Source organism: Paenibacillus sp. FSL H3-0302 (assembly GCF_037982245.1).
Taxonomy (GTDB): Bacteria; Bacillota; Bacilli; order Paenibacillales; family Paenibacillaceae; genus Paenibacillus_AQ; species Paenibacillus_AQ odorifer.
Window position 1 is genome coordinate 1,845,487 of sequence record NZ_CP150284.1, and the last position, 57,671, is coordinate 1,903,157.

Annotated in this window: 46 protein-coding genes (2 of these 46 only partly in view); 38 read left to right on the forward strand and 8 right to left on the reverse strand. The window is 45.1% G+C overall.

Annotated elements, in window-relative coordinates; translation table 11 throughout:
• The 13 genes from alaS to MHH50_RS08150 all read left to right on the forward strand — a co-directional run.
• Nucleotides 1–388, forward strand: partial view of an alanine--tRNA ligase gene (gene alaS / locus MHH50_RS08090; protein WP_076126297.1) — the final stretch only. 2,246 nt of this gene lie to the left of the window's left edge; the window shows 388 of its 2,634 coding nt (coding positions 2,247–2,634); its start codon lies off the left edge, out of view; its stop codon occupies nt 386–388.
• A gap of 314 nt (nt 389–702) precedes the next feature.
• Nucleotides 703–978 (forward strand): IreB family regulatory phosphoprotein, encoded by a 276-nt coding sequence (locus tag MHH50_RS08095; RefSeq protein ID WP_036675601.1) that lies wholly within the window; start codon nt 703–705, stop codon nt 976–978.
• Nucleotides 975–1,394: a Holliday junction resolvase RuvX gene (gene ruvX, locus MHH50_RS08100; protein WP_036675598.1), complete on the forward strand. Its 420-nt coding sequence runs from the start codon at nt 975–977 to the stop codon at nt 1,392–1,394. The genes MHH50_RS08095 and ruvX overlap by 4 nt, the downstream gene beginning before the upstream one ends.
• 13 nt (nt 1,395–1,407) lie before the next feature.
• The gene (locus MHH50_RS08105; protein ID WP_038569507.1) at nt 1,408–1,716 is read left to right on the forward strand and encodes a DUF1292 domain-containing protein; all 309 of its coding nucleotides are present in this window, start codon (nt 1,408–1,410) and stop codon (nt 1,714–1,716) included.
• Nucleotides 1,709–2,017, forward strand: coding sequence for a DUF1292 domain-containing protein (locus MHH50_RS08110; RefSeq protein WP_076104918.1), 309 nt, complete (start codon nt 1,709–1,711; stop codon nt 2,015–2,017). The genes MHH50_RS08105 and MHH50_RS08110 overlap by 8 nt, the downstream gene beginning before the upstream one ends.
• Before the next feature lie 172 nt (nt 2,018–2,189).
• Nucleotides 2,190–3,239, forward strand: coding sequence for an endolytic transglycosylase MltG (gene mltG / locus MHH50_RS08115; protein ID WP_340034177.1), 1,050 nt, complete (start codon nt 2,190–2,192; stop codon nt 3,237–3,239).
• A 56-nt stretch (nt 3,240–3,295) separates the two neighbouring features.
• Entirely contained in the window at nt 3,296–4,228 is a 933-nt protein-coding gene (locus tag MHH50_RS08120; RefSeq protein WP_076126299.1) for a peptidase U32 family protein, read from the forward strand.
• Nucleotides 4,229–4,327: 99 nt separating this feature from the next.
• Nucleotides 4,328–5,659, forward strand: coding sequence for a U32 family peptidase (locus MHH50_RS08125; protein WP_036675585.1), 1,332 nt, complete (start codon nt 4,328–4,330; stop codon nt 5,657–5,659).
• A 319-nt stretch (nt 5,660–5,978) separates the two neighbouring features.
• Nucleotides 5,979–8,165 carry a methyl-accepting chemotaxis protein gene (locus tag MHH50_RS08130; protein ID WP_248547696.1) on the forward strand — a complete coding sequence of 729 codons (2,187 nt, stop codon included), beginning with the start codon at nt 5,979–5,981 and terminating at the stop codon, nt 8,163–8,165.
• Between the two features lie 169 nt (nt 8,166–8,334).
• Nucleotides 8,335–10,215 (forward strand): sensor histidine kinase, encoded by a 1,881-nt coding sequence (locus tag MHH50_RS08135; protein WP_076279762.1) that lies wholly within the window; start codon nt 8,335–8,337, stop codon nt 10,213–10,215.
• 22 nt (nt 10,216–10,237) lie between these two features.
• Nucleotides 10,238–11,548: an ABC transporter substrate-binding protein gene (locus tag MHH50_RS08140; protein WP_339247389.1), complete on the forward strand. Its 1,311-nt coding sequence runs from the start codon at nt 10,238–10,240 to the stop codon at nt 11,546–11,548.
• Nucleotides 11,549–11,593: 45 nt separating this feature from the next.
• Nucleotides 11,594–12,658: a LacI family DNA-binding transcriptional regulator gene (locus MHH50_RS08145; RefSeq protein WP_076126305.1), complete on the forward strand. Its 1,065-nt coding sequence runs from the start codon at nt 11,594–11,596 to the stop codon at nt 12,656–12,658.
• 69 nt (nt 12,659–12,727) lie between these two features.
• Nucleotides 12,728–13,285, forward strand: coding sequence for a GNAT family protein (locus MHH50_RS08150; RefSeq protein WP_076310203.1), 558 nt, complete (start codon nt 12,728–12,730; stop codon nt 13,283–13,285).
• 62 nt (nt 13,286–13,347) lie between these two features.
• On the opposite strand, the gene MHH50_RS08155 is transcribed toward MHH50_RS08150, so the two are convergent.
• From MHH50_RS08155 to MHH50_RS08170, 4 genes are all read right to left on the reverse strand, one after another.
• Nucleotides 13,348–14,250 (reverse strand): manganese catalase family protein, encoded by a 903-nt coding sequence (locus MHH50_RS08155; RefSeq protein WP_036675571.1) that lies wholly within the window; start codon nt 14,248–14,250, stop codon nt 13,348–13,350.
• Nucleotides 14,251–14,755: 505 nt separating this feature from the next.
• Complete coding sequence (locus MHH50_RS08160) at nt 14,756–15,928, reverse strand: glycosidase (RefSeq protein WP_076279759.1); 1,173 nt, start codon at nt 15,926–15,928, stop codon at nt 14,756–14,758.
• On the reverse strand, nt 15,928–17,142 hold the full coding sequence (locus MHH50_RS08165) for an AGE family epimerase/isomerase (RefSeq protein WP_076218142.1): 1,215 nt from the start codon (nt 17,140–17,142) through the stop codon (nt 15,928–15,930). The genes MHH50_RS08160 and MHH50_RS08165 overlap by 1 nt, the downstream gene beginning before the upstream one ends.
• Nucleotides 17,143–17,163: 21 nt before the next feature.
• Complete coding sequence (locus MHH50_RS08170) at nt 17,164–18,114, reverse strand: 1,4-beta-xylanase (protein ID WP_076281104.1); 951 nt, start codon at nt 18,112–18,114, stop codon at nt 17,164–17,166.
• A gap of 296 nt (nt 18,115–18,410) precedes the next feature.
• On the opposite strand from MHH50_RS08170, the gene MHH50_RS08175 reads away from it, so the two are divergent.
• The 8 genes from MHH50_RS08175 to MHH50_RS08210 all read left to right on the forward strand — a co-directional run bounded on the left by MHH50_RS08175 (nt 18,411) and on the right by MHH50_RS08210 (nt 31,282).
• Nucleotides 18,411–19,190, forward strand: a complete 780-nt coding sequence (locus MHH50_RS08175; RefSeq protein WP_076308696.1) for a response regulator — start codon at nt 18,411–18,413, stop codon at nt 19,188–19,190.
• A 319-nt stretch (nt 19,191–19,509) separates the two neighbouring features.
• The gene (locus tag MHH50_RS08180) at nt 19,510–20,877 is read left to right on the forward strand and encodes an extracellular solute-binding protein (protein ID WP_076126319.1); all 1,368 of its coding nucleotides are present in this window, start codon (nt 19,510–19,512) and stop codon (nt 20,875–20,877) included.
• A 128-nt stretch (nt 20,878–21,005) separates the two neighbouring features.
• Nucleotides 21,006–21,887 (forward strand): sugar ABC transporter permease, encoded by an 882-nt coding sequence (locus MHH50_RS08185; RefSeq protein ID WP_036675555.1) that lies wholly within the window; start codon nt 21,006–21,008, stop codon nt 21,885–21,887.
• Between the two features lie 3 nt (nt 21,888–21,890).
• Nucleotides 21,891–22,724 (forward strand): carbohydrate ABC transporter permease, encoded by an 834-nt coding sequence (locus MHH50_RS08190; RefSeq protein WP_076126321.1) that lies wholly within the window; start codon nt 21,891–21,893, stop codon nt 22,722–22,724.
• A 76-nt stretch (nt 22,725–22,800) separates the two neighbouring features.
• Entirely contained in the window at nt 22,801–23,832 is a 1,032-nt protein-coding gene (locus MHH50_RS08195) for a glycoside hydrolase family 130 protein (RefSeq protein ID WP_340034178.1), read from the forward strand.
• 2,384 nt (nt 23,833–26,216) lie between these two features.
• Nucleotides 26,217–27,179 (forward strand): alpha/beta fold hydrolase, encoded by a 963-nt coding sequence (locus MHH50_RS08200; RefSeq protein ID WP_143761917.1) that lies wholly within the window; start codon nt 26,217–26,219, stop codon nt 27,177–27,179.
• Nucleotides 27,180–27,226: 47 nt separating this feature from the next.
• Complete coding sequence (locus MHH50_RS08205; RefSeq protein ID WP_340034179.1) at nt 27,227–29,299, forward strand: methyl-accepting chemotaxis protein; 2,073 nt, start codon at nt 27,227–27,229, stop codon at nt 29,297–29,299.
• Nucleotides 29,300–29,464: 165 nt separating this feature from the next.
• Complete coding sequence (locus tag MHH50_RS08210) at nt 29,465–31,282, forward strand: penicillin-binding protein 2 (RefSeq protein ID WP_340034180.1); 1,818 nt, start codon at nt 29,465–29,467, stop codon at nt 31,280–31,282.
• Here the strand turns inward: MHH50_RS08210 and MHH50_RS08215 are convergent.
• Complete coding sequence (locus MHH50_RS08215) at nt 31,240–32,433, reverse strand: AI-2E family transporter (RefSeq protein ID WP_340034181.1); 1,194 nt, start codon at nt 32,431–32,433, stop codon at nt 31,240–31,242. The genes MHH50_RS08210 and MHH50_RS08215 overlap by 43 nt on opposite strands.
• 208 nt (nt 32,434–32,641) lie before the next feature.
• On the opposite strand from MHH50_RS08215, the gene MHH50_RS08220 reads away from it, so the two are divergent.
• The gene (locus MHH50_RS08220; protein ID WP_076192865.1) at nt 32,642–34,042 is read left to right on the forward strand and encodes a polysaccharide deacetylase family protein; all 1,401 of its coding nucleotides are present in this window, start codon (nt 32,642–32,644) and stop codon (nt 34,040–34,042) included.
• Between the two features lie 177 nt (nt 34,043–34,219).
• Here the strand turns inward: MHH50_RS08220 and ilvD are convergent, their stop codons facing one another.
• Nucleotides 34,220–35,905, reverse strand: a complete 1,686-nt coding sequence (ilvD, locus tag MHH50_RS08225) for a dihydroxy-acid dehydratase (protein ID WP_076134060.1) — start codon at nt 35,903–35,905, stop codon at nt 34,220–34,222.
• Between the two features lie 494 nt (nt 35,906–36,399).
• Between ilvD and MHH50_RS08230 the strand changes: the two genes are divergently transcribed.
• The 8 genes from MHH50_RS08230 to MHH50_RS08265 all read left to right on the forward strand — a co-directional run bounded on the left by MHH50_RS08230 (nt 36,400) and on the right by MHH50_RS08265 (nt 47,583).
• Nucleotides 36,400–37,353, forward strand: coding sequence for a glycoside hydrolase family 43 protein (locus tag MHH50_RS08230; protein WP_340034182.1), 954 nt, complete (start codon nt 36,400–36,402; stop codon nt 37,351–37,353).
• Between the two features lie 404 nt (nt 37,354–37,757).
• Nucleotides 37,758–39,503 carry an extracellular solute-binding protein gene (locus MHH50_RS08235; protein ID WP_340034183.1) on the forward strand — a complete coding sequence of 582 codons (1,746 nt, stop codon included), beginning with the start codon at nt 37,758–37,760 and terminating at the stop codon, nt 39,501–39,503.
• 11 nt (nt 39,504–39,514) lie between these two features.
• On the forward strand, nt 39,515–40,486 hold the full coding sequence (locus tag MHH50_RS08240; protein WP_036680973.1) for an ABC transporter permease subunit: 972 nt from the start codon (nt 39,515–39,517) through the stop codon (nt 40,484–40,486).
• Between the two features lie 15 nt (nt 40,487–40,501).
• Nucleotides 40,502–41,437, forward strand: coding sequence for a carbohydrate ABC transporter permease (locus MHH50_RS08245; protein ID WP_076126337.1), 936 nt, complete (start codon nt 40,502–40,504; stop codon nt 41,435–41,437).
• 58 nt (nt 41,438–41,495) lie between these two features.
• On the forward strand, nt 41,496–43,277 hold the full coding sequence (locus MHH50_RS08250) for a sugar-binding domain-containing protein (RefSeq protein WP_340034184.1): 1,782 nt from the start codon (nt 41,496–41,498) through the stop codon (nt 43,275–43,277).
• A 27-nt stretch (nt 43,278–43,304) separates the two neighbouring features.
• Entirely contained in the window at nt 43,305–45,053 is a 1,749-nt protein-coding gene (locus MHH50_RS08255) for a sugar-binding domain-containing protein (RefSeq protein WP_312151123.1), read from the forward strand.
• A 42-nt stretch (nt 45,054–45,095) separates the two neighbouring features.
• Nucleotides 45,096–46,490, forward strand: coding sequence for a family 43 glycosylhydrolase (locus MHH50_RS08260; RefSeq protein ID WP_076126343.1), 1,395 nt, complete (start codon nt 45,096–45,098; stop codon nt 46,488–46,490).
• Between the two features lie 145 nt (nt 46,491–46,635).
• Nucleotides 46,636–47,583: an ArsR family transcriptional regulator gene (locus tag MHH50_RS08265; RefSeq protein WP_076126345.1), complete on the forward strand. Its 948-nt coding sequence runs from the start codon at nt 46,636–46,638 to the stop codon at nt 47,581–47,583.
• An 89-nt stretch (nt 47,584–47,672) separates the two neighbouring features.
• On the opposite strand, the gene MHH50_RS08270 is transcribed toward MHH50_RS08265, so the two are convergent.
• Nucleotides 47,673–48,713, reverse strand: coding sequence for a fucose 4-O-acetylase (locus MHH50_RS08270; RefSeq protein WP_076126348.1), 1,041 nt, complete (start codon nt 48,711–48,713; stop codon nt 47,673–47,675).
• A 193-nt stretch (nt 48,714–48,906) separates the two neighbouring features.
• On the opposite strand from MHH50_RS08270, the gene MHH50_RS08275 reads away from it, so the two are divergent.
• The 4 genes from MHH50_RS08275 (at nt 48,907) to mgrA (ending at nt 52,330) form a co-directional block, all read left to right on the forward strand.
• Nucleotides 48,907–49,650, forward strand: a complete 744-nt coding sequence (locus MHH50_RS08275) for an alpha/beta hydrolase (protein WP_076126350.1) — start codon at nt 48,907–48,909, stop codon at nt 49,648–49,650.
• A gap of 34 nt (nt 49,651–49,684) precedes the next feature.
• Nucleotides 49,685–50,449 (forward strand): HAD-IA family hydrolase, encoded by a 765-nt coding sequence (locus MHH50_RS08280; RefSeq protein ID WP_340034185.1) that lies wholly within the window; start codon nt 49,685–49,687, stop codon nt 50,447–50,449.
• Between the two features lie 34 nt (nt 50,450–50,483).
• Entirely contained in the window at nt 50,484–51,224 is a 741-nt protein-coding gene (locus MHH50_RS08285) for an NAD-dependent protein deacylase (RefSeq protein ID WP_076134068.1), read from the forward strand.
• A 107-nt stretch (nt 51,225–51,331) separates the two neighbouring features.
• Nucleotides 51,332–52,330: an L-glyceraldehyde 3-phosphate reductase gene (gene mgrA, locus MHH50_RS08290; protein ID WP_076126356.1), complete on the forward strand. Its 999-nt coding sequence runs from the start codon at nt 51,332–51,334 to the stop codon at nt 52,328–52,330.
• A 94-nt stretch (nt 52,331–52,424) separates the two neighbouring features.
• On the opposite strand, the gene MHH50_RS08295 is transcribed toward mgrA, so the two are convergent.
• The gene (locus tag MHH50_RS08295) at nt 52,425–53,321 is read right to left on the reverse strand and encodes an AraC family transcriptional regulator (RefSeq protein WP_248547687.1); all 897 of its coding nucleotides are present in this window, start codon (nt 53,319–53,321) and stop codon (nt 52,425–52,427) included.
• Between the two features lie 188 nt (nt 53,322–53,509).
• On the opposite strand from MHH50_RS08295, the gene MHH50_RS08300 reads away from it, so the two are divergent.
• The 4 genes from MHH50_RS08300 to MHH50_RS08315 form a co-directional block, all read left to right on the forward strand.
• Nucleotides 53,510–54,685: a galactokinase gene (locus MHH50_RS08300; RefSeq protein WP_076126360.1), complete on the forward strand. Its 1,176-nt coding sequence runs from the start codon at nt 53,510–53,512 to the stop codon at nt 54,683–54,685.
• 4 nt (nt 54,686–54,689) lie between these two features.
• A complete protein-coding gene (gene galE, locus MHH50_RS08305) occupies nt 54,690–55,676 on the forward strand; it encodes a UDP-glucose 4-epimerase GalE (protein WP_076126362.1) in 987 nt (328 codons plus the stop codon).
• Between the two features lie 54 nt (nt 55,677–55,730).
• Nucleotides 55,731–57,311 (forward strand): UDP-glucose--hexose-1-phosphate uridylyltransferase, encoded by a 1,581-nt coding sequence (locus tag MHH50_RS08310; RefSeq protein ID WP_076192848.1) that lies wholly within the window; start codon nt 55,731–55,733, stop codon nt 57,309–57,311.
• A 163-nt stretch (nt 57,312–57,474) separates the two neighbouring features.
• Nucleotides 57,475–57,671: the beginning of an iron-containing alcohol dehydrogenase gene (locus MHH50_RS08315; protein ID WP_076308704.1), read on the forward strand. Its footprint extends 967 nt past the window's final position; only the first 197 of its 1,164 coding nucleotides appear in the window; its start codon is at nt 57,475–57,477; the stop codon falls past the right edge of the window.

Genomic DNA, 57,671 nt, shown 5'->3' on the forward strand with positions numbered 1-57,671 from the left:
GCAATCCAAGCTGAGTGCTACTTTTGCTGCTGAACTTACAAGCAGTGTGAAGACAGTTGGCGCAGGTACGCAGCTCCTGGCTGTTGCTGTTCAAGCAGGCAATATGGATGCTTTGCGTTCCACAGCGGATGAATTGAAATCCAAGCTTCCGGATGCAGTGCTTGTATTAGGTGCAGCGATGGATGATAAGGTAAACTTTGTAGTATCTGTACCGCAAGACCTGGTGAAGAAAGGTTTCCACGCTGGTAAACTCGTTAAAGAAATTGCAGCGGTTTGCGGCGGTGGTGGCGGTGGGCGTCCAGATATGGCGCAAGCCGGCGGTAAAGATGCTTCTAAGCTAAACGAAGCATTGGCAAAGGCTGAAGAATTGGTAGCTTCCTTAGCCTAAGTTAAAATTACGAAACCATTTCTCTAACTAAACGTATTACGAGAAAACATAGCGGTACTGAGAGTTTGATATCAGTACCGCTACTCTTTATTAGCAGGATGTTAGATATTCATGAATAATTGTGCTTGACAATAGCTTAAAAGCCAAAAATATCATAATTTTTGTAGAGAAAATGCCAAAAAAAGCGTTAATAACGGGCAGGATTTCCTCGTTGGGGCATGAATATGTTATGATAAAGGAAGCAAGCGAGCTGCACAGTAGCAACTTTGCGAAGCCGTCCCAAAAGGCGATTTTGCAGAAGGAAGGTGTCACAAATGGACTCCATGGACAAAACGGTCAAATTCAATGTGAAGGGCGACGAAAAGGAAGCTTCTCCCCAGGAAATATTGCTAGCAGTATACGATGCACTGGTGGAGAAAGAGTATCATCCGATCAATCAGATCGTAGGGTATCTTCTTTCCGGAGATCCGGCTTACATTCCGCGCCATAACAATGCGAGAAGTTTGGTCCGGAGAAAAGAACGTGATGAGCTGATTGAAGAGCTGGTTAGATTCTATCTCGTCAATCACAGGGTGGACAATCCGAAATGAAGAAGAAGTTAGGTTTAGATTACGGCGACCGTAGAATCGGTGTAGCCACAAGTGATGTTTTTGGCTGGACGGCACAAGCTCTTGAAACGATTGAGCGCCGAGGTACGGGTAATGAGTTCGAACGCATTCGTGAACTTGTTGCAGAGCACGAAATTGGAGAGATTGTAGTTGGTCTACCGAAGAATATGAACGGCTCAGTAGGACCCCGGGGCGAAATCTGTATAGAGTTCGCTGATAAGCTACGGGAAGAGTTAGAAATGCCCGTACACCTTTGGGATGAGCGTCTGACGACGGTATCCGCAGAGCGGGTGCTGATTGAAGGGGACGTCAGCCGGAAGAAACGCAAGGGGATTGTGGATAAAATGGCTGCAGCCCTGATTTTGCAAAATTTTTTGGATGCTAACAGTAAAAGGTGAGGGGTGCGAGGATATGACAAACGAACAGATTGGCCAAGAGGAAGAACCGGAAATTATCTATATTCCCGATGAGGAAGGTAATGAAGAGGAATTCGAGGTCATTATGAAGTTTGAGGTTGATGGCTCGGACGCTAAGTATATGATGGTGGTTCCGCTAGACTCCGAGGACGAGGAAACCGATGAGGTATACGCGTTCCGTTATGTGGAAGAAGGCGACGATCTTCAATTGTTCATGATCGATAATGACGAGGAGTGGGCGATTGTCGAAGAGACTTTCAACACACTGGTCGACGAGTTGGACGGAGGATCGGAGAATGACTGAGATATCCGCTGATCAAGCGGTATGGACTTCACGGCTTAAAGAAGCCTACGGAGAAACTGTAGAACTGGAAGATGAGCAAGGCAAATCTTCCATTTACGATATTATCGCCGAATTTGAAGTCGGTGATCGCGGATATGCAGTGCTGAAAGGCTCTGGCAAAGACGTGGAGTATGAAATCCTGCGTATCGTTGTCTCTTCTGACGGACTTCCGGAATTAGAGAGCATTATGGACGATGAAGAGTGGGAAGACATCTCTGAGCTATACGATGAGATGACTTTTCCAGCAGATGGCGCTGAATAAAACTTAAACATGTACGTTACATTTATGATGGGCACGGAAGAGGGCGGAGAATTCCGCGCTCTTTTTGCTTGAAATGCGAGCAATATCCTATATACATCAATCTAAGGAAATATATATTGAATTTTAGGCAATACACTTTTATACTTTATAGTCGGAAAGTGAGGAACCAGACTTGAAATCCGCAATCAGTACTGTGTTAATCATTATTCTTTTGCTGGTAGCAGCAGGAGGTGGGGGCGCATGGTACATTTGGAACGGGATGCAGCCGGTAGAGCCTGCAGGTCCTGCTGTAACATTTACGATAGAGAAGGGCATGGGAAGTGCGGAGATTGCTGATCTGCTTGAGCAAAATGGCATTATCCGTAAGAGTCTTTTTTTTAAGGGATATTTGAAATGGACTAAAGAAGGCTCTAGCTTCAAAGCAGGTACTTATATCGCTAAGCCCGGTGACAGCTATGATGAACTCATTGCAAGATTAAATGCAGGTGATGTAGTTAAGGAAGAAACTGTGGTCTTTACTATCCCCGAAGGATATACTGCTGAGCAGATCGCTAAGAAGCTCGCTGAAGCCTGGAATCAGGATGCGGCTACTTTTCTTGAAATTATGGATACTGGTGCAGGTTTGAAGGGGATTGATATTCTGGGTATCCCGCAGGATAAGAATCTACGCCACCGTCTTGAAGGATATTTATTCCCCGAAACCTATGAACTGGCCAAAGATAGCACGCCCCAGGAAGTTGTAGAAGCGCTTTTGGATCAGTTCCAGAAGAAGCTAGATACGATTCCTAACTGGCAGCAAAAGCTAGAAACGCGTGGATTGTCTCTGCATGAACTGTTGACCGTAGCTTCGCTGGTTGAGCGGGAAGTTGTGGTGGATAGTGAACGTCCGCTTGTGGCTGGTGTTATTTATAACCGCCTAAAGAAAGAGCAGAAGCTGGAGATCGACGCTACCGTTCAATATTTACTCAATAAGCAGAAGGAAAGACTTTTGTATAAAGATTTGGAAGTTGATAGTCCATATAATACGTATAAGAATATTGGACTTCCTCCGGGACCTATTAGTAATCCGGGGCTGGAGTCCATTCAAGCGGCACTCGAACCAGAAGCTTCTGAATATTACTTCTATGTGACCAAAAAAGATGGTACACAGGGCCATTTATTTGCTAAGACCTACAAGGAACATTTAGCCAATATCGAAAAAAGTAAGCAAGAATCGAAATAAACTATTAAAATGAAGAGTGGTGCGGTTGAAATAACCGTACAAGTAGGAGGTACAACATGACTAACAAACCGGAATTGCTGGTAACGGCAGCGTCCTTGGAGGAAGCTGCTGCTCTGCTGGATGCCGGAGCAGATGCGTTGCTCATTGGGGATGACCGTTTTGGGATGCGGCTTGCTGGACATTTCTCTCTGGAGGATACAGCGACTGTCGTAGAAATGGCACATTCGCGAGGCTGCAAAGTGTATGCAAGCTTGGGTGGGCTGATGTCCAACCGTCTGCTGGATGAGCTTCCTGCCTATGTGAAGGCTTTAGGTGAGCTTGGCATTGATGGTGTTGAATTCGGGGATCCAGCAGTGTTAACCACTGTGAAGAAAGAAGCGCCAGCAATGAAGCTGCACTGGAATGCGGAAATGACTTCCACCAACTATGCGACCGCGAATTATTGGGGACGCAAGGGGGCTTCTCGCGTTGTGCTGGCCCGTGAGCTGAATATGGATGAAATGACGGAAATGGTTCCGCTTTTGGAGATTGAGGCACAGGTGCAGGTTCATGGAATGACCAATATATACCATTCCAAGCGGAAGCTTGTTGAAAGCTATATGTCACATCAAGGCCGTCCTAGTGATGGAGGAAGTCTCGGGAAGGAACGCGGACTATTTCTGATTGAGGAAGAACGAGATGACCAGAAATTCCCGATTTATGAAGACGAGAACGGCACTCATATTATGAGCTCGGATGATATTTGTATTTTGGAGGATCTGCATATTCTGATGGCTGCAGGTATACACAGCCTTAAGATTGAGGGACTCTTGAAATCGATAGCGTATAATGTAACGGTTGTGAAGACTTATCGTAAAGCTATAGATCTTTATGCGGCTGATCCGGAAGGTTATGCCTTCAATGAGGAATGGATGGATGTAATCAGAACGGTGCAGGACCCTGAACGGGAGTTAAGCTTCGGATTTTTCTATAAAGAGCAAGTATATTAAGTTTGACAAAAATAAAGAGGTTATAGGTCCCCACGAAGATTAGGTACAGCATTTATAGCATGTGACTTAGCTTTGTGGGCGATGGAGGGGAGAACAGGAATGGGAACCATGACAAAGCCGCAATATAAGGGCAAACGTTACCGTCTGGACAAACCGGAGCTCCTCGCTCCGGCTGGTAATTTGGAAAAATTGAAGTTCGCAGTACACTATGGTGCGGATGCTGTTTATATCGGAGGACAACAATACGGCTTGCGTTCCGGCGCAGATAATTTCAGCTTTGAGGAAATGCGCGAAGGTGTTGAATTTGCCAAGAAATATGGCGCTAAGGTATTTGTTGCAACAAACATTTATGCTCACAATGAAGATGTCGCGGGAATTGAAGAATACCTGCGTAACTTATATGAAGCTGGCATTGCTGCTATTATCGTAGCTGATCCAATCATTGTAGATACAGCACGCCGGTTAGTGCCTGGTCTTGAAGTGCATTTGAGTACACAGCAGTCTACGTTGAACTGGCAAGCGGTGTCCTTCTGGAAGGAAGAGGGGCTTCCGCGTGTTGTTTTGGGCCGTGAGACAAGCCTGGAAGAGATCGCTGAGATTAAAAAACATGTCGACATTGAAATCGAAAGCTTCATCCATGGTGCAATGTGTTCCTCGTATTCGGGTCGTTGTGTTTTGTCCAACCATTTCACCGACCGTGATTCCAATCGCGGGGGCTGTTGCCAGTCTTGCCGCTGGAAATATGATTTGTTTGAGGATGCACGTCCGGAAGGGACTTGGGTGTCTGAGGAAGAGCAGGCTGAAGCGAAATCTCCAGCTCCTTTGCTTCCAGGGGTAACTCAGATTCCACTGCATCAGCAAGGAGATAATCCCTTCTCCATGGGCTCTAAGGATTTGTGTATGCTGGAAAGTATACCTGAACTGATTGAAGTGGGCATCGACAGCTTCAAGATCGAAGGACGAATGAAGTCAATCCACTATGTGGCTACTGTCGTTAATGCATATCGTAAAGCCATTGATGCTTATATGGCAGATCCGGAAGGGTATGAATTGAAGCAGGAATGGCTGGATGAGCTTAATAAAGCCGCTAACCGTCCGCTAAACACAGGATTCTTCTATGATACTCCGGATCATGAAGATCATATCTATGAGCCTGAAGAAAAAGCAGCTCCGTATGATTTTGCCGGACTTGTAATTGAATATGATGCTGAAAGTGGTACGGCACTAGTTCAACAGCGCAATCACTTTAAGCCAGGTCAGGAAGTAGAATTCTTTGGACCTAACGATACGTTCTTCAAGCAAACGGTTGGCGAAATATGGGATGAGAAAGGCAATTCGCTTGATGCTGCCCGTCATCCACTGCAACCTATTCGTATGAAGGTAGATCAACCGGTTGCATACTTTGATATGATGCGTAAGAAAAAGTTTTAATAAAAAACAGGGAAGCCTTTGGTCATCCAAGAGCCTCCCTGTTTTTCTTTTTGACAAAGCAAACAATAAGTTATATATATTAGGGATTAACAAATATCTCCAAGAGAGGAGGTGCAGCAAGCTATTTATTATGTTTAAACATACATAGGTTAAAAGTTGTAAAAAAAGTCTCGTAAAGCTAAGGAAAAAGACCTAATACGCCGATATATATATTGGTTAACGCTTTCATGCGTATTCTAATATTAGCGGGTAGGTGATCAAGATGGGGGATCCTGATCAAGATAGTATTAGTGAAAAGCATAATGAGAGAAGGTTTAGCATGAATAAAAAGAATAAGAAATCGGCGATCACAGGAAACAAGGAAACAAGCAAGATTGAAGGGGCAGTTAAGACACCTAAGTTTAATTTGAAGAATGGGATAGATTTGCGGGGACAGATCAAAAGAGTTAATCCTATGGAATCTGTTGGCGTGAAGATATTCCTGATATTTTTGTGTGCAATTGTAATTGTGGTAATGGCACTTGGACTGCTATCTTATTCAAAAGCCAAGAAGACAATTAAGAACAACGTATCGGAAGCCTACCGTCAGACTATTATTCAGACCTCAGAAAAGTTAGATATTACTTTGAAGCAGTACGAGAACTTGGCTTTACAGCTTTATTTTGATGCGCAGATGCAAGAAGATTTGAAGTCTTTAGTGACTGCACAATCTTCCTATGAGAAATTTGAAGCTACAAGCGCAGTAAGTAAAAAGTTGTCCAGTCAGATTACAACGGATTCTAATATTCTTAGTGTTTCTTTGATCCCGGAGTCGCCTGATCAAGACATTGTTACAAGTGGCAGTGGCGGCATTAAGTTAGATAACATAAGAGAACAAGAATGGTATAAGAAGATTGTCGACAACACTGCATCTTATGAATCCTACTATTCTAAAGGTGATGGTGATGCAGCCAAGAACATATGGTTCTCGACAGCTGTTCAAGGTGATGGAGACAAAAATATTGCTATGGCAAGATCTCTCAAAACCCTGGGCTCAGGTACAGGATACATAGTCATCCTTGTGTTGAAGAATACATTGCTGGAGGAATCATTCGCAAGTGTACAGCTGGGAGATGGCTCTCGAATTCAACTTGTCACTCCTGATGGAACCGTAGTAGCTTCTTCGGATTCAAAAGACGATGGTAAACCTTCAGAGTTCGCTTTTATTCAGGCAAGTAAAAAGGATAACAAAAGCTTGGATGAGAAGGATACAAACGGGAAAGAAATCCTTGCTGTCTTTAATCCAATGATCCGGGCGGATTGGAAGTTGGCAGGGGTAGTCCCAACAGATGAGCTAGTAAAAGAAGCACGTCCGATTCTGTTGACTACTTTTATTGCGGCTGCTGGTGCGGCTCTGCTAGCCATAGTAATCGGGATCTGGATGGTGCGTATGATTGCTCGCCCTCTAGCACGCTTGAAGGATCTTATGGTACAAGGTGCAGGTGGTGATCTAAGTGTACGTACAGAATATGTTTCTAAAGATGAAATTGGCCAGCTATCAGCTTCCTTTAACGTGATGATGGAGCGTATTACTGAGCTTGTATCGCAAACGACAGAAACCGCTCGGGATGTGCTGGAGACCGCTGGTGAGCTTGGTGAAGCCTCACGGAAGACAGCTATTTCTGCGAAGGAAATCGCAGCCGCTACGGAAGAAATTGCCGGTGGGGCAGGCAGTCTGGCGCTTGAAGCTGAACGAGGTAATGAGCTAACAGATGTGATTGCTACGCAAATGCAGACTGTAATATATGCCAACACTGAGATGGATGAAGCAGCACGTGGGGTTGGTGAAGCTAGTGCTCAAGGCGCTAAGCAATTAACTGACCTGCTGGATCAGACTAGCCGCACTGGAGAAAAAACAAGTGCACTTGTCGAACGTGTCAACCACCTGAAGGAGACAGTATTCTCCGTAATTAAGGTGTTGGATGTGATGAAGAGTATCACGCAACAGACGAATATCTTATCGTTAAATGCAACAATAGAAGCCGCTCGTGCAGGAGAAGCTGGTAAGGGCTTCATGGTAGTTGCGGGTGAAGTGCGGCAGCTTGCTGACCAATCGAAACAATCTATTGCCCTTGTTGCTGGAATTACGGATAAGATCATGGCGGAAATGAACGAAACGGAAGCTGTATTATCCGAAGTAGCACCACTGTTTAAAGAACAAGTAAGCTCCGTGAAGAGTACAAGTGATATCTTCCTGTCCGTAAAAGGACAGATGGATGAATTCATAACAAGCCTGGAATCGGTGACGACAGCGATCAGCAGTCTGAATCATTCGCAAGGTGTGTTGTCAGAGGCTATGGGGAACGTTAGCGCCGTAGCTGAGCAATCTTCAGCAACTTCCCAAGAAGTAGCTTCACTCAGTAATGAACAGCAAAATGTAAGTGATCAACTCGTTTCATTATCTGGCAAGCTGGAAAGTGCTTCAGGTCAATTGAAGGACAAGCTGTCATTATTCACTATAAAATGAGTGGATTCATCACTAATTTCTAAATTGTTTACCTAACAAAACCGCTTCTTCAACATGAAGAGGCGGTTTGTTGTTGTGTAATGAAGAACTACACCGTATAATAACTTTGTTAGGTATTTGTTATAATTTAATAACAAGTTAGGTAAAAAGTATTAAGGAGAAGGACCAAATGAAAGGTAGACGCATCTCTGGCTGGTGGTCCGTTATCGGGGACATGAGCATGGAACGCAAGCTGCTCCTCGTCTTTTTAATTATCATTACCCTCCCGCTATCCTTCATCAGTGTATTTACCTTCAAGAGCTACTCAGAATCTATTCAGGGGAACACCATTGCTTATTCTGAGAAATTAATCGATCAAATGATGGATGGAGTAGACGATTATATCGAAGATATGAAGCGTATTTCATCTATGCCCGCCTATGTGAATGATATCAAACAGAATTTAATACGTTCGAACAACTACCATGAGCAGAAAAAGATTATGGGAGGCGCAACTGGGAGTGCTGCTTTGTCGCCCGGTGATTTTGATCTTCTGTTGTCCATTCAACGGGGGATAGAGGGCAACATTTCGTTTATTAACAATATTAAGCGAGGTGCGAACTCGGTTTATATTTTTGACGCTTACGGAAATGGTTATTATTCTGCGAAGGATGGTGGCGTACGACTCGATCTCGAGCAAAGCTATAAATACTGGAGCCAGCAGACTAAGGATTCCAGCGGAGAAGCATTATTGTTCGGTACTCAAGCGTATACAAGTAATCTGCAGAGCACCCGATATGCTTTTACCGTTGTTCGCAAAATCGTGGATGGCTTGTTAAATCCAATCGGGCTGATTGCGGTTGAAGCGAATATTAGCAATTTGGAGAATCAAGTTAAGGAACTGGATAAAGTCACCCATGGGAAGTCGTTGATTGTGGATGAGAAGGGAATGGTCATCTACGACAGCGACAAGAAGCTGCTGGCCACAGATATTTCTGATTCAGACTTGTTCAAAAGAGTTGGAGGCATTTCTGGAAGCTTTTATGATACAGTCAACGGAAAAGAGCGGTTGAATATTTACTCTGGCTCTACCAAAACCAATTGGAAGGTAATTATCTCTATTCCTGTTGATGTACTGATGCGTGATGTGAAGCTGACCCGTAATACAACACTTGCTGCTACATTAAGTATCATAGTACTAGCGTTAATTATTTCGATTATTCTTTCCGTTGCCCTTACTAAATCGCTGACTCAAATGATTCAATTGATGAAAAAAGTTCAGGGCGGCGATCTGGATGTGATGTTCAGAGTTAAACGGCGTGACGAAATTGGTCTGCTGGGGCATCAATTTAATCGTATGTTAGCCCGAATCAGGCAGCTAATTCAGGATATTTACCGCATAGAAGAACAGAAAAAGGAAGCAGAGCTTCATGCGCTGCAGAGTCAAATCAATCCTCATTTTATCTATAACACACTGGAGTCCATCCGAATGACCGCCGAGCTGAATGATGATGTCGAAGCTGCGGATATGATCTCTATTCTGGGCAAACTGCTACGGTACAGTACAAGTGATCTGAGTGGCAATACGACATTGAAGCAAGAGCTTGGGTATGTGCGTAATTACGTCGAGCTGCTGAACTATCGTTATCCTAACCGTTTTTTACTGGATATCGATGTGCCGAAGTCGTTAGATAATTACTCTATTATCAAGCTGGTCTTCCAGCCTATCATTGAGAATGCAGCTTACCATGGCTTAGATGATAATAAGCCGCAAATGCATTTAAGCATCCGCTGCGAGATTACAGAGCAAATGCTGTTGTTTCATATTAAAGACGACGGGATCGGAATGGATGAGAAGACTTTGGAGAAATTGAATGATGGGCTGCAGAACGAAAGTCCTCCTAAGAAAAGCATTAACGGGGGGATAGGCATGAAAAATGTACAGCAGCGAGTGCGTCTTCATTATGGAGCGGCATTTGGGATCCAGGTATATAGTGAGCTTGGACGAGGGACCGATGTTATTTTGTCGCTGCCATTACTGGAGCAGGAATTAATTGGCTTACCTGAGTAACGAAATAAGAGGGGGCTGTCCGTTGAAGGGGTTGAAATTAGAATGGACTATGCGGACCATACTGTTACTTCTCTTAGTGTTATTGAGTAGTAGCTGTGCCAATAACAATAAGCAGACGGAATCCACCCCGCCTCCAGTTGGAGACGAGGTGAAGTCTGACTTGTCCGGCACCATAGTCATGATGACCAATCGAATAGATCTGATTGAGAACGGAACTTTTCAAGGATACGCGGACCAATTTAAACAGAGATACCCCGAAGCCAATGTGGAATTTGAAGGTTTGTCCAATTATGCAACGGATATTCTGGTACGGCTGTCCACGAAAGATGCCGGTGATGTACTGTTGCTTCCGGTGAATCTTCCGTCAAAGGAGCTGGATTATTTTTTCGAACCGCTGGATGAAGAAACCGCCGCTAGTGAGCGTTTCACCTCTTTTGCTACGTATAACGGGAAACGTTATGGGCTGTCCACGGGGACTACTACGGTTGGGATTGTCTATAATAAAAAGGCATTCGAAAAAGCAGGAATAGCTACTGTTCCTAAGACGCTGGATGAATTCTACGAAGCTTGTGCGAAATTAAAACAAGCGGGTATTATCCCCCTATATATGAATTATGGAGCCGTCTGGCCTTTACGTGAATGGGGAAACAGTTTGGTTAACTATATGACAGGTAATCCAGAGTATCTAAATAATATGGTAAATGAGGATAACCCGTGGCAGCTTGATAATGAGTGGGGGAAATCAATTTCCATTGCTCGAACCTTAATTGGTAAAGGCTATGTTGAAGATGAACTATTCTCGAACAATTGGGAGATATCGAAGACTAAGCTAGCTAAAGGTCAAGCAGGGATGTATTTACTGGGAAATTGGACGATTGGACAAGTCCTTGATGTGGGGGCTGCCCCGGATGATATTGGATTCTTCCCGTTTCCGTATGATAATAGCAGTGCTCATTATGCGCCGATCAATCCAGATTGGTTCATGGGGGTTAGTAAATATACCAAGAACAAAGAGCTTGCTATGGCGTGGTTGAATTTTTTTGTGAAGGAGACTTCCTATCGAGATGATTGGGGATTTCTTCCGGCAGATGGAAGCTTGAATCCCTCTATGTCGCAGTATCGTGAGTTTTTATCTTATAAGCCTAAGCTACTCGATGCTACTGTACAAAGTGATGCGTTCATCGAGCTGGCGAATAGAGCCAAGCTATCCTTTTGGTCCGGGGATTATATTCAGGAGTTACTGGCTGCGCCTGATTTACAAAAGGCTTTTGACGAATTAAATGCAAAATGGAAGGAAGCGCGGGCAGGAGCGTCACAAACTTCTCAGCCTTAAAGTTAGTACTACATAAATTTGATGACATTCTCTGGAGGGTTATATATGGCTAAAAAGGTCACCATGCAAAAAATCGCTGATCATCTCGGCGTATCCAAATTCGTTGTCTCCAAGTCACTTTCGGGTAAGGGCGGCGTTAATGAGACGACAAGAGAGCGAGTGATTCAAGCGGCATCGCAGCTGGGTTATTTTACGCAAAAAAATGCTTTTGTCCAAGGTATAAAACGCACGCCTCCGGTAGGTGGCGGGGATCGGAATAAGCAATCCGTGCTGGTGTTAATGCCGAATATTCGTTCTCAGACGCAGGATTCCTTGTATTGGGGAAAAATTGTGGATGGTATTGCGATTGCGCTGGATCAGGAAGGGCTTGGGATGGTCATTATCTCCGAGAACCGTGCGGATAATTTCGTTAATATTTTGAATCCCAATGGAATCCTTGGTTTGATAGGTGTGGGCCAAATCTCTACTTCCTTGCTGCTTGAGGTACACCGTATTGGTTTGCCGATGGTGTTGATTGACCATGAAGATCCGCTAATTCCAAGTGATACCGTGTTTGCGAATAATGTGGATTCTATGGCTCGGCTTACAAATCATTTGATGGGCACAGGCCATACCCAAATGCATTTTATCGGCAATATTGGATTCTCACGCAGTTTCCGCGACCGGTGGATTGGCTTCCGGAGTGCGCTGGAGGAGAGCGGAATAAGACTGCCTTTGGAAGATGATGCGAATCTTTTTCTGGAAGGGGTGGAGGAAGACTTATTTCAGGAGGATTTTAAAAACTGGGTGAATAAGCGTAAAAAAGCCAAAACACTCCCGACAGCCTTGGTTTGCGCTAACGACTCCACAGCCCTTTCGGTCAGTGACATCCTCAAGGAAGAAGGGTTTAATATTCCGGAGGATATCTCGGTTACTGGCTTTGATAATATTGAGGATGCCTTAAGAGGCGTTCCACCGCTTACAACTGTTCATGTTCCTAAAGAAGCGATGGGCCGAGCCGCAGTGGAGAAACTTCTGAGCCGTATTCATAATCCTTCTGCACCGCTTGAGAAAATCCTTATCGCAGCGGACATTGTTCATCGTGATTCCGTGGATAAGCCGCGAGACTAGAACTATGTTGATCTAAAAAGTATATAAGCCATGGAATCTAGTTTTGCTTGAGTAAGGGGGAGTTTAGTTATGACAGAATCAGTTGCCATGCCAAAGATTGAAGGCGAACAGATTCAACTACGCGGTGTGCAAGCATCCGATCTGGAGGCTTATTATAATTTTTTGCTTGATGTTGAGATGGGGCAATTAACAGGATCGCAAGGAGATTTCTCCCGTGAGCAGACGGCAGCTTGGATTCGTAAGATTAGTGTTCCAGCCGAGGATCGTGTGGATCTTATGATTATAGTAAAGGACACGGGTGAACTCATTGGAGAAGTGGTACTAAATGAAATAGATCCGGACAATCGTAGTGCAAATATCCGGATCGGCATTTGTGGGCATGAACATCGGGGTAGAGGTTACGGTACTGAAGCTATGACTCAAATGCTGCGATATGGCTTTGAAACTTTGAAGCTGCACCGCATTCATCTCGGCGTATATACTTTTAACCCCAGAGCCGTTCATGTCTATGAGAAGCTTGGTTTTCAACGCGACGGTGTGGAGCGGGATGCTCTTTATGTAAACGGAGAGTTTCATAACATGATTCTGATGTCCATGCTTGAAGAGGAGTTCCGCAGTTTGTATTAAAAAAAGTGAATCTAGGGTAAGGAAGATTGTAAGTAACTTCCTCACCAGATTCACTATGAATATTAGTCTGTAATGTTTCCAGCCATTTTGAGACGTTTGGCAATTTCTTTAAAGTCTTCGGGGGAGATTCCGGGAGCGAATTCCTCTTCGACTGCCGGAGCAACGGGGATCGGAAAGCCTTTAGGGGCTCCTTGAATAACTTCAAGCGGAAGATTATCCTCTGGGTGGGTTCCCTTCCAAATCTGATCGATGGCGCCGAAGTCACTTTCACTCCAGGTGTATAGCTTGGTATGCACGCCTTTTTCTTCATATTTTTTTGCTTCGCTGAATGATTTATTATTTAACGAAGGAATCGGTACGAGCTTAGTTACATTAACACCTGTTGCCACTTCGATGGCTTTGGCATAAGCGACCACGTGGACACCACCACGGACTAAAAGGAATCCGACTACAGCGCGTGCAGCTGGATGGTCTGTCATTTCGTAGACCTTCATTTTATGTGTTCTGGCTCCGCATTCGAGGAAGAAGTTATGTAGCAGATCTTCCACTAGGTTGCCGCTATTAAAGACGTTTGCTCCGGTCCACGGGTTCCCCGTTGAATCAAAAGGCATAGCCCCTTGTGCACCAGCCAGAAAGTGATAGGATAGACGCGCATCTTTTGCGGACCCTAGAGGGGTGGAATCGGGCTCTTTATAACTTGTTGACCCTCGAAGACATTTGTTGATGGCATGCGAAACCAGCTCGACATGGCCAAGCTCTTCCGCTGTTATGCTCATCACCAAATCATAAAAAGGCTTCAGCTTGTCTTTTGAACGGAAATTAAAGGATTGAAAGAGGTAATTGTTAAGGGTCGACATTTCTCCGAACTTTCCGCCAAGTAATTCCTGAACAGCGGCAGCAGCATTGGGATCGGGCTTCTCAACTTCAGGAATCTCAATCATGATTTCATCCATACGTTTGAACATTAATATCTCAGCCTCCTTGGAGTTAGGGGTTACTGACCTATTTTGAGCTTAATCTATAGGAATTACTCATGAATGGGCTGAAAAGTATGGATGTGCGTCATGTAAAAGGCTTTTTGTGTCGAAAAGGCAAACGGCAAATACTATCAAATACGCAATTAAAACCACAATCAAATACGCAATCAAATACGCATAGTAACCCGCTAACGGACACAGCAGACCCTATATGCAGTATTATCCGATATTTACAATGCTAACGGACTCCAGCGCAGCTATCGGCCTAGAAAACGCCCCAAATGGGACTCTTTTCAGGGAATAGCGCCCCTGGAGTCCGAAAACTTACTTTGAAGGCTAAATACATGTGAATAGCGTCATCTGAGTCCTTAAGTTACTCTGGATGATTGATATTCGCTTGAAGCAAACAGTGAATGATCAAAACGCAGAGCAGCGATCCTCCTAATATAGGAGAATCGCTGCTCTGTTGATTTTTAGGGTTTATGAACTTTTTTTACAATGCTAAATTACGATCAATAAGAGCAATACGTTGCTGTACACAAGCATAAGAGCGAAGGGGATCCTCTGGAGTGTTCAGCACATAATCTAACATTTGGTCAACGGTAGTTGTAGCCACATGGATACGAGTGTCGGAGGAGGCGTAGTAAATATAGATTTCACCGTTATCAAGTGCAATCACGCCATTACAGAACACGACATTGGAGACATCGCCGACACGTTCTTCACCGTCTGGTGCGATGAAATGACCACCAGGTGAATGAGTAACTTTGTTTGGCTCATCCAGGTCAGACAAGAAAGCATAAAGCACGTATCGGAGTCCAGCAGCTGTGTTGCGTACACCATGAGCAATATGCAGCCAGCCTTTTGCAGTTTTGATTGGAGCTGGACCTTGGCCATTTTTAACTTCCTTGATGGTATGGTAGTAGCGTTCGTCCATGATAGTCTCGCTGGTAATTACGGCATCTTCAATTGTATCCGAGAGTCCCCAGCCAATACCGCCACCGGAACCTGCATCGATAAAGCCATCTTGTGGGCGAGTGTAGAAAGCGTATTTTCCATCTACAAATTCAGGGTGTAGCACGACATTACGCTGCTGAGCAGAGCCTGTTTTGAGATCCGCCAGACGTTCCCAGGTCTTCAGATCTTTGGTGCGAACAATACCACACTGTGCTACTGCGCTAGAAAGGTCACCATGTGGAGCTTCTGGATCTTTGCGTTCTGTACAGAAGAGGCCGTAGATCCAGCCATCTTCATGGCTAACGAGGCGCATGTCGTAGACGTTGATATCAGGAACTTCTGTCTCCGGCAGCACAACTGGATGATCCCAGAAGCGGAAGCCGTCCACGCCATTGTCGCTTTCTGCTACAGCGAAAAAAGATTTGCGGTCATTGCCTTCCACGCGAGCAACAAGATAGAATTTGCCATTCAGTGCAATAGCACCCGGGTTGAAGACGCCGTTGACGCCAATTCTTTCGGCAAAATAAGGGTTGGTATCTGGGTTAAAATCATAACGCCAGATTAAGGGCGCATGCTCAGCAGTTAGCAGTGGATGAGCATATCGGTCATAAATGCCGTTTCCATAAGGAAGCTTTTCGTTCTTGCGAGCGATCAGGGCTTCATAACGTTCTGTTAATTGTTGTTTGCGTTCTTGGAATAATGATGACATTAGACAGTCTCCTTTATAGTTGATTTCAGTCGTGCGATCATTTCGAAGCAGGCTCTGCTGTTATGATAAGGACATTTCCAGGCGCTAACCTTTGATCCGTGAGGCAGGGGCTGAAGGTTCTCGTCCACGCCCCAGTACCATTCACCCAGCTTGTGATCCACCATGTATTTATCGATAAAAGTCCAGGAGGCTTGGGCAGCCTCATTAAATTTGCTGTTACCAGTCAGCTGATAAGCATTATAGAATCCAACAACCGCCTCAGCTTGCGGCCACCAATCTTTATCTTTGCTCAGCAGCCCGCTTGGGTCAGCTTCATTCCATATCCCTCCATCGCTATCTATACCTTCCGCAAGAACGGCTTCTGCCATGGAGACAGCGACTGTTCGCACACGCTGCAGCAGCTGCTCTTCTCCAAGGGTTTCAGCAGCTTCCACCAGCAGCCAGCTTCCTTCGATGTCATGTCCGTAGGAGATAATATCTGATTTCACATTCCATGCTTCATCTAAGAAAAGATGAAAATGCTGGCCTTCCTGATCAATGATATGATCCAGCATCGTTTCGATTAGCTCAGTTAGCGTGCTCTTTAGTTCCTCCGACTTCCATACTCGATAGAGACCGGTATACGCTTCCAGAACATGCAGATGGGTATTCATAGATTTTTTTTCATTCATATCTTTGCTGCTGAGACTGAGGTTATCAGTGATTTGCCATTCCCGTGATAAAGCTTCGACATAACCTTTATAAATAGAATCATAGCCGTATTTTTCAACTAGCTGGAATAATTGAATCGCATCCTCTAAGACTTCTGGACGTCCGGTCGCATGGTAGAATTCAGCCAGTGCGTAGATAGCAAAGGATTGGCCATAGATCTGCTTTTTCTCTTGAGAAGGTCTGCCCTCAGCATCCACCATCCAGTATAATCCGCCATACTCTTTATCAATGAAGTGTTCCATCAGGTAGGTATAAGCACGTTCTGCCATCGCCAGATATTCCGGTTTACCGTAGATCCGGTAAGCGCTCGCAAAGGACCAAAGGATCCGGGCATTAAGCACAAGGCTTTTCTCTGCGTTAGGAGTAATGTTCAGCTGATTGTCGATTTCACCTATAAAACCGCCGTTCACTTCGTCCTTCGTCTGTTTCATCCAAAAACTAAGAATATTATCCTGCAGCTCATCCTCAAGTTGGGTCAACCATAATTCTGGTGAATTAATCATTGTAATCAGTCACTCCTCACATTATTTGGTGATTTTTGAGGTGAAATATTCGTTGATGATCCCAGCGGCTTGCTTACCGTACATACAGTAATCATCATTCTGTACTGCTTCTTCAATTGGATAAAGATGAGTAGGCCAATCCCAGAGCATAAAGCCCTGAACCCAATCTCTGTGCTCACAGCCTTGAAACATTGCCTGATAGAATTTACTTTGTTCTTCTTGACTTGGTTCGCCCTTTAAGGTCCAATCATTGGGAATCGCGGCGCTTCCGCTCCGGCTTGGGCAACCCGCTTCCATGAAAAAGAACGGCTTATTCTGTGAGTGCACCACTTGCTCAATCCGGTCGAGCTGAGCCTCCCAATCACTAGCTGGATAATACCCACTTGAAGAAATCACATCGAGCGCATCCCACCAGGTTACGTTATCCTCCTGATACTTATCGCAATTATAAGTAAGAATACCTGAGTAGACCTTCCGCACCTCAGCAATAAGCGAACGCCATTCGGCTTCGCGTCTATCCGTCTGTACAAGCTCACAGCCAATACAGAACATTTCACAGCCTGTTTCCTCAGCGATAGCGGCATAGTGCAGAATAAATTTAGTATAAGAGCTGAACCACTCAGACCATTTAGGCTCGCAAGGGACATCCTTATCAAAAAAGTTAATATGGGCACGCCAAGTTCCGTCAGCACAATTAACAATCGGCTTCAGGCATACTTTTAGCTGCAGTGACTTCGCTTTGCTGATAGCCCATTTCACTTCTTCGTCGCTAACGGTTGGAGCCTCCCAGTAGGGAATTTCCGTAGAATGAGCGGTAGCTTGAAGCGCGCTGAGCGCAATGGCCGTCCAGTTCGCTCCGGTGACAGAGGACATTAATTCCAGCGAACACTCAGCTTCTTCTGTTGTCCATGAACCACGTCTACCCGAGAAACCCCAGGTTACGCCTGCAATGTATTCGTTGTTTAACATCATCGAGAATCCTCACTTTACACACAAAAATAGAAAAATTAGCAATCTTCATTTTGTTAGATAGTTATTATTGTTTTGTTAGTTTATAATAACAACTTAATTTAGTTATATACTTTTTCGCAGATGATTTCAAGGACAATTTGTAGTTGAAGCTGGGAAATTTGAATAACTTTAGTTATAGTAAATATAAGACTATAAAAGGGCGCAATCGTACATTGACGTAATACATGGGGAGATACTATTCGTGATGATAGCGCAATCATAATAACTGGCGGATACAACTGGAGGGAATTACTCAAATGATAAATGTTATGATTGCGGACGACGAGGAAGTCATTCGCAGGGGGCTCGAAAAAATCACATCCAGAATGGAAATAGACGTACATGTAATTGGATCTTACGGCAACGGGTTGGAAGCCTGGGAACATTTAGAAAAGTTATCCCGGGAGGATATAGATCTGCTTATTACAGATATCAAAATGCCTAGAATGGATGGTTTTAAGCTGATTGAACAGGTTAGAGACCATATGGAGGATATACCTATTGCTGTCCTTAGCGGTTTTAGTGAATTTGAATATGCCCGTCGAGCGATCCGTCATGGGGTGATGGATTATTTGCTTAAACCGATTGATAAGACTCAGCTATATGAACTGCTTAAGAGAGTAGAGGATGTAAAGAAAAAGACCGTGACGGAGCATGAGGAGATTTTCTCACAAGCTGCGGATGGTGGAGAACATTATGTAGTTGAGCAGACAAAAAGTATTCTGGAGAGAGAGTATGATCAGAACTTCGAGCTTGAACGTCTAGCGGAGATGGTGGGCATGAATGCGAGTTATCTCAGCCGTTTGTTCAAATTAAAGACGGGGCAGACGATCACAGACTATCTGATTCGGATTAGAATTTCTAAAGCAAAGGAACTGTTAATGGAGCATCCTGACCTGAAAAATTATGAAATTGCCGAGAAGGTGGGTTATAGCGATCCGGTATATTTTAATAAATTGTTCAAGAAAATGTGTGGTATGACACCTAAGGATTATAAAAGCGGCTGTAAATTCCCGAAAATTGAACGTGAGTTTTAGGCATATATAGGAAGCTATTTATTAGGAGGGCGAAAAGCTCTCTTTTTTTTTGGATATTTTTATAAATTAGATAACAAAATTATTATAAGTAAAACAAAAATAACAAATAGAAGACCAGAAAAAGCAATTGAAACCATCGTTTTGCGTCGAAAATAGATTTATAATGGGTTTGTAAGCGATATCATCACTTGTTTTCAAGAGTAATTCAGATAATCCGGTATTAATGGCTACTCTTTCAAGTTATGAGTGATGATAAAAGTTATTATTTTTGTTATTTATCTAAAACTAGAGTTGAATTGAAGAGAGGGGTCGTAACAGCATGAAAAAAGGCAAAACAATGATGGGCTTGATGGCACTAACACTTGTGGCGGGATTGTTTAGCGGTTGTTCCTCAAACAACAACACTAACAATGAAGCTGCTAAAAACACAGGAAACAATGGTTCTTCAGCAGAGGCAACTGCTCCAGCTGATGGTACAGCAGCCAAGGATATCAAAGGGGATATCACAGTCATAACGCAAAGAACAGATATTGTTGATACCGTATTCAAAGAGTATGCAGCTAAATTTAATGAGAAATATCCTGATGTAAAGGTGAACTTTGAAGCGCTCGCTACTTACGAAGATCAAATTAAAATTCGTATGAGCACTAGTGATTATGGCGACGTTCTTTTGTTACCTACTAGCATAGCTGTAAAAGATATTCCTGATTTCTTCGAACCCCTTGGCAAGCTTGAAGAAATGAGCAAACAATACACAGGCTTGGAAGAACGTGCAGTAGACGGTGTTGCCTATGGTATTCCGATGACTATCAACTTTAACGGGATTATCTATAACAAACAAGTCTTCAAAGATGCCGGAATTACAGACGTTCCCAAAACCCCTGAACAATTCTTGACTGCCCTGCAGACTATTAAAGACAAAACACAAGCTGTTCCTCTTTACACAAATTACGCAGCAGGCTGGACATTGACGCAATGGGAAGCGGATCTGGCTACAGTAGCTGGTGACCGTGATTATGTGAACATTGCTCAAGTGGCTAGCGACGACAACTATGTAGCGGGTCAACCACACTATGAATTGTACAAAATTCTGTACGATGCAGCACAAAAAGGTTTGATTGAAGAAGATCCAACTACAACAGACTGGGAATCTTCCAAAGCTGATCTGGCCAACGGAAAAATTGGGACTATGGTGCTTGGATCTTGGGCAATTGGGCAAATCAAAGGCCTGGCTACAAATCCAGACGATGTTGGATTTATGCCTTTCCCAACCAATGCGGATAAAATCCTTGTGCCGCTTGCTGGGGACTACAATCTGGGTGTCAGCGTGCACAGTAAAAACAAAGAAGCTGCTAGAGCTTGGGTGGATTGGTTCATCAACGAATCTAACTATCCTACAACTGAAGGCGGCGGTATGAGCCCGGCTATCGGTGCAGAGCTTCCAGAAATCCTGAAACAATATGAAGGTACAGATGTAACCTTTGATACTCTTGCTCCTGCTAAAGCTGGTGAAGAAGGCTGGTCTGATGAAATCGACAAACAAGCTGAGATCGGTGCTTGGCAGCCAGACTTCAAGAAACGGATTATTGAAGCAGCGATTGGCAACAGAAAAGAATCCTATGATGACATCATGAAAGACCTGAACGACAAGTGGAAAGCCGCTCGCGCTAAAGTCACAGCACAGTAACAACTATAAGCTTCTTAGATGCTATAGGCGGTAGTGAATGTGGGAGGGGATATGCTAACAAGCATTTCCCCCTTCACATTTAAACGAGTCTTAAATAAATGAGGATGCTTTTTCTGGAGGTGTATCGGGTGTTTAAGTTTTCAAATTTGAGCTATAAAAATCAAAGAATCGCTATCATCATCTTATTCTCATTAGTGCCGATATTGTTGCTGCTCACATTCGCTTATTATCCAGTCATCAGTATGTTTCGGTACAGCTTCACCAGTTGGAATGGATTGAGCAAAAATATGGAATATGTCGGTTTAGAAAACTACAAGACCATTTTTACGAAACCTGAGTATTTTTCTGTGTTTAAGGTCAGTTTGTATTATTTCTTTACCACCTTTATTCAGATGGCACTTGCCTTGTATTTTGCAACCATCTTGAGCTTTAGTGTTCGCATGAAAAACTTGTTTAAAGGGATTTTGTTCTTCCCGACCTTGCTAAACGGTGTAGCAATCGGTTTTATCTTCCTGTTCTTTTTCAAACCAGATGGAACGTTAGATACGATTCTCAATCTGATTGGGCTTGGCAGTCTGCAGCAGAAGTGGCTTCTAAATCCTAATTTGATTAACTTCTCGCTCGCAGGTGCGTCACTGTGGAGATACATGGGAATGAACTTCCTGATTTTCCTCGGAGCTATTTCTTCTATTGGTAAGGATATCTATGAGGCCGCTGAAATTGACGGTGCAAACAGATGGCATCAGTTTATGCATATTATTTTGCCAAGCATTAAACGTATTCTGCAATTGAACTTGATTCTTGCGGTTAGTGGCGCCATTGGGGTATTCGAAATTCCATACGTCATGACAGGCGGATCTAACGGAAGTAGTACATTCGTAATTCAGACGGTCGATGTAGCTTTCAAATACAGCAAGGTTGGTTTGGCATCGGCGATGGCCGTGGTATTGCTGGGTATTGTTATCATAGTTACTATTTTGCAGCGCGTTCTGATCAAGGAGGAGAAATAAACTATGCATTCTGTAAAATATACCACTGCTAGTATATTCAAATATCTCACCTTGATTTTGGGAGCACTTGTAGCTTTGATACCTATCGTGGTCGTGTTTTTCGCTTCATTAAAAACCGGAGCCGAATATGCTTCTACCGGACCGTTAACGCTGCCAGAGAATTGGTTGAATTTCTCCAACTACACTAAGGCTTTTGTAGACGGAAAAATGCTGCTCGGTTTTAAAAATACTGTCATTATCGTTGTGATTTCTATTGCGGGTGCTACGTTGACGGGTTCGATGATGGCTTATATTTTATCGCGCTTCAAATTTAAAGGCAGTAAGATCCTAATTAGTATGTTCCTGATTGCCACCCTGATTCCAGGTGTAACTACACAAGTAGCTACTTTCCAAATCATCAATCACTTGGGATTATTTAATACCAGATGGGCACCAATCGTTATGTACTTGGGCACGGATATTATCGCTGTTTATATCTTCATGCAGTTTTTGGACTCGATCTCCGAGTCACTGGATGAATCCGCGATGCTGGACGGAGCTTCGTATTGGACAATTTATTGGAGAATTATTTTGCCACTGTTGAAGCCGGCGATTGTAACTGTAGTGATCGTGAAGGGTGTTAACATTTATAACGATTTTTACACCCCTTTCCTTTATATGCCGAAAACAGATCTGCAAACGATCTCCACAGCACTCTTTAAGTTTAAAGGTCCATATGGATCGCAGTGGGAAGTAATATGTGCGGCGATTATGATCGCAATTATACCGACATTGGTTGTGTTTACCGCCTTGCAAAAATATATCTACAATGGTTTTTCACAAGGTTCTGTAAAGTGAGCTCGACAGTAAATTTAATAACAGTACTAGATAAAATAGCATACTGAAAAGTTGTATACATTTGGAGGGAAAACTAATGAGTGAAGTAAAATTGGTTGGAGCAAGTGCAATTAACATCCCGAACATGCCTTGGCAAGAAAAGCCTGCTGGCTACGAGAATCCGATTTGGAGACATAATGATAACCCGGTTATCAAAAGAAATCCTGCAAAAGGTGTAGCCCGTATTTTCAATAGTGCGGTTGCTGCGTATGAAGGCAGTTTTATTGGTGTATTTCGTGTAGAAGATAACACTACTCGTCCGCATCTGCGTATGGGACATAGTGTGGATGGTTTGGATTGGAAAATCGATGATGAGCCGATCCGATTTATAGATGAAGAAGGTAATCCTTATCAGCCGCGTTATGCTTACGATCCACGTCTGGTGAAGGTTGAAGATACATTTTATATTATCTGGTGTACAGATTTCTACGGCGCAGCTATTGGGGTAGCGAAAACAAAAGATTTTAAAACATTTATCAGCTTGGAAAACCCATTCCTGCCATTCAACCGGAACGGTGTACTGTTCCCTAGAAAAATCAACAATAACTTCGTGATGTTGTCCCGTCCAAGTGACAGTGGCCATACGCCATTTGGTGATGTATTCCTTAGTGAGAGCCCTGACTTCGTATATTGGGGAAAACACCGCCATGTAATGACCAAGGGTGGTCAAGGCTGGTGGCAAAGTGTCAAAATTGGTGGCGGACCAGCGCCGATTGAAACTACTGAAGGCTGGTTGATGTTCTACCATGGCGTAACTGGAACGTGCAATGGTCTTGTGTATAGTATGGGAGCGGTTATTTTGGACATCAATGAGCCCTCGAAAGTAAAATATCGCTCGAAGAACTTTGTATTAACGCCAGAAGAATGGTACGAGGAAAGAGGTTTTGTGAATAACGTCCTGTTCCCATGTGCTACTCTGCATGATGCAGAAACCGGCCGTATCGCCATCTATTATGGCGCGGCTGATACTTATGTAGGCGTTGCTTATACAACGGTTAATGAAATCGTCAACTATGTCATCGAAACCCATGAAGAGGTTGGCGATGATGCAGGTTTAGGCAAAATCTAATTGGACTTAATAACCTATATTTTCAGTGAGTTTGCTAGAGTTCCGGAGAATTGCGTAGCGTAGAGTTCGAAAGAAGTGTGTTGGGTTTGGTGTGTTGAATGTTGTTGGGTGTGCTCAGTGCGGAGGTTGCCTTGTGCGACCTCCGTGTTCTGTTGCAGAATGTACAACAGAACGACACATTATCGCCTGTAATAGATAAGTAGCAGGCGAGGGGGAAATTCGGCTCTGTTGGCGATTCTGATCACTCTGTTGTTTAGTCACTCTGTGGCTTGGTCACTCTATGGCTCTGACGTAAATAGTTGCACTCTGTGCACTTAAACTAACATTTCTTTGGTTACTAGGCGATATAGTTGCACTTCGTGCAACTATATCAGCGAAGTAACCACCAAAAGCTCCTTTTACCGTTTTTTAGTTGTACAAAGTGCAACTAAAAGGGAAAAAACACATATTCAGCTATAATAGCTGCACAAAGTACAACTCTATGGCTCTGACGTAAATAGTTGCACAAAGTGCAACTCTATGGCTCTGACGTAAATAGTTGCACTATGTGCACTTAAACTAACTATACCTAAGGTGCTAAGCGATATAATTGCACTTCGTGCAACTATATTAGCGAAGTAACCACCAAAAGCTCCTTTTACCGTTTTTTAGTTGTACAAAGTGCAACTAAGATTAGAAACAAATATATTTCAGCTGTAATAGCTGCACAAAGTGCAACTATCCAGTCGCAAACTGTTACTGTGCCGATTATAAAGAAGTTAATAGGCAAAATGGAAATGTGGGTGTTGTGAAGGCAATAAGAAGGTAGTAGGTACGTGGAATGTGATTAGTTGTGGAGGTAATAAGAAGGTAGTGGTACGTGGAATATGATTAGTTGTGGAGGTAATAGGCAAGCAGCTAGTGAGTGGTGAAGGTGGCTCTGTTGGCTTTTCTGCTACTCTGTTGCTTAGTTACTCTATGGCTTGGTCACTCTATGGCTCTGACGTAAATAGTTGCACTCTGTGCACTTAAACTAACATTTCTTTGGTTACTAGGCGATATAATTGCACTTCGTGCAACTATATCAGCCAAGTAACCTCCAAAAGCTCCTTTTACCGTTTTTTAGTTGTACAAAGTGCAACTAAAAGGGAAAAAACACATATTCAGCTATAATAGCTGCACAAAGTACAACTATCCAGCCAGAAGCTGTTACTGTGACGATTATAAAGAAGTTAATAGGCAAGGTGGGAAATGTGGGTGTTGTGAAGGTAATGGGAAGATAGGTGCAAGTGGAATGTGAGTGGTTGTAGAGGTAATAAGAAGGTAGTAGGTACGTGGAATGTGATTAGTTGTGGAGGTAATAAGAAGGTAGTGGTACGTGGAATATGATTAGTTGTGGAGGTAATAGGCAAGCAGCGAGTGAGTGGTGAATGTGGCTCTGTTGGCGTTTCTGCTACTCTGTTGCTTAGTTACTTAGTTACTCTATGGCTCTGACGTAAATAGTTGCACTATGTGCACTTAAACTAACATTTTTTTGGTTACTAGGCGATATAATTGCACTTCGTGCAACTATATCAGCGAAGTAACCACCAAAAGCTCCTTTTACCGTTTTTTAGTTGTGCAAAGTGCAACTAAAAGGGAAAAAACACATATTCAGCTATAATAGCTGCACAAAGTACAACTATCCAGCCAGAAGCTGTTACTGTGACGATTATAAAGAAGTTAATAGGCAAGGTGGGAAATGTGGGTGTTGTGAAGGTAATGGGAAGATAGGTGCAAGTGGAATGTGAGTGGTTGTAGAGGTAATAAGAAGGTAGTGGTACGTGGAATGTGATTAGTTGTGGAGGTAATAAGAAGGTAGTGGTACGTGGAATATGATTAGTTGTGGAGGTAATAGGCAAGCAGCGAGTGAGTGGTGAATGTGGCTCTGTTGGCGTTTCTGCTACTCTGTTGCTTAGTTACTTAGTTACTCTATGGCTCTGACGTAAATAGTTGCACTATGTGCACTTAAACTAACATTTTTTTGGTTACTAGGCGATATAATTGCACTTCGTGCAACTATATCAGCGAAGTAACCACCAAAAGCTCCTTTTACCGTTTGTTAGTTGTACAAAGTGCAACTAAAAGGGAAAACACACATATTCAACTGTAATAGCTGCACAAAGTGCAACTATCCAGCCTCGGAGCTGCAATTAAACTATTCAGTCGCAGAAAACCCAACTATCCCATCTCACTATCCCATCTCACTATCCCATCGCAACTACCCCCTCGTAGATATCCATACATCAACGGAAAACCCATATTGGGTTTTCCGTTTCTATCTAGCATAGTAACTCTAACGTTGCTTCGCGGTTACGAACAGCAAGCGAACAATTTCGTTACATAACTTAAGGAGGAACAATATTTTGGGAAGCGACATGAATTTGTCACAGTTAAAGGAATATAACGGAAGTAGTCCAAAACCGGATGATTTCGAGCAGTTTTGGGAGCGGGCATTGCGTGATCTGGATGCACAGCCGCTGGATTATGAACTGGAACCAGCGGAGTTTGTCAGTGAACTTGCGGAATGTTTTCATTTGTATTTTACCGGAGTTGGCGGTGCAAGAATCCATTGCAAATATGTAAGACCGAAGAACAGCGTACATAAAAAAGGTCCCGGTGTAGTGATGTTCCATGGATACTCCTGTGACAGCGGGGATTGGATGGAGAAGGTGGCATATGCTGCTCACGGGATTAGCGTCCTGGCGATGGATTGTCGCGGCCAGGGTGGCCTCTCCGAAGATAACCTTACCGTAAAAGGGACTACGATACGCGGACATATCATTCGAGGGATGGATGATCCTAATCCTGATAACCTTTATTATCGCAATGTGTTTTTGGATACGGCACAGACTGCCCGAGTTCTGATGTCTATGGATGAAGTTGATCCTGAACGTGTAGGTGCCTTTGGGCTATCTCAAGGTGGAGCGCTGACTGTGGCTTGTGCAGCATTAGAGCCTCGCATAAAAATAGCTCTGCCTGTATATCCCTTCCTTTCAGATTATAAACGTGCTTGGGAGCTGGATATTACCACCTCAGCTTATGAGGAGATCAACTATTATTTCCGTTTTTTTGATCCCCATCATTTGCGTGAGGATGAGATTTTTAATAGGCTCGGTTATATCGATATTCAGAATCTTGCCGAAAGAATACAGGCTAAAGTACTGTGGGTTACCGGGTTATCCGATACGATTTGTCCACCTTCAACTCAATTTGCCGCATACAATAAAATACTAGCGTCCAAAGAGCTTATGGTTTATTATGAGTACGGTCATGAGTATTTACCATATCTTGCCGATCGGGCGTTGGAATTGTTCATGACCTTGTAAGAGATAAGCCAGCAGGCATAACTGAAGACAACGGTGGTGAACAATTGATGAAGTCGCAAGTAAAAAAAGAAAAGGCGCATTTCCAGCTGCACCCTGCCAAATCGATTGGGGTGCGGCTTTTTCTCATCTTCTTCATCTCAACAATGGTGCTCGTTCTCTCACTTGGCTACATTTCCTATTCCGTAGCTGAGCAAACGATCGAGAATAACGCGCTGTCAGCCAATCAACAGACAGTCGTCCAAGCTGCAGAGAAGTTTGATGTTGAATTATTGCGTTATGAGGATGGCCTAGGAAGAATTCTTTACAACAATGAGATTCAGGATGCACTCAAACAAGGGAATAATCCCACTACAAGTAATGAGGAACGTAATTTGCAGTCCAACCAGATTAGCGCCGAGCTAAATGCCTGGCTGACCGCATCAAAGGGGGTAGAAGCTGTATACCTCATCCCGATGAATCAGGAAGTCCCTACTTCGTCAGCGGGATCAAAAGACAGCGCTTTTATCAAAGAATTCAGAGAGTCCTCATGGTTCAAGCAGCTTGAGGAGCAACCACAAACATTGTGGATTCCCCGAACAGAACAGGGGCAAGCCGGAAATACTTCGGGTATGTTTCATTTGGCACAATCGATAGCTGGGGATACACAAAGCCCGGGATACATAATTATCTGTGATATTAGAATTAGTGAATTAGAAAATCAGCTTCGTAAAATTGATCTCGGACCCAGCTCTTACATGCAATTGCTGACGGATAAGGATGAATTGATCGCATCGTCCCAGCAAGTGGGAACAGATACTTATCTCAGTCTGGGAGGGACTCTTCTTCATGGTTTGGAGCATGAGGCTGGATCATTGCCAACGAAGGATGAGAAAGGAAAATCCATTCTGGCTGTGTACGGGACGATGGAAAGCTCCAGCTGGAGATTGCTTGGTGTTGTTCCGGCTGAGAATCTTACGAAAGACGCACTTCGTATTCTAAAAACTACATATATTATTGTTGCGGTGGCTGCTATTGTCGCCATTCTAATTGGTTACTGGATGTACAGAATGGTATCTAAGCCCTTGACCCGACTTAAGGATCTAATGTCTCAAGGGGCAGATGGAAATCTTGGAGTACGTACGGATATTACCTCACGAGATGAAATTGGTCAGTTATCGGGTTCCTTTAATAGGATGATGGAACGGATCACAGAACTGGTAATCCATACTAATGAAACCGCGAGGAAGGTAATGGAAACTGCCGATGAACTTAGTAGAGTATCGCGTAAGACAGCGATGGCAGCCAAAGAGATTGCCGCAGCGACAGAAGAAATTGCCGGAGGTTCAGGCAGCCTAGCTTTGGAGGCGGACCAGGGTAACGAGCTTACGGGGCAAATTTCGGTGCAAATGAACAAAGTGAACTCAGCTACGCATGAGATGGATCATACCGCACATAGTATCGGCGTGCTTAGTGAAGAAGGTTTTAATGAGTTAAAAGAGCTGCTTGGTAAAACCAATAAGACGGGTGACATGACGAATAAGCTCGTGTTGAAAGTGAATGAGCTGCAAGACACCACATCATCAGTGATGAAGGTGCTTGATGTTATGCAGAATATTACACAGCAGACGAATATTTTGTCTCTAAATGCAACGATAGAAGCGGCAAGGGCAGGGGAGTCCGGCCGGGGATTTATGGTAGTGGCCGATGAAATACGTCAGCTTGCAGATCAGTCCAAAGAATCCATTGCTGTGGTGGCTAATATAACAGACACCATTATGAAGGATATGAACGAGACCGTAGGTGTTCTCTCGGAAGTAGCCCCTCTTTTTAATCAGCAGGTGACTTCAGTGGAGAGCACTAGCGATATCTTCGTATCTGTACAGGATCAGATGCGTCATTTTATTACACGCTTGGAATCTGTTGCTTTATCGATGGATAGCTTGAGCCAATCCCAGAAGGTGCTGTCAAATTCGATGGGCAATATCAGCTCCATTGCAGAAGAATCATCAGCTGCTTCTCAAGAAGTGGCTTCGCTTAGCGGGGAGCAACAAAGTGTGAGTGATCATTTAGTGGAGCTGTCTGAGCAGCTTGAGCATGCGTCCCGACAGTTGCAAGAAAAACTGTCCAAGTTTAATTTGTAACTTTGCATAACCTAAGTAAATATTTTTAACTACAAAGACCAGTCTCCAATTATTTGGGACTGGTCTTTGTGCTATTCAAAAGGCTATAAATTAGCTAACTAAGCATGAGTGTAAATAATCCAGCGGGTGGGACATAATAAAGGCTATGAACGTCAGTCAGGAGGAATGGGATTGCACAATAATGTCCACAGACGTATACTCGGCGGACTGATTATTTTATGTTCAGTAGTAGCCGTGTTGGTCCTTAGGCTGGCGTGGATTCAACTGTTTATGAAGGAACAGACGGTCCCTGGAACAAAATATACACTTGCAAAGATGGCAGAAATTCAAAGCGAACGGGAAACTGTATTGGACTCTGGGCGGGGGCGTCTGTATGACCGAAAGAGTGAACCCCTTGCCGGGGAAACCATTTGGACGGCTGCGTTTTTTCCTCAAGAGGCGAAGGCTAGGAATACCGTGACGCAGGTCGTATACGAAGAAGCTGAGTCCATGCACCGGTTGGCAGCTATCCTTGGAGTGAGTTATGAGCAATTGCTAAACAAGCGCTCTTCCCTTAAAGAACCATTGCTTTGGCCATCCTCAGTGGGAAAAGGACCGCTCGCACTTACATCCGCACAAGCAGAAGAAGTGAGTGCATTGGGGATCGACGGCGTAGGCGTGCTTCCTTTTGCTCGCAGATATGATGGGAACGCAACTGGTAGGCAGTGGCTTGGATATTTATCGGAAGCGATCCCAAACCCTGGTGGGAAGGCTTCGCCATCGGGGCTGAGAATTCCGATGACAGGAACGGACGGGTTAGAAAAGACCCTGGAGCCGTTGCTTCGAGGTGTAGGGCATACTGAGGCATACGCTCAGGTTGATGCGCGCGGGCAACGTGTCCCGGGCAGTCCCATTCAAGTAAGAGCCCCGGGCAATCCGTATTATCCGCTGTCTTTATATACAACGATTGATAAAAAGCTTCAGGAACAAATAGAGGAGTTAGCTGTCAAAGCTGGAATGAAGGAAGGAGCCGTGGTGGTGTTAGACACCGGAACGGGAGATATTGAAGCCATGGTATCTTTACCTTTTTACGACCCAGAGAAGATATCCCCTGAAGGGGGAGAGTGGAATAACCGGGCGTTGCAGGCTGCCGTACCTGGATCAATTTTCAAAATCGTCACAGCAGCAGCAGCACTAGAAGCCGGGGTCACCTCAGCGGATGAGCTTTTCTATTGTTCAGGGCAATATGAGAAATATGGATTGTCTTGTCTAAAAGGAAAAGGACACGGTCCCCTCACGCTGGCGCAAGGGTTCGCCGTGTCCTGTAATACTGTATTTGCTGCGCTGGCAGAACGTTTGAGTGGGGCGCAGCTTCAAGCGACAGCACTCGCGCTGGGGCTCGGAAGAGATATTAGCTGGCAAGCGGAGAATACGCTTGGTTTTCCAGTTCTTAAGCCACTGTCCGGTGAGCAGAAGGGGACGATCTTTACTTCTTTGCTGCCGGATGATCCAGGCGCCAGAGTGCAGACGGCCATTGGGCAGCGAGATGTGCAAGTGACCCCACTTCAGGCAGCGAACCTGGTGGTGACGTTACTGCATGGCGGGGAAGTGAGAGCGCCAAGAATTCTCCAGCGTGTAACCTTTGCAAATGGGCAAAAGCTAGAGGATCTGCCGGGTCATCTTTCCCCTTCAACTGCCGGGAGGATCTCAGAATCTACAGCCCGCCAGCTGCTGTCCTGGATGCGTAAAGTAGTTACGGATGGAACCGGCACAAGTCTGCAGAGCACGAAATGGCCGGTTGCCGGGAAATCAGGTACGGCACAAACCCTTGTTAAGGGTATGCCGCGTAATAATCAATGGTTTATCGGCTATGGGCCGGTGGATCATCCCAGATATGCTGTGTCGGTAGCGGTGGAGAACGTCGTTCCGGACAGCTCACATCTAGCCGTTAAGCTGTTCGGTCAGATATTGGATTTATTATCATCGGTTCCCTCTGGAGCTTGAGGTTCAGGTGGTGGCGCAGAGCTGGTCTGATTGGAAGCTGGACCGTTAGCTGCAAAGGGTGAAACGATAAATTCCTCTTGCGGGAGATAGATCCAGCTCTGAAGATACCCTTGTTGAATCAGTTCTTTTATCAGAATAAGCAAAATCGGCGACAGAATCAGACCAGCCATACCGAAAGCAGATGTGGACAGAATGACGAACGACAGCATAAGGAAGGCTGAGGATACGCCAATTGAATTCCCGGTAATCTTCGGCTCAAGCAGCTGCCTAACAATTAGTACAATGGCAAGGAGGATAATTAATCCAATAGCCAGTGATGTATTGCCCACGATGAACAAATAGATGATCCAAGGGACTAAAATTGTCGTCACGCCAAGAAGCGGCAAAATATCAAATACCGCGCAGACTAATGCCATTGTGATTTCGTTGCCGGTTCGCAGAATAAATAAGCCGACTAGAACTATGGCAAAAGTAATGCTGATCAGAATAAGTTGTGCTTTTAAATAGGAACCGATGGCTTTGAATACATTGCCTTGCAAAAAGGCGAAGGCGTTCTTAAAGGTTTTTGGCATTTTGTCATGCGCGATTTTACGCCAATCTTTGATTTCCATGCTAAGAAAAAATGCCAAAATAATGGCTATCCCGAAATTGGCCATGAAGGTGGAGAAGGAGCCTAGAATACCGGCCATGTATTTTAGAAAAGTAATCAGCCATCCTGTTAGAACATCCGTGGCATCTTTAAAGTACCCGTTGACCTTGTTCGTAATATCGGGTGGCAAGTTATCTATTTTTTGCTGCAGGTAGGTCGTGGTCTCCACAAAATGCTGCTGCACCACATATGTATATTTAGGGAGGTTCTCTTGGAAGTGAAGGGCCTGGATCGTAATCAGTAGACCGGCACCAAATAATGTACCTAACAGCACAATCAGAAAGAGCAACACTGAAATGGCGGAGGCAAAAGGTTTACCAAGACCACGGCGGTTCAAGAAGCGGGCCAAGGGTTCGATAAGCAAAAATACAAAAAAAGACAGGAATACAGGTGCAGCTAACTGATACAGCTTACTAAAGGAGAACATAATTAGATAAACCGTGAGGACAATTAATCCGATGTCAAAAAATGTGCGCCAATATTTTTTGTATAACGGCAGCATAGATATAAACAACTCCCTTTTTTTATAAGTGGATACGCCAGGTTGATTACATTGTACATGATTTTACTTTAAAAGCGTCTATTTCTTTGATACATGTGTTAAAATAGGGGGTAACGTTTTTTTATTCTACTTCACTTGGCCGTTTCACGGGTTCTGCTTGCAGACATTAGGCGAGCCAAAGTCAACTCTGGAAAAGCGGGGAATTAATATGCAGACTTTGCTGCTCTGGTTATTTTACATCTCATCATTTTATGCTTTTATCCCTGGTATGATCAGCCGGATTTTTGGTTACCGTGTCTTTCGTAAAGGAACTGGGCGAAATGAATTCGCACTGACCTTCGATGATGGACCTGATCCTCGATTTACACCATTACTGCTGGAATTACTGAAGAGGTATGATGCAAAAGCAACCTTTTTTGTAGTCGGCTCTAATGCTGAACGTTATCCTGATCTTATTCAGCGTATCCATGATGAGGGACATCTCATCGGAATTCATAATTATGTTCACAAGACGAACTGGCTCATGCGGCCAGCAACCGTCCGCCGGCAGATTCAACGTACGAATGATATTATTTATAATATTATTGGCGAACGCAGTACGTATTACCGTCCACCTTGGGGTATTGTCAATTTATTTGATATTTCCAAACGACGCCAAGTTGAAATTGTGCTTTGGTCGGCAATGTTTGGCGATTGGCGTGAGAAGCTCGGCGCCGAAAAACTCACTGAGAAGATGCTGGCCCGTCTAAATCCCGGGGAAGTGATGTTGTTGCATGATAGCGGCACAACGCTGGGTGCAGATGCGGATGCTCCAGGGAATATGCTTGTGGCTCTTGAGCAGACTCTGGAGGAAGCCCGTAAACGGGGACTACGCAGCATTCGAATTGATGAGATGATTAAGATGGCTGAGACGTCACCTATCCGGCGCTTATCTTTTGGTAAACGGGTGCTTGTAGGACTTTGGTTAGCTTGGGAACAGGTATTTCAAGCTCTTTTTCATCTCCAAACGATTACTCCGTCAGATCCTTTCCTGCATTATCGGATGCGGAAATATCAGGGTGAACCGGTTGAACTCGAGGGCGGAGAACTGCTGCGTAAAGGTGACAAAGTCATTGAGCTGCACATCGATAATAAACAGTTGTTCGAATTAGGGATTCATTCACGTTCTTCCGCTCAACTTGCGATTCGAATGATCCGCAGAATGGAAAAGGATCTGCCCATTCTTGCTGAGATCATTGCCAAAGATGTGGATCTTGCGGAAGCCAAAGCGCTTTATGGAGTCAGCATGATTAACCGGGGACCGGAGAAATTCGGCTTTACCGTACGTGATTTGCCGGATGGCTTATTCGCACGTTCCTCCAAATTTTACTTAAGAATCCTGTTAAGTGTGATTCATCCAGCAGGTGGGGCAAGGCTTAAAGAACGGAGCGAGGTCCTTGTGCCGAAGCTTATCCTGATGCCTGTCTCAGAGTTGCTCAAAAAGATGAATCAACAGCTGCCTCATCATCCGAAAACTGCAAAAAAACGCAAATCGCAACAGGAAGAATCGTTGTCACTTAATGATTCGGTTGCGGATGTAGAAATGCCAGGTGCGACAGTAACCAATTGATTCATGATCTTATTGATAAATATTTTACAGTGGACATGTAAAGAGATGTTCTACAATCCAGCGATGGGTTGTGGAACATTTTTTTATTGGGATAATTAAAAAAAGAGCAGCCCGCCAGTAGAAATACTAAGGTGGGACTGCTCTTGCTTGTTTTAATATTCTTTTTTGCTAAAGGGATTAGATCTTCAGCACTGCGCCGTTACTTGCATTGGTTACCATTTTGGAGTAACGAGCCAGGTAACCAGTTTTAACTTTAGGTTCGAATTCTTTCCAACCCGTACGACGAACTGCTAATACTTCTTCTTCAACCAGCAATTCAATCTTCCGGTTGTTGAGATCCAGCTCAATGATGTCTCCATCCTCAACAAAAGCGATCGGACCGCCTTCAGCTGCTTCTGGAGAGATATGACCGATACTGATTCCGCGGGAAGCCCCCGAGAAACGACCGTCTGTAATCAGACCGACCTTAGCACCTAGCCCCATACCCACGATTTGTGAAGTAGGCGCCAGCATTTCCGGCATTCCTGGTCCGCCCTTAGGACCTTCATAGCGGATAACGACTACATGGCCTTCTTTAACTTTACCGTTCGCGATACCTTCCAGTGCAGCTTCTTGGGAATCAAAGCAGATCGCAGGACCTTTATGATATCCACCTACTGAAGCATCAACTGCACCAACCTTGATGATAGAACCCTCTGGAGCTAAGTTTCCGTAAAGTACGGCAAGACCGCCTCTTTCGGAGTAAGGGTTGTCGATAGTATGAATTACGGAAGTATCTTGGATCTCGTGTCCGATTACGTTCTCAGCTAATGTTTTGCCGGTAACGGTCATACATTCCCCGAACAGAGCACCTGGTTTCTTCAGCAGTTCATTCAATACAGCACTAACGCCGCCCGCACGGTCCACATCTTCAATAAAGATATCAGAAGCTGGAGCCAGCTTAGCCAGATAGGGAACACGGTTTGCAACTTCGTTAATGCGTTCAAGCGGATAATCGATACCTGCTTCTTGAGCTAATGCAAGGGTGTGCAGCACTGTGTTAGTAGAACCACCCATTGCCATATCCAGTGCAAATGCGTTATCAAGGGATTCTTTAGTTACGATATCTCTTGGTTTAAGATCCAGCTTAATCAATTCCATCAGTTGTGTTGCGGATTTGCGAACAAATTCTCTACGCTCATCAGCAACAGCCAGAATCGTACCGTTACCTGGCAATGCCAGTCCAAGTGCTTCTGCAAGGCAGTTCATGGAGTTGGCAGTGAACATTCCGGAACAAGATCCACAGGTAGGACAACCAAATTGTTCTAATTCAAGCAGCTCTGCATCGTTGATTTTGCCGACTTGGTGAGCACCAACGCCTTCAAATACCGAGGTCAGAGAGAGCTTTTTACCTTTACTATCTACGCCGGCTTTCATTGGGCCGCCGCTTACGAACATGGTTGGGATGTTAACACGCAGTGCGCCCATCATCATGCCCGGTGTAATTTTATCACAGTTAGGGATGCAGACCATGCCATCGAACCAATGCGCGGAAACTACAGTTTCCAAGGCGTCAGCGATGATCTCGCGGCTTGGCAGTGAATAACGCATGCCGATATGTCCCATAGCAATCCCGTCATCTACGCCGATCGTATTGAATTCAAAAGGAACGCCACCAGCTTCGCGAATCGCTTCCTTAACGATTTTACCGAACTCTTGCAAATGCACATGCCCTGGAACAATATCAATATAGGAATTGCAGACCGCAATAAACGGCTTTCCGAAATCTTCTTCTTTTACTCCGGCTGCTCTCAGGAGACTACGGTGTGGAGCACGGTCAAAGCCTTTTTTAATCATGTCTGAACGCATTTTCTTGGCTGCCATAATGACATTCCCCCCTAAATGAATTTCAATCAAATATAGTGTCGCATTAACGCAATGAACTCCAAAGACCTGCGTATATACGGTTTATAGAAAGAACGGGGACCTGCTTCCTCAATAAGAAAAGCGATGCCGTTTCTATAAAAAAAGCCGCTGTTTTGGTATAAACAGTTACCGCCTAAAATGAACGGAGAAGTCATTGTTATTAGTGAGTCTATCACAAAGAGCACGTTTTTTCTACCGGACAATGTGAAGTTTGTCGATTGACGCAAAGCGTGGGAAGTGGAGGAAAAGCTCATTTTCGAAAGGAAAGTGCTTTATTTGGAAAATGGAACAGGGTTCGGATGTATCTATTTACCACTCTAGACAACTTTAGGAGAGCTGAGTATGATGGGAGTTATTATTTTATGGGAGGTGCTGGAAAATCGGGATTTGTCTATTATTATCGCCGCGGTGGATCGTTTTTACGGGGATGAAAAGCTAAGGAGGGAAAGGGAATGTCACAGCGTACAACTTTTTTAAATCCAATTGTAGCAAGCTCAGGAGACCCATGGGTATTCAAACATACCGATGGCTATTATTACTTTATGGCCACAAAAGCTAAATGTCTGGAGCTGACGAGATCTAGAACCTTGACCGGCCTTGCGGAGGGCGACAAGAAAGTGATCTGGTCTCCCGAACCGGGGGGCAGCTACAGTTACAATCTGTGGGCGCCGGAAATTCATCATTTGGACAACAGATGGTACATTTACTACACTGCGAATGACGGAGGAGGCGACGATTCACGGCGGATTTGCGTGCTGGAGAATGAAGCGGCGAACCCGCTGGAAGGACAGTGGGTATGGAGAGGTGCTTTGCAGACACCTGTCCCAGGGTTGGATGGAACAGTAATGTCTTTGCGGGATCAGCTGTATTTTCTGTATGCGGGATATGGTCATTTTCCTGATTATGGGTCGGCTATTTACATTATGCGAATGAGTAATCCTTGGACCTTGAAAGGGGAGCATCACCTGCTTACCGCTCCAACTCTGTCATGGGAGAAGCAAGGTGGCATGGCGATTAACGAAGGTCCGGTAATTTTGCAGCGACACAATCGTATTTTCATGGTTTATTCGGCAAGTACGACTTGGTCTGAGGATTATGCACTAGGGATGCTCACCATGAGCGAAGCGGCAGATCCTTTGCAACCGCTGTCATGGGAAAAATCAATGTCGCCTGTATTTTGCAAAAGTGTAGAGAATGGGATTTTTGCCACGGGGCACAATAGCTTCACACATTCTCCTGATGGCAAGGAAGATTGGATAGTCTATCATGCGCTTCCTTCCGCTGGAGCGGATGTGTCTTTGCGCGCGACCCGTATCCAGAAATTTGGGTGGAAGGTGGATGGGACACCAGATTTTGGGGTTCCTTGTAGGGATACGCTTGCTCAGACCGTACCGTCGGGAGAATAAGAATAAAACAGGAAATCAAGACTGAAAAGGCCATTCATTACATAAAAACTGTAATGAATGGCCTTTTCATGTAATGCAGATATTTTTATTCGCTGTCGATAATGATTGACGAAAAACGCCTGTTTTATAAGGGGTTTTCGCCAAAATACAGGATGGTTAGTACGCTTTTTTAATAGGTTTGTAGTTGGTATAGCCATATATTTGTTTGAGAAAAGTTCATAAGATTACAAAATTATTGTATGAAAGCGTTGACATATGAATTTTGGATGCTTATAATTCGATCTGAGATACAGAAAAACTGTATTAATCAAGGGGAGTTATCTACAGGGAAAAAAGGAGCGTGGTTCCAAGCTTTGGATTTGCTTAAGGCGTTGTGGCAAATATTTTATAGTGGGAGGTTAAGTATGAAGAACAATGCAAAGCGTTATTTTAGTCTTTTATTTGTGTTAATACTGATCATTTCGACTGTAACAGCATGTAGTGGCAACAGTGCAAACAATGGGGCTGATAAGGGTGTCTCTAACAACAAAGAGAACGAGAGCACAGCCAAAGACCCGGTTGAGTTTACAGATATCAGCGCAGACATACGCGGCAATGCAGCCCCAACGCAAGAGCAAATCGACGAAGTTAATCATTCCTTGAATGATACATACCTCGGCGACGTCTTCGATGAAGTCATTCCAAATGATTACTCAGCTTATCCTGTTAAAGGTGATGTGGTTCTGGATGTATGGATGCCTGCGAATTCCAATATTCCGGATATGAACAATCATGCTGTCCAGAAGCAGGTGGAGCAATTAACGGGAATCAAAGTAAACTTCATCACGCCGCCAATCGGCCAGGAAGCGGATGCCTTCACGCTGATGATCTCCTCCGGTGAACTGCCTGACATTATCATTGAGCCGGGACGTTATCCGGGAGGTTTTGAAGCGGGCGTAAATGACGGCGCTTATATCGATCTGACAGATCTGATGGAGAAAAATGCTCCGAACTATACGAAGTGGCGCAATTCGGATGAATCAAGAAGAAAAACCACGGTCACGGATGACGGCAAGCTGCTCGGCTTCTATGGCATCGCCCCATATTCAGAGTGGACTTGGTTTGGAACATTGATTAAGCAGGAAGCGCTGGACAAAACAGGGCTTGAAGTTCCAAATACGATTGATGAATGGCATACCTTCCTGACAAAAGCAAAGGAAGTCGGATACAAAGCACCACTTAATTACGGCTCTACTTACGGCCAGATTTTTACCGGCATCATAAATGGCGCATATGGAGTATGGGATTGGACGTTCCTTGATGAGAATGGCAAAGTGGCCTGGGGGCCAGCACAGCCGAAAGCTAAGGAATATTTGACCACCATGCAGCAATGGAACAAAGAAGGATTATTGAACCCGGACTGGGCAACGGCAGACTTTAACCAGAGAATGGCGAGCGCCATTTCGGGAGATACCGCGATGATGATGGACTCTCCGGATACGATGTGGAGTTATTGGAAAGAGCAAAGCGGTATCGACTTTGTGGGCGCACTGAACCCGGTTCTGAACAAAGGAGATAAGTCCGCAACCACGTACAAAAATTTCAAAAGAGCGGGTATCGAAGCTGCGATCACCACGCAAAGCAAAAATGTAGAAGCGGCAATGGCTTGGCTTGATTTTAATTACAGTAAAAAGGGCTGGGAATTGATTAACTTTGGTGAATATGGCACGGTCCACCTGATTGATGAGACGGGAATGCCTTATTATCCAGAGAACAGTTATATCTTTAAAGACCCTGAAGGTCAGCCCGTATCGACAACCTTATGGAAATACCGGATGCACAACTGGCCGGATATCCGGGATGAGCATCATTCCAACCCGCTGATCGCTGCCAAAGGAAGTTACTCGGGAGACATTCGCAAGAATTGGACAGAAAATATGGATACTAGTATGGCTATGCCACCTATTTCCTTTACCAAAGATGAAGCTTCGCGGGAAGCCGAGCTTGGAAACCAGCTGTCGACACTGCGCGGAGAGTATTTTGCAAAAATCATAATGGGAGACCTGCCGGTAGATGCCTATGATAAATTTTTGAAAGAAGCTCAGAGTATGGGACTGGAAGAGTTTTTGAGTATCCATCAGGCAGCCTTAGATCGATATAACAAACGATAGGTGGTTGTTTTATGGAAATATTACGAAAAAACAGAGCGATAAAGCCCATTCCTCAGGACGCCAAACCTAAAAATACCAAGTTAGTGATTAAGAAGGATTTGAAAAAGAACTGGTTTGTCTATCTGTTGGCTGTCCCTGTTGTAGCGTGGTTCCTGATTTTCTGCTACGGGCCGATGTGGGGGGTTATGATCGCCTTCAAGGATTTTAAACCCCTGCTGGGGTTTGGCCAGAGCGAGTGGGTAGGGTTTAAGCACTTTATTGATTTTTTCCAAGGGCCTTATTTCTGGCGGGTCGTTAAAAACACCCTTCTCCTCAATGTTTGGGGGATTGCCTTTGGATTTACAGCCCCGATTATTCTGTCCTTGATGCTGAACGAAATCCGTGGGGTTAAGTTTAAAAAAGTGGTCCAAACGATCACCTATATGCCGCACTTTATATCCCTGGTGGTGGTATGCGGGATCATTCATATCTTTGCCGCAGATGAAGGGATTATCACGCAAATCCTGCAATTTATTACCGGAAAAGAGTACTCTTCACTGCTCGGCTACTCTTCGTTCTTCCGGCCGATTTATACCTTCTCCGGCATTTGGCAGAGCATCGGCTGGGATAGCATCATCTACCTTGCGGCGATGAGTTCCATTGATACTTCATTATATGAAGCTGCTGAAATTGACGGAGTGGGACGGATTAAAAAAATGTGGCATATTACGCTGCCGCAGATCAGCCCAGTTATCATCATTCTGTTTATTTTTGCCATCGGCGGGTTGATGTCGTCCGGGTACGAGAAGATTATCCTGCTGTACAATCCTCTGATCTATGATACGGCGGATGTTATTGCCTCTTACGTGTATCGTCGCGGTTTAAGAGAAGCCAGTCTTAGTTATTCCACGGCTGTGGGCTTGGTCAGCTCAATCGTTAACTTCGGACTGCTCTGGATGACCAATACAATAGCCAAACGCAGGTCCGAGGTCAGCTTATGGTAAGAAAGAGGGACAGCTATGAAAGATAATTTGCAGCGTAAAGCGAAAAAAAGACGAAAACATAAATCCATCGGTGACAGAGTATTTGACGGCACACTTTATACTCTGCTGACCGCATTAACCTTGGTGTGTTTTTATCCGATCCTGCACATCCTGTTTGCCTCCGTCAGCGACCCCGGCATGTTGATTGCTCATAAAGGCATTTTGCTGAAACCGCTGGGATTCACTTTGGATGGCTATAAGCTGGTATTTAAAGATAACAGTCTGATCAACGGCTATAAAAACACGATTATATATGTAGGATTAGGCACATTAGTCAACATGATCATGACCATTCTGGGAGCTTATGTATTATCCAGACGAGGATTGTATTTCAAAAACTTCATCATGATCCTGATTACAATCACCATGTTTTTTGGCGGCGGGTTGATTCCTTGGTTCTTATTAATGAAGGATATAGGTCTGTACAATAATTTGTGGGCCATGATTTTGCCAAGTGCTTTAAGCACATGGAACATTATTATCCTACGAACTAGCTTTCAAGCCATTCCGCAGGAATTGGAAGAAGCGGCTACCATAGACGGGGCAAGTCAGGCCCATATTTTAACGAATGTGATTCTTCCGCTGTCCAAAGCTACGCTGGCCGTAATCTTTTTATACTATTTAGTGGGGAACTGGAACTCATGGTTTAATGCGATGGTGTTGTTGAAGGACAGACAGCTGTTCCCACTGCAGCTATTAATGAAGGAAATATTAGTAGCTAATGATGCAACCGCAACCTCGATCGGCAGTGCAGGCGGGGTAGTCATCGATAGTGCCCAGAGCCAGACGGCTTTCCGCGAGCTGGTTAAGTATTGTGCGATCGTCGTTTCTACGCTTCCTATATTAATGGTATATCCTTTCTTGCAAAAATATTTTGTTAAAGGTGTTTACGTAGGTTCGATTAAAGGATAGCGGGCAAAAAAACAAGTTCATCTTATATAGAAATTATTTAATAGGAGTGAAGTACACCATGTTGACAGAAGCAAGCAGCATATCCGTTCCACGTCCAGAATATCCAAGACCCCAATTTGCCCGTAAGGATTGGCTTAGCCTAAATGGAGAATGGGATTTTACGTTTGATGATGAAGATGTCGGTGAGGAAGAACAATGGTATCGGACGGACACAAAGGGTTTATTTTCACGGGTTATTCAAGTGCCCTTTGCGTTTCAGAGCAAGCTGAGCGGGATTGAAGATCCTTCATTTCATGATGTTGTGTGGTATAGAAGAACTTTTGAAGTTCCTGAGGGTTGGAATGGGAAGCGGATTGTCCTCCATTTCGGCGCCGTTGATTATTTGGCAAAAGTCTGGGTGAATGGTCAGCTGGTGGCCGTGCATGAAGGCGGACATACACCATTTCAGGTCGATATCACTCCTTCGCTGCTCAAAGGAAGGAATACCATCATACTGCGCGCAGAGGATTTCAGCCGTGATGTCACCTTGCCGCGTGGCAAGCAATATTGGCTGGAGCAGTCTGCTGCCATCTTTTATACCCGCACAACCGGAATCTGGCAGAGTGTCTGGCTTGAACCGCTGTCTGCAGTGCATCTGAGTAAAACCATGATGACACCAGATATTGACCGCAATGAAATCCGGCTTCGGACCTTTCTGCAAGGATTTAAGTCTGCTGATCCGCTCAAGCTGCGCATAACGGTATCGTATGACAGTGAAGTAATTGCGGAAGATCAATATATGGTCATGAATGGTGAGCAGCTGCGCACTATCGGCTTGGGTGATTTTGCGGATCATGGTCTTGGACGTTTATGGAGCCCTGAGCATCCGAATTTGTATGATATTCAATTTCAATTGCTTCGGAATGAGGAAGTAATTGACGAAGTGGCGAGTTATTTCGGCATGCGCAAGGTGTCGATTGAAAATGGCAAGCTATGCTTGAATAACCGCCCATATTTCCAGAGACTGGTGCTTGATCAGGGATACTTCCCTGACGGGATACTAACCGCACCTACAGACGAAGAGCTGAAACGTGATGCCCAGCTGACGAAAGAAATGGGCTTTAACGGGGTGAGAAAACATCAGAAGACAGAAGATCCCCGGTTCCTGTATTGGTGTGATAAGCTCGGCCTGCTGGTATGGAGTGAGGCAGCCAATGCTTACGAATATTCCGAGGAGTATGTCCGCCGTTTCACGAAGGAATGGCAGGAGATCATCGAGCGCGACTATAACCATCCTTGTATCGTGACCTGGGTTCCGCTTAATGAGAGCTGGGGTGTTCCCAATGTCCAGATTGATACACGCCAGCAGCAGCACGGATTGGCTATGTATCATTTAACGAAATCCTTGGATGAGATGAGACCTGTTGTGTATAACGATGGGTGGGAGCATATGACTACAGATTTGGTGACTATTCATGACTATGAGAGCCATCAGGCAGTGCTGGAGGAGAGATATGCCACGGCAGAATCTTCTGTAAATGCGATGCCGGCCAACCGCAAAATATTTGTCGGTGGAGCTTCGTATCAAGGCCAGCCGATTCTCGTATCCGAGTTTGGTGGAATTGCCTTCAAGAAAAGTGAGTGGGAGGGCTGGGGTTATTCTGGGGCAGAGAATGAAGAGGATTTCCTGATGAAGCTCAAGGCTGTGGTTGACCCGATGTTCACTTCCCCGGTGATCCAAGGGTATTGCTATACCCAGCTGACGGATGTCGAGCAGGAAATCAACGGACTGCTCACCTATGATAGACAGCCCAAAGCTCCGCTTGAAGCGATCCGCAACATCATGATGAATATTCAATAAATAACATTTACTAAAAGGAGTTACACCATGACACAACAAGCAACGCTTCCGCGTCCTGAATATCCCCGCCCTGACTTTGTTCGACCAGAGTGGATCAATCTGAACGGCCAGTGGCAATTCGAAATTGATCATGGCAAAAGTGGGAAGGAGCGCGGATACCCTGTTAACGATCATAATCTCTCAGGGACAATTACTGTGCCCTTCTGTCCGGAAAGCAAGCTGTCCGGTGTAGAATATAAAGATTTTATGGCTGCAGTATGGTATAAAAGGGAATTTACCGTACCGGAGAGCTGGACAAATGGCAGAGTTATCCTTCATTTTGGCGCCGTTGATTATATGGCGGAGGTCTGGGTGAACGGCGTATCCGTAGGTACGCATCGTGGAGGATATACTCCGTTTAGCTTTGATATTACTTCTAATCTTTTAGCGGGCAGTAATGTGATTACTGTCTATGCTGAAGACGACGTTCGATCGGGACGACAGCCACGGGGCAAGCAGAGTGAACAGTTCCATTCGCACGGCTGTGATTATACACGCACTACAGGAATCTGGCAGACGGTATGGCTTGAGCAAGTCCCTGAAACCTATCTGTCTAATCTGAAAGTTGTCGCTGATCCCGACAATGGCTGTGTGCACCTCGAAATGAAGGTACAAGGGAACGCAGCGGGGGACACGCTTCGGGCCACTGCTCTTTATGGCGGCAAACCCGTTGGGGACAGCAGTGTGATCGTTTCCGGACCCTCTATAAAACTTACAATTCCGCTATCAGAGATTCACTTGTGGGAAGTTGGAAACGCCAGATTGTATGACCTGAAGTTGTCCTTGCATAGTCAGGGACGGGAGAGTGACGTGGTCCATTCTTATTTTGGACTCCGCACGGTACGACTGGATGGGATGGCATTCCGGATCAATGGGAAATCCGTATTTCAGCGGTTAGTTCTGGATCAAGGTTTTTATCCGGAGGGAATCTATACCGCTCCTACTGATGAAGATCTGCGCAGAGACATCGAAATCTCAATAGGGCTTGGCTTCAATGGCGCGAGGCTTCACGAGAAGATCTTTGAGCCGCGTTATCTTTATTGGGCTGACCAATTAGGTTATCTTGTCTGGAGAGAGCATGCCAATTGGGGGCTGAATATTACTGGAGCGGATAGCCTGACTCACTTCCTGCCGGAATGGCTCGAAGGTATGCAGCGTGATTTCAATCATCCCGCGCTGATCGGCTGGTGCCCTTTTAATGAGACCTGGGACCGGGACGGTGCGAAACAGCATAACCCCGTGCTCCAGATTGTTTACGACGTAACAAAACGTATGGATCCAACACGTCCAGTAATTGATACAAGCGGCAACTTCCATGTGGCTACAGATATCTTCGATCTTCATGACTATGACCAGAATCCGCAGACGTTCCGGGACAGATATGAACCGATGAAAAGCGGCGGAGAAGTATTCAATACCTTCCCGGATCGCCAAACGTATGAAGGTCAACCTTACTTCATCAGCGAGTATGGCGGAATTTGGTGGAACCCGCAGCAGAAAGATGAAAAATCATGGGGGTATGGGGACAGACCGACCTCAGAGCAAATGTTTATCGAACGCTACGAGGGGTTGACGAATGTTCTATTGGATCATCCGCTGATGTTTGGATTCTGCTATACCCAGCTGTACGATGTGGAGCAGGAAGTCAATGGACTGTACACTTATGACAGACAGCCGAAGTTCGACCCCGAGCGAATCCGCGGCATCAATGCGCGTAAGGCTGCAATTGAAGATTAGAGGCGCTACGTAACTATTCATTCGAAAGGAATGTGATAGATTATGAAAGTGAATTTCCGGCAAAAATGTCTGGTCGCCTTAAGTGTTCTTCTTATTCTTCCAATGGGGAAGGTGACCCTAGCTGTCTCTGATCATAATGACTTTTACAACGTGGTTATGCAGGACGGGGCGGACCCATGGGTGTATAAACATACAGATGGCTTCTATTATTTCACCAAAACAACAGGTGGCAATGTTACCCTCTGGAAGTCAGCCCAGTTGACCACTATTGATGCAGCGCCTACTAAAGTTGTCAACACGGGCGGTAGCGGCATCTGGGCGCCTGAGCTACATTATATAAACGGAGCTTGGTATATCTACTATGCGATGGACGACGGAGATAACGTAAACCACCGCATGCATGTAATGGAGAACACAGCGGCAGACCCGATGCAGGGAACTTGGCAGTACAAAGGCCAGATCACAGATTCAAGCAATAAGTGGGCTATAGACGGTACTGTGCTGCAAGTGAACGGCGAGCTGTATTTTATCTGGTCCGGCTGGGAGGGGAATGTTAATGTGCGGCAGAATCTCTATATCGCGCATATGAGTAATCCCTGGACCATTGATTCCGAACGCGTAGAGATTTCAAGACCAACGTATAGCTGGGAAACGAATCATTCCCCAAATGTGAATGAAGGACCGCAGGTGATTATAAATGGAGAAGTCATTAGTTTGGTCTACTCGGCAAGCGGAAGCTGGACTAATGATTATTGTCTGGGACTGATCACCGCAGACATCTCCAGTGATCTGTTGAATCCGGCATCATGGAATAAACGCAATCAGCCTATCTTTTCCTCAGGCAATGGACTTTATGGACCTGGACACCATTCGTTTACAAAGTCTCCTGACGGCCAAGAGGATTGGATCATGTACCATGTCGCCAAATACAATAACGCTGGCTGGAACCGCGAGGTGCGGATGCAGAAATTCAGCTGGAATGCTGATCATACACCTAATCTGGGTATTCCCGTTGACCCTAATCTTCCGATAACTTTGCCTTCAGGTGAAACCATGCATACCCGCTACGAAGCGGAAAAAGGGACATTTGGCGGCGATGCCTATGCCTCTTCGAGTCCCAAGAGCTCGGCTGGACTTAAGGCGGGTCATATTGATACGCCGGATAGTTACGTGGAATTTTCGGTTGATGCGGCAGCCGCAGGCGAGTATATTCTTTTGGCTCGAACGGCGAATGGAACGTCTGGCGGGAATTGGTCGAATTTTCAGCTTAGTGTCAATGCAGGACCTGCCAGCCCATTCTATATCACCAATAAAGGGTGGGAGAATTGGGGGCTGTCCACAGCCCGGGTTCAACTGAAGGCAGGCATGAACAAGCTTCGTTTTACCAAAGGCGAAGGTTACGGAGAAATTGATTTCATTGATATTAAGCCATTGTGAATCGAACAAACCTAAGAGACATATGAAATGGCTTCCGGTTTTCCGGAGGTCATTTCTAGGTGAAAGGGCTTGTAGGTGTAATTGTTTTTCATCTCATTAAGAAGTAAGATTAGGATAATTATTAGGATACAAGGAGAGCTGATTTGTGCTGGAACTTAGCTTAAACGACCCGGAAAAATTAGTCACAGTAACGCATGCTTTATCAACTCGTTCTAGGGTTGATATTCTTCGGCTCTTAAACTCCAAAAACTTAAATATTATTGAAATCGCTGAGAGGCTGAAGCTTCCAGTGTCGACGGTAGCAAGCAATATTAAAGTATTAGAAGCAGCAGAGTTAATTCATACAGAATTGCTTCCGGCTTCACGCGGGGCAATGAAAGTTTGCAGCCGGAATTATGATGATCTTCATATTGCCTTGAATTTGAAAGAACCGATGTCAAAGGGATTAACTCATGTCTATGAAGTAGAGATGCCGATCGGCCATTATAGCGACTGTGAGGTATCTCCTACTTGCGGAATGGCTAATAGCGAGGGTCTTATTATCAAAGAAGATGAACCGTCGAGCTTTTATCACCCTAAACATGTCAACGCTCAGCTGATCTGGCTCCGCAAAGGATTTCTGGAATATTTGCTGCCTATGGATATCCCCTCCGGAGCACAAATTGAATCGCTGGAATTATCCATGGAGATCTGTTCGGAAGCTCCGAATTATGACCAGAACTGGCCTTCGAACATCTCTGTATGGGTGAATGGATCGGAGATCGGCATGTGGACCAGTCCCGGTGATTTCGGTGACCGGCGGGGCAAGCTGAATCCGAACTGGTGGTGGGATGGATCTACACAATACGGGTTTCTCAAGACCTGGCGTGTTGACCATGAAAAGACGACACTTGATATGGAGAAAGTGTCGAATGTTTCCTTAAATGATCTTCTGATTAACCGGAGCCCCAAATTGCGGCTGCGCATTGGAATCAACCCTGATGCAGTTCATCAAGGCGGACTTAACCTGTTCGGGCGCCAGTTTGGCGATTATGAACAACATATTATGATGAAGGTAAAATATACCATGGATCAGGATGAAGTAGAACTTTAGCTTAGGAGATGAACAAAGCAAGGCGGTTCCTCGGAAACGAATCTTCGTATCCAAGGAACCGCCTTGCTTTGTTTGTTCTGGATGTAAAGCTAGAGTGTGCGCCGTAGGGCGGCACGCTGAAGGGTGATCATCCAGTCAACGGACGGCTCAACCAGCGGGTGAAAGAGCCGTTTAACGGACGGCTGAGCCAGCAATACGGTGAATAATACGGCGGTGAGCAGCAGGACTACTGCCCCAGCAGCATTGCCAATATAGGTGTAAATCCCGGAAACGGCAGCCAGACGAACGATAAAACCATGAAGCAGGAAGACATACAATGTGCGGCGCCCCCAGTCGGTCATGCGGCTCGCTCCGTAAGGTACGAGGCCGAGGAAAGCGAGTGAAGCGACAATTTGTAGTCCGTACAGTCCCAGACGGTATACGCCTGCATACCATACATTGGCATCAAGCTGCATATAGGTCATGCTGCCATATAACCAGCCAAAGGGAAATCCTGCCCCCCATGCGGCCATGATGGCAAGGAGTAGAATGGAGGCGGCTGCTGCAAAGATTTTGATATATTTCTGATAGAGCTTGACGAAGGTTTCGAAGGAGAAATGATAGCCGATAATGAAAAAAGGCAAATATACAAAGGTACGGCTGATGCTAAACCATACACCGTCCAGCTGGAGATATCCGACAGCCACCCCTGCTGTTACAGCGAAGAGGAGCTTAGCGGTTATGGACCATCTGCTCATACCGAGCATCAGGAGGCGCCAGCAGGCATGACTGGCCAGAAACCATAGGAGCAGATAGGGTGCAAAAATGGAATGCTGGATGTTGCTTACATGAAAGAGGGAAACGTCGAGTGCGGAATATAAGCTTTGAAAAATGAGGTATTGCAATCCAATTTGCAGCAGCATTTTGCGGCCGGTAGTTCCGGCAAGGCTTTTTCTGGCGAAATAGCCGGTCACCAGTACGAACAGCGGCATGTGAAAGCTGAAAATCCACATATATAATCCGTGTATTCCGCTCATTTTGTTAATCAGAGGTTCAATTGCATTACCGGCAAAAACAGTGATAATAAGCATAAAACGCAGGTTGAGAAAAAAGGTTTCTCCGCGCGTTTCCAGCGAGTTTTCCCCTACCATGATTTAGCCTCCAAATTATGCTGTATGCAAATTAATTTAATTTTAAAATACTAGATTTTCTTTGATTTAATTGTGAATTAAGTCACAATAGAAAGCGTTATCATGTGTGCGAAATGTGGCGATGTGTTGAAGGTTGTTAGAATAGAGGGATTCCACTATAATTTTTATATGCATTAACATCTGGGAGTGGAACATGTTGAAGAGAAGAATAACTAAGCGTCGCGTCGCTATTTTTGTATTGATTATTTTAGTGGTAGCCGGGTTGCTGATATGGAAGTATTTAACGCCATATGCACCGGCTCAAGAAGCCGAAACCGCACTGATTTCAAGTGGTGGAGTTACCGTCGAACAGAATGATAATTGGATCTCGTTCGAACCTTCCATTACTAAGGGCGCCTCGATTATATTTTATCCTGGGGCTTTGGTTAAACCGGAAGCTTACTCCCCTCTTGCGAAGAGCGTCGCTGCTGCAGGGCATCCCTTCTACATCGCCAAAATGCCGTTTAATTTAGCCGTAACGAAGGGGGATGCCGCAGAAGAGATTATTCGTGTGCATCCGAAGCAATCTTTTGTGCTGGGTGGACATTCACTTGGGGGTGTCATGGCCTCACGTTACGCAATTGAGCATACGGACCAACTGGAAGGTGTGTTTTTCTTAGCCTCTTATCCAGATGAAAAGGGCAGTCTACGAGAGACTACTTTGTCAGTGTTGTCGGTTGTGGGTACTGAGGATCAAGTGATTGACAGAGATAGCTACAACAAAGGGCGCTCCTATCTGCCAGATAATACAGTTTATAGTTCAATTATAGGTGGCAATCATGCGCAATTTGGCAGCTACGGGCCTCAGAAGGGGGACGGCGAAGCCACAATATCCGAGGAAGAGCAGCAGAGTCGCACAGTAAGTGCCCTGTTGGATTGGCTGGGAAATCTGAGGTAGTTACGGGTCATTCAACAGAGGGAGGAAACAATTCATGCCAGTATTACACATTAACGATGAATGCGTTCCCTGCTCCGGAATATTGTTTGATAAAGACGGGACATTACTCGATCTATTAGCCACCTGGGGGAATTGGGCGGAGCTTGTGCTGCGCGGACTGGAAGATCAACTTGCGATCATGGGAGCGGGATTTATTGTAGAGCGCAGCAAGGTGCTGGGTACGCAATATGATCCGCAAGGGAAGTTAATAGGGTACGACCCGGCGGGGCCGCTTACCATGGCTACAGAAGAAGAAAGTTACGGTGTACTCGCATGGCAGCTATATGCAGCAGGAGTTCCTTGGAATGAAGCGCTGACCCGTGTGAAAAGCATAACTAAAAACGCGATGTATGAATTACGCCGACGCCGTATGGCACAGCCTTTAGCGGGACTTCATTCTTTTTTGGAGCAATGCTCTGCGGCATCGCTTAAGCTTGGCGTGGTTACCTCCGACGGGGCAAAGACCACCGGAGAGCATTTGGAATGGCTTAATGTGGCAGGCTATTTTGATTCGGTAGTTACTAGGGACAGAGTAAAAAACGGAAAACCAGCTCCTGAAATGGCTGAATTGGCCTGCCGGGAGTTAGGGCTTTCGCCTGAAGAGACGATTATTATTGGGGACAGTAATGCCGATATGCAATTAGGTAAAGGTGCAGGGCTTCGCCTCGCAATTGGGATTTCCGCCAGTGGTGATGGGGAGCACCTTATAGATGCAGATGTAATCATTTCCGGTTTCAATGAGCTTCGGATCACTTACTGATCAGCTAATAAAAGGAAAGGATGTGCTACTTAGCATGGATCAATTGCAGACACTTGCTTCTTGGATCAAAGAAAGTGACAATATCGTTTTTTTCGGAGGGGCGGGTACGTCTACAGAGAGTGGAATTCCTGATTTCCGCTCCGCAGCTGGATTATATCAAACTCAGCACAATTCACCTTATCCACCTGAAGTGATGCTGAGCCGCACTTTTTTTATGTCCTCACCGGACATTTTTTTTGATTTTTACCGCAGTAAAATGATTCATCCAGAGGCCCGTCCGAATGGTGCGCATCAGCTACTAGCGGAGTTGGAACAGCAGGGGAAGCTGAAAGCGGTGATTACGCAAAATATTGACGGCCTGCACCAGCAGGCGGGTAGCCGTAGTGTCCTTGAGCTGCATGGTTCGATCCATCGCAACTATTGTATGGACTGCTCACGGTATTACGGGCTGGATCAACTGCTGGAAATGACTGAGATCGTTCCTCGCTGCCCGGAATGTGGCGGAATTATCAAGCCGGATGTGGTTTTATATGAAGAAGAATTGGATCACTCCGTGCTTATGGGCTCTGTAGCAGCGATTGCCTCTGCAGATATGCTTATTATTGGTGGAACCTCGCTAACGGTTCAGCCTGCGGCCAGTCTGGTGACTTATTTCCGGGGCAAACGTACGGTGCTGCTGAACGGAGATCCCACACCTTATGATGATCAGGCGGATTTGCTGATTACAGATCGAATTGGAAAAGTAATGGGCAGTGTCAAGGATCTATTAAGCTAGAAGGAAAAAGCTGTCCTTTGGTTTCTCTTGCCAGATTATTATTACGCTCAGAAGTTTAAAGATAAGGTAGGCTCACAACAGCGTGTAATGAGAGGCAGGGATAAGCAATGGTATATGTAGCAGACGATAAACGGTATGACAACATGCGTTATAATCGTTGCGGGAACTCAGGTCTCAAGCTCCCAGCAATCTCATTAGGCTTATGGCAGAATTTTGGTGGGATCGATAATTACGAGAACGGCAGAGAAATGATCACTCGTGCTTTTGATCTTGGAATTACCCATTTTGATCTGGCCAACAACTATGGTCCACCAGCTGGTTCAGCAGAAGAGCTGTTCGGTAAAGTTCTTGCCAATGATATGTATCCTTATCGTGATGAAATAGTGATTTCTACAAAAGCAGGGTATAACATGTGGCCCGGCCCTTATGGGGAATGGGGTTCACGTAAATATATGCTGGCTAGTCTGGATCAGAGCCTGAAGCGGCTAGGCCTAGATTATGTTGATATTTATTACTCTCATCGTCCAGACCCGGAAACACCGCTTGAAGAAACCATGCAGGCGCTGGATTATGCGGTACGTTCTGGCAAAGCTTTATATATAGGACTATCCAACTATAATGCGGAGCAGACGGCTGAAGCCCTCAGTATTCTAAAAAGCCTGGGCACACCGCTCTTAATCCATCAGCCTAGTTATTCTATGCTCGATCGTTGGATTGAGGGTGGCTTACAGGATGTACTGGAACATAGTGGTGTAGGAAGCATCGCTTTTACACCCTTGGCTGAAGGCTTGTTAACCAACAAATATCTGAATGGTATTCCAGAAGGGTCAAGAGCTGCCAAGCCGTCTGCCGCCTTGAATGAGAGCCGGATTACACCGGAGGTGCAGCGGAGGATTCGCGCACTTAATCAGCTTGCGGTTTCGCGAGGACAGAGTCTGGCTCAGTTTGCACTGGCTTGGACACTCCGGGGTGGCAAGGTTACTTCTGCCCTAATTGGAGCAAGCAGAGTGGATCAGATTGAAGAGAATATAGCTGCTTTAGCTAATCCTGATTTCAGTCCGGAGGAGTTAGAGCGGATTGAAACGATTCTAAAGACAGAACTATAGCATATTGAACACAGTAACAGCCCGGTTCCTTACGTTAAGGAAGGCGGGCTGTTGTTGTATAGTGGATTTATGGATTTATGGATTAAAGGGCAAACTAACGTTCAGGTTTCTCTGCTTGTCTCGTTGTAGTCATCCGGTAAGCCGTCGGTGACTGGGCACAAAACCGTTTGAATTGGCGAGAGAAGTATAAAGCATCGGTGAGCCCCACAGATGCTGCTACCTGTTCCACGGACAGCTCCGGTCGTTCACGCAGCAGTTGTCTGGACTTTTCAATCCGCAGCTTCAGCAAGTAGGTCACCGGAGATAATCCGGTCTCTTGCTTAAATACACGGGACAGGTAGGCTCGATTATAACCCAGCGTATCACACATTTGTTCAATAGAGACCGGGTGCGCATATTGAGATGCCATGTAGTGGATCATTTGCTTCACAGTACGCTTAACCTGTGATTCTGCGCCGGGAAGACGAGAGAAGGAAGAGAGCAAATCAGCTGCTTCGCCGACAATGAGATAGAGATAGCCAAGCGAAGTCAGATGGGCACTCTCTTTGTTGGCGTTGAAGGCTTGCATGATGCTGGACAGGGCACCTGGAATGAGGCTTTCACCTGTTGTAGTCACCACAGGCTGTTGTGGTGTGAACCCTGTCTGCAGCACCAGATCGTCAGCTTCACTGCCAGTAAAAGCTGCCCAGCGATAGCACCAGGGCTGGTCTTTATCCGAGACGTAACTGACTAATTGTCCCGGATGGATCAAGAAGCAGTCCCCTTTACCCAACTCATATTTATGATGTTCTGTACGGAAAACGCCCGAGCCAGATTCTATGAAATGCAGCAAATAATAATCATAGATCTTGGGTCCAGCTTGATGCATGGGCAGGGTCTGACTCTGGCCGGCAAACAGTACATGAAGGTTCTGTTTATCGTAATACACTGGATTGGATCCTACGGAATAAGTATGCTCCATTTGGGACAGCCTTTCTTGTGTTAATGTCATTTAATGGCTTATAGTTTAGAGAGTAACAGTAATATATGTAATTATTATATTATGGGAAGTCACATTTATCCATACATTACACACATGATTGCATTATCAGAGGATGAATGAATCTATTATAATGAGTACATAAAGAACGCTTTACTAATTCCCACTGGCTGAAGCAGCGAAAGGATGGAGTGGCATTAATGAGCATACAGGAACTTAATAACAAATTTATTGAAAAATATGGGGTGAGCGGGGAAGAGGCTAAGGTGTTTTATGCACCAGGTCGTGTCAATCTCATCGGAGAGCACTTGGATTATAACGGCGGGTATGTACTTCCCGCAGCTTTGGAATTCGGTACAACGCTGATTGTGCGTCCACGTAGTGACAGCAAAGTGAATTTTGCATCAACTAATTTTCCTTACGAAGCTTCTATTGATTATAGCGAAATTGGCAAGGCCAAAACGGGTGAATGGATTGACTATCCGATTGGGGTAATGGTTGAGCTGGATAAGAAAAGCACACCAGTATCCAAAGGGTACGATCTGCTGTTCCATGGCGATATTCCGAATGGAGCAGGCTTGTCCTCCTCGGCCTCTCTTGAAGTCGTTACTGCTTATGCGTTCCTGACTCTCGAAGGTGGCGATACAGACACTGTTGAGATTGCACTTTTGTCCCAGCGTGCTGAGAACCAGTACGTAGGTGTAAACTCCGGAATTATGGATCAGTTCGCAGTTGCTAACGGCAAACGCGATCATGCGATCCTGCTGATGTGCGACACACTTGAGTACAATTTGGTACCGTTCATCACAGGTTCATACAAATTGGTTATCGGCAACACGAACAAACGCAGAGGGCTTGTAGATTCCAAGTACAATGAACGCCGTCAGCAGTGTGATGAGGCATTGGCTATTTTGCAAAAAGAAGTGCCTTCACTAGCTTATCTGGCACAGCTTAATCGTGAACAGTTCGAAGCACATCAAGATAAAATCACAGACGAAATTGTAAGACGCCGCGCTCGCCATGTTGTAGAAGAGAATCAACGCGTGCTAGATTCCGTTGAGGTATTAAAAAACAATGATCTGAAGCAGTTTGGACAGTTCATGAATGATTCGCATGCATCCTTGCGCGATTTGTATGAAGTTAGCTGTGCAGAGCTTGATATTATGGTTGAAGAAGCTGGGCGCATCCCAGGTACACTCGGTTCCCGTATGACTGGCGCGGGTTTCGGGGGCTGTACAGTATCTTTGGTACATGAAGATGATATAGAACGTTTTATTCGTGAAGTTGGTGAAGCCTATACCACAAGATCTGGTTTGGTTGGCGAGTTCTACGTTTGCGGCATCGGTAATGGTGTCCAAGAATTGAAGGGAGTGTAATCAGATGGCGATTTTAGTAACAGGTGGAGCAGGGTATATTGGGTCTCATACTGTAGCGGAGCTGCTGGATCGTGGCGAAGAAGTGGTGGTTCTCGACAATCTGCTAACAGGGCATCGTGAGGCGTTGCTGGGTGGCAAGCTGTACGAAGGTGATCTGCGTGATAAAGAACTGCTGGGTAAGCTGTTCGCTGAAAATGAGATTGAAGCGGTTATCCATTTTGCTGCAAGCTCTTTGGTCGGAGAAAGCATGAAGGACCCTGTAAAATATTACGACAACAACGTATATGGTACACAGTGTCTTCTAGAAGCTATGCAAAAAGCGGGCGTGAACAAGATCGTATTCTCGTCCACAGCCGCAACCTACGGCGAACCGGAAAAGGTGCCGATTGAAGAAACAGACCGCACTGAACCAGCCAATGTGTATGGAGAAACTAAGCTGACCATGGAACGGATGATGGCTTGGTTTGATAAAGTACTGGGCATTAAATACGTAGCATTGCGTTACTTCAATGCAGCTGGCGCACATGCCAGTGGCAAAATCGGTGAAGACCATCGTCCAGAAAGTCATTTGGTGCCGCTGGTATTGCAAACGGCCTTGAAGCAACGTGACAGTATCGCAGTTTTCGGAGATGACTATCCTACAGAAGATGGTACTTGTGTGCGCGACTACATCCATGTCAGCGATCTGGCTGACGCCCATGTCCGTGCGGTAACTTACCTGCGCAGCGGAAGCAGCAGCAATATTTTCAACCTGGGCAATGGACTTGGATTCTCGGTAAAACAGGTGATTGAAACGGCGAAGAAGGTTACTGGACTTGAAATTCCTGTAGTCATTCAAGAACGCCGTGCCGGCGATCCGGCTGTGCTGGTAGCTTCCTCCGACAAAGCGCGTAGCGTCCTTGGATGGAACCCGCAGCATGCAGATTTGGAAGATATCATTCAAAGTGCATGGAACTGGCACTCTGCCAATCCGCAAGGATACGGAGAATAAGGGACTTTAGGTTAGCTTATCTTGAACTTGAGACCCTACTTAAGGAGAATTAAAATGCACAACGAGAATAAGATTACACCTGCTGGCCAGAAAGCATTACATGCGATTGAGCAGCTCGTTCTGTTCGCACTGCGCCAGCAGCTTATAGCTCCATCCGATGAAGATTATAGCCGTAATGTGCTGCTCGAACAGTTCGGTTTCAGTGAGCCGCATGTAGGTGATATCGATCAAAGTCCATTGGAAGGGCCGCAGGCTCCACTCGATGCACTGATTGATTATGGTTTTGAAATCGGATTGATCCCAGAGAATAGTGACACTTACCGTGACTTGCTGGATGCCAAGATTATGGGACTTCTCATGGCCCGTCCTTCGGATGTAAATGCTGAGTTCTATAGTCTGACCGCTGAAAAAGGCATCTCCGCGGCTACAGACCGTTTTTATAAATTGAGCATTGATTCGAACTATATTCGGATGGATCGGATCTCGAAGAATGTCTACTGGCTGCAGGATTCGCCGTACGGAGACATTGAAATGACGATCAATTTGTCCAAGCCTGAGAAAAATCCGAAGGAAATCGCAATGGCTCGGCTGCTCCCGCCGCCAGTCTATCCGAAATGTCTGCTGTGCCGTGAGAATGTAGGTTATGCCGGACGGATCAATCATCCGCCACGCCAGAACTTGCGTATCATTCCGCTTAACCTGAATAATGAAAAATGGTTCTTCCAATACTCGCCATATGTTTACTACAATGAGCACTGTATTGTATTCCATCATGATCATGTGCCGATGAAGCTTACCAAGGATACCTTGAAGCGGCTGCTTAGCTTCGTGGAATCATTCCCGCATTATTTTATTGGCTCCAATGCAGACTTACCGATTGTTGGCGGCTCTATTCTGACGCATGACCATTTTCAGGGCGGACGCCACACATTCCCGATTCAAAAAGCGCCTAAGGAAGATACATTTACACATGCTTCTTATCCGGGTGTCAGCATTAATATCGTAAAATGGCCGATGTCCGTATTACGTTTAAATGGAGAAGATCCTGCGGTTCTATTGGAATGCGGAAATGCGCTTTATGAAGCTTGGAAAGCCTACAGCGATCCAGAGGCTGAAGTGCTAGCCTTTAGTGAGGTTGACGGTGAAGTACAACCTCATAATACCGTTACTCCTATCGTCCGCCGGGCCGAGGACGGCAGCTTCGAGATGGATCTTGTGCTGCGGAATAACCGGACTAATGAGCAATATCCTGAAGGGATTTTTCATCCGCACCGGGAAATGCATCATATCAAGAAAGAAAACATCGGCTTGATCGAAGTTATGGGACTGGCGATTCTGCCGGGCCGTTTGAAGGAAGAACTCGATTCCATCGCAGGTATTCTTGCAGGAGATCAAGCGCTGTTAGAAGCGGTGAAGAATGACCCTAGTCATTCTCTTGCGCAGCATGCGGCTTGGATTCAGGAGCTGGTGGAGCGATTCGGAACTGCACTGCAACACGAGGAAGCGCTCAAGATTGTGCAGAACGAAGTTGGCATCAAGTTTACGCATATTCTTGAACACGCTGGCGTTTACAAACGGACTCCAGAAGGTCAAGCAGCTTTCCGCCGTTTCGTAACAAGCTTCGGTGCTTTGTAGTAAGTGAGTTTGGATTTAAGGATGTCCTCAAGCCTATGGGCTTGGGGCATCTTTTTTTATTCGGAATGACGAAACCCAGCCACCTAATTTGAATGCGGGTAACCAGAGGTTTATAATACGAAGGAGTAAGACATTATGAATTAACTACTGGAGGTTTACACATATGCGTAAATTTGAATTTTATAATCCTACCAAGCTGATTTTTGGACAAGGTACCCTTGAAGCCTTGAAGACAGAGGTGCCTAAGTACGGTAAAAATGTGCTTTTGATGTACGGTGGCGGCAGTATCAAGCGCAGCGGTTTGTACGATAAAGTAGTTGCTGAGCTGAGTTCAATAGGCGCTACAGTGACTGAACTCTC

Excerpts from the sequence above, each read along its gene's own strand:
- MHH50_RS08245 (WP_076126337.1), top strand. The coding sequence starts at position 40,502 with ATGAAAGATAATTTGCAGCGTAAAGCGAAAAAAAGACGAAAACATAAA.
- MHH50_RS08300 (WP_076126360.1), top strand. The coding sequence starts at position 53,510 with ATGAGCATACAGGAACTTAATAACAAATTTATTGAAAAATATGGGGTG.
- MHH50_RS08205 (WP_340034179.1), top strand. The coding sequence starts at position 27,227 with ATGAAGTCGCAAGTAAAAAAAGAAAAGGCGCATTTCCAGCTGCACCCT.
- MHH50_RS08095 (WP_036675601.1), top strand. The coding sequence starts at position 703 with ATGGACTCCATGGACAAAACGGTCAAATTCAATGTGAAGGGCGACGAA.
- MHH50_RS08270 (WP_076126348.1), bottom strand. The coding sequence starts at position 48,713 with ATGGTAGGGGAAAACTCGCTGGAAACGCGCGGAGAAACCTTTTTTCTC.
- MHH50_RS08210 (WP_340034180.1), top strand. The coding sequence starts at position 29,465 with ATGGGATTGCACAATAATGTCCACAGACGTATACTCGGCGGACTGATT.
- MHH50_RS08240 (WP_036680973.1), top strand. The coding sequence starts at position 39,515 with ATGGAAATATTACGAAAAAACAGAGCGATAAAGCCCATTCCTCAGGAC.
- MHH50_RS08135 (WP_076279762.1), top strand. The coding sequence starts at position 8,335 with ATGAAAGGTAGACGCATCTCTGGCTGGTGGTCCGTTATCGGGGACATG.
- MHH50_RS08220 (WP_076192865.1), top strand. The coding sequence starts at position 32,642 with ATGCAGACTTTGCTGCTCTGGTTATTTTACATCTCATCATTTTATGCT.
- MHH50_RS08285 (WP_076134068.1), top strand. The coding sequence starts at position 50,484 with ATGGATCAATTGCAGACACTTGCTTCTTGGATCAAAGAAAGTGACAAT.
- MHH50_RS08125 (WP_036675585.1), top strand. The coding sequence starts at position 4,328 with ATGGGAACCATGACAAAGCCGCAATATAAGGGCAAACGTTACCGTCTG.
- mgrA (WP_076126356.1), top strand. The coding sequence starts at position 51,332 with ATGGTATATGTAGCAGACGATAAACGGTATGACAACATGCGTTATAAT.
- MHH50_RS08105 (WP_038569507.1), top strand. The coding sequence starts at position 1,408 with ATGACAAACGAACAGATTGGCCAAGAGGAAGAACCGGAAATTATCTAT.
- MHH50_RS08255 (WP_312151123.1), top strand. The coding sequence starts at position 43,305 with ATGACACAACAAGCAACGCTTCCGCGTCCTGAATATCCCCGCCCTGAC.
- MHH50_RS08310 (WP_076192848.1), top strand. The coding sequence starts at position 55,731 with ATGCACAACGAGAATAAGATTACACCTGCTGGCCAGAAAGCATTACAT.
- MHH50_RS08235 (WP_340034183.1), top strand. The coding sequence starts at position 37,758 with ATGAAGAACAATGCAAAGCGTTATTTTAGTCTTTTATTTGTGTTAATA.
- MHH50_RS08260 (WP_076126343.1), top strand. The coding sequence starts at position 45,096 with ATGAAAGTGAATTTCCGGCAAAAATGTCTGGTCGCCTTAAGTGTTCTT.
- MHH50_RS08190 (WP_076126321.1), top strand. The coding sequence starts at position 21,891 with ATGCATTCTGTAAAATATACCACTGCTAGTATATTCAAATATCTCACC.
- MHH50_RS08195 (WP_340034178.1), top strand. The coding sequence starts at position 22,801 with ATGAGTGAAGTAAAATTGGTTGGAGCAAGTGCAATTAACATCCCGAAC.
- MHH50_RS08250 (WP_340034184.1), top strand. The coding sequence starts at position 41,496 with ATGTTGACAGAAGCAAGCAGCATATCCGTTCCACGTCCAGAATATCCA.
- ilvD (WP_076134060.1), bottom strand. The coding sequence starts at position 35,905 with ATGGCAGCCAAGAAAATGCGTTCAGACATGATTAAAAAAGGCTTTGAC.
- MHH50_RS08130 (WP_248547696.1), top strand. The coding sequence starts at position 5,979 with ATGAATAAAAAGAATAAGAAATCGGCGATCACAGGAAACAAGGAAACA.
- MHH50_RS08230 (WP_340034182.1), top strand. The coding sequence starts at position 36,400 with ATGTCACAGCGTACAACTTTTTTAAATCCAATTGTAGCAAGCTCAGGA.
- MHH50_RS08170 (WP_076281104.1), bottom strand. The coding sequence starts at position 18,114 with ATGATGTTAAACAACGAATACATTGCAGGCGTAACCTGGGGTTTCTCG.
- MHH50_RS08165 (WP_076218142.1), bottom strand. The coding sequence starts at position 17,142 with ATGATTAATTCACCAGAATTATGGTTGACCCAACTTGAGGATGAGCTG.
- MHH50_RS08120 (WP_076126299.1), top strand. The coding sequence starts at position 3,296 with ATGACTAACAAACCGGAATTGCTGGTAACGGCAGCGTCCTTGGAGGAA.
- galE (WP_076126362.1), top strand. The coding sequence starts at position 54,690 with ATGGCGATTTTAGTAACAGGTGGAGCAGGGTATATTGGGTCTCATACT.
- MHH50_RS08175 (WP_076308696.1), top strand. The coding sequence starts at position 18,411 with ATGATAAATGTTATGATTGCGGACGACGAGGAAGTCATTCGCAGGGGG.
- MHH50_RS08150 (WP_076310203.1), top strand. The coding sequence starts at position 12,728 with ATGACAGAATCAGTTGCCATGCCAAAGATTGAAGGCGAACAGATTCAA.
- MHH50_RS08145 (WP_076126305.1), top strand. The coding sequence starts at position 11,594 with ATGGCTAAAAAGGTCACCATGCAAAAAATCGCTGATCATCTCGGCGTA.
- ruvX (WP_036675598.1), top strand. The coding sequence starts at position 975 with ATGAAGAAGAAGTTAGGTTTAGATTACGGCGACCGTAGAATCGGTGTA.
- MHH50_RS08280 (WP_340034185.1), top strand. The coding sequence starts at position 49,685 with ATGCCAGTATTACACATTAACGATGAATGCGTTCCCTGCTCCGGAATA.
- MHH50_RS08215 (WP_340034181.1), bottom strand. The coding sequence starts at position 32,433 with ATGCTGCCGTTATACAAAAAATATTGGCGCACATTTTTTGACATCGGA.
- MHH50_RS08295 (WP_248547687.1), bottom strand. The coding sequence starts at position 53,321 with ATGACATTAACACAAGAAAGGCTGTCCCAAATGGAGCATACTTATTCC.
- MHH50_RS08110 (WP_076104918.1), top strand. The coding sequence starts at position 1,709 with ATGACTGAGATATCCGCTGATCAAGCGGTATGGACTTCACGGCTTAAA.
- MHH50_RS08180 (WP_076126319.1), top strand. The coding sequence starts at position 19,510 with ATGAAAAAAGGCAAAACAATGATGGGCTTGATGGCACTAACACTTGTG.
- MHH50_RS08160 (WP_076279759.1), bottom strand. The coding sequence starts at position 15,928 with ATGTCATCATTATTCCAAGAACGCAAACAACAATTAACAGAACGTTAT.
- MHH50_RS08155 (WP_036675571.1), bottom strand. The coding sequence starts at position 14,250 with ATGTTCAAACGTATGGATGAAATCATGATTGAGATTCCTGAAGTTGAG.
- MHH50_RS08275 (WP_076126350.1), top strand. The coding sequence starts at position 48,907 with ATGTTGAAGAGAAGAATAACTAAGCGTCGCGTCGCTATTTTTGTATTG.